The organism is Variovorax sp. VRV01 (assembly GCF_014852545.1).
In the GTDB taxonomy this organism is placed as follows: Bacteria; Pseudomonadota; Gammaproteobacteria; order Burkholderiales; family Burkholderiaceae_C; genus Variovorax; species Variovorax beijingensis_A.
Genome location: NZ_JACVBS010000014.1, coordinates 112,884 through 167,528, shown reverse-complemented (window position 1 = coordinate 167,528; position 54,645 = coordinate 112,884). Strand labels below are relative to the sequence as shown.

The 54,645-nt window shown below is 70.8% G+C and carries 57 protein-coding genes (2 of these 57 running past the window's edge); 23 read left to right on the top strand and 34 right to left on the bottom strand.

Annotated features, from left to right (window positions below; all coding sequences use genetic code 11):
* The 4 genes from IB278_RS23605 to IB278_RS23590 form a co-directional block, all read right to left on the bottom strand.
* Window positions 1–976, bottom strand: the 5' portion of a protein-coding gene (locus tag IB278_RS23605) for a zinc-dependent alcohol dehydrogenase family protein (protein WP_192325824.1). It extends 14 nt beyond the left edge of the window; 976 of the gene's 990 nt are visible here — the first part of the coding sequence; the start codon lies at window positions 974–976; its stop codon lies beyond the left edge, outside the window.
* A 69-nt stretch (window positions 977–1,045) separates the two neighbouring features.
* Complete coding sequence (locus IB278_RS23600) at window positions 1,046–1,768, bottom strand: acetoacetyl-CoA reductase (RefSeq protein WP_192325763.1); 723 nt, start codon at window positions 1,766–1,768, stop codon at window positions 1,046–1,048.
* The gene (locus tag IB278_RS23595) at window positions 1,765–2,418 is read right to left on the bottom strand and encodes a BON domain-containing protein (protein ID WP_192325761.1); all 654 of its coding nucleotides are present in this window, start codon (window positions 2,416–2,418) and stop codon (window positions 1,765–1,767) included. Before IB278_RS23595 ends, IB278_RS23600 begins: the two co-directional genes overlap by 4 nt.
* A gap of 120 nt (window positions 2,419–2,538) precedes the next feature.
* Window positions 2,539–3,048: an ornithine carbamoyltransferase gene (locus tag IB278_RS23590; protein ID WP_192325759.1), complete on the bottom strand. Its 510-nt coding sequence runs from the start codon at window positions 3,046–3,048 to the stop codon at window positions 2,539–2,541.
* Between the two features lie 216 nt (window positions 3,049–3,264).
* Here IB278_RS23590 and IB278_RS23585 point away from each other — a divergent pair, with 216 nt between their 5' ends.
* The 4 genes from IB278_RS23585 (at window position 3,265) to IB278_RS23570 (ending at window position 6,400) form a co-directional block, all read left to right on the top strand.
* Window positions 3,265–4,065, top strand: a complete 801-nt coding sequence (locus IB278_RS23585; RefSeq protein ID WP_192325758.1) for a Crp/Fnr family transcriptional regulator — start codon at window positions 3,265–3,267, stop codon at window positions 4,063–4,065.
* Window positions 4,066–4,128: 63 nt separating this feature from the next.
* Window positions 4,129–5,124 (top strand): hypothetical protein, encoded by a 996-nt coding sequence (locus IB278_RS23580; protein ID WP_192325756.1) that lies wholly within the window; start codon window positions 4,129–4,131, stop codon window positions 5,122–5,124.
* Between the two features lie 229 nt (window positions 5,125–5,353).
* Complete coding sequence (locus tag IB278_RS23575) at window positions 5,354–6,007, top strand: BON domain-containing protein (protein ID WP_192325754.1); 654 nt, start codon at window positions 5,354–5,356, stop codon at window positions 6,005–6,007.
* A 102-nt stretch (window positions 6,008–6,109) separates the two neighbouring features.
* Window positions 6,110–6,400, top strand: a complete 291-nt coding sequence (locus IB278_RS23570; protein ID WP_192325752.1) for a DUF883 family protein — start codon at window positions 6,110–6,112, stop codon at window positions 6,398–6,400.
* Between the two features lie 34 nt (window positions 6,401–6,434).
* Here IB278_RS23570 and IB278_RS23565 read toward each other — a convergent pair whose 3' ends face one another.
* From IB278_RS23565 to IB278_RS23525, 9 genes are all read right to left on the bottom strand, one after another.
* Window positions 6,435–6,587 carry a hypothetical protein gene (locus IB278_RS23565; RefSeq protein WP_225613099.1) on the bottom strand — a complete coding sequence of 51 codons (153 nt, stop codon included), beginning with the start codon at window positions 6,585–6,587 and terminating at the stop codon, window positions 6,435–6,437.
* Window positions 6,588–6,628: 41 nt separating this feature from the next.
* Window positions 6,629–9,010 carry an endopeptidase La gene (lon, locus tag IB278_RS23560; RefSeq protein WP_192325750.1) on the bottom strand — a complete coding sequence of 794 codons (2,382 nt, stop codon included), beginning with the start codon at window positions 9,008–9,010 and terminating at the stop codon, window positions 6,629–6,631.
* A gap of 31 nt (window positions 9,011–9,041) precedes the next feature.
* Window positions 9,042–10,670, bottom strand: a complete 1,629-nt coding sequence (groL, locus tag IB278_RS23555; RefSeq protein WP_192325748.1) for a chaperonin GroEL — start codon at window positions 10,668–10,670, stop codon at window positions 9,042–9,044.
* Window positions 10,671–10,721: 51 nt separating this feature from the next.
* Window positions 10,722–10,952 carry a hypothetical protein gene (locus IB278_RS23550; RefSeq protein WP_192325746.1) on the bottom strand — a complete coding sequence of 77 codons (231 nt, stop codon included), beginning with the start codon at window positions 10,950–10,952 and terminating at the stop codon, window positions 10,722–10,724.
* Between the two features lie 27 nt (window positions 10,953–10,979).
* Window positions 10,980–11,504, bottom strand: a complete 525-nt coding sequence (locus IB278_RS23545) for a CBS domain-containing protein (protein WP_192325744.1) — start codon at window positions 11,502–11,504, stop codon at window positions 10,980–10,982.
* 285 nt (window positions 11,505–11,789) lie between these two features.
* A complete protein-coding gene (locus tag IB278_RS23540; protein WP_192325742.1) occupies window positions 11,790–12,770 on the bottom strand; it encodes an FAD:protein FMN transferase in 981 nt (326 codons plus the stop codon).
* Entirely contained in the window at window positions 12,751–14,961 is a 2,211-nt protein-coding gene (locus IB278_RS23535; protein ID WP_192325739.1) for a PepSY domain-containing protein, read from the bottom strand. The genes IB278_RS23540 and IB278_RS23535 overlap by 20 nt, the downstream gene beginning before the upstream one ends.
* A 10-nt stretch (window positions 14,962–14,971) precedes the next feature.
* The gene (locus IB278_RS23530; protein WP_192325737.1) at window positions 14,972–15,439 is read right to left on the bottom strand and encodes a DUF2271 domain-containing protein; all 468 of its coding nucleotides are present in this window, start codon (window positions 15,437–15,439) and stop codon (window positions 14,972–14,974) included.
* 39 nt (window positions 15,440–15,478) lie between these two features.
* Entirely contained in the window at window positions 15,479–15,811 is a 333-nt protein-coding gene (locus tag IB278_RS23525; protein ID WP_225613098.1) for a PepSY domain-containing protein, read from the bottom strand.
* A gap of 264 nt (window positions 15,812–16,075) precedes the next feature.
* Between IB278_RS23525 and IB278_RS23520 the strand changes: the two genes are divergently transcribed.
* The 5 genes from IB278_RS23520 to IB278_RS23500 all read left to right on the top strand — a co-directional run bounded on the left by IB278_RS23520 (window position 16,076) and on the right by IB278_RS23500 (window position 20,470).
* A complete protein-coding gene (locus IB278_RS23520) occupies window positions 16,076–16,726 on the top strand; it encodes a thermostable hemolysin (RefSeq protein ID WP_225613097.1) in 651 nt (216 codons plus the stop codon).
* The gene (locus IB278_RS23515; protein ID WP_318646697.1) at window positions 16,723–18,174 is read left to right on the top strand and encodes an AMP-binding protein; all 1,452 of its coding nucleotides are present in this window, start codon (window positions 16,723–16,725) and stop codon (window positions 18,172–18,174) included. Before IB278_RS23520 ends, IB278_RS23515 begins: the two co-directional genes overlap by 4 nt.
* Window positions 18,175–18,198: 24 nt before the next feature.
* Entirely contained in the window at window positions 18,199–18,879 is a 681-nt protein-coding gene (locus IB278_RS23510; protein ID WP_192325735.1) for a TenA family transcriptional regulator, read from the top strand.
* The gene (locus IB278_RS23505; protein ID WP_192325733.1) at window positions 18,876–19,760 is read left to right on the top strand and encodes an SDR family oxidoreductase; all 885 of its coding nucleotides are present in this window, start codon (window positions 18,876–18,878) and stop codon (window positions 19,758–19,760) included. The genes IB278_RS23510 and IB278_RS23505 overlap by 4 nt, the downstream gene beginning before the upstream one ends.
* 110 nt (window positions 19,761–19,870) lie before the next feature.
* Window positions 19,871–20,470, top strand: coding sequence for a hypothetical protein (locus IB278_RS23500; RefSeq protein WP_192325816.1), 600 nt, complete (start codon window positions 19,871–19,873; stop codon window positions 20,468–20,470).
* A gap of 9 nt (window positions 20,471–20,479) precedes the next feature.
* Here IB278_RS23500 and IB278_RS23495 read toward each other — a convergent pair whose 3' ends face one another.
* From IB278_RS23495 to IB278_RS23465, 7 genes are all read right to left on the bottom strand, one after another.
* Window positions 20,480–21,835: an ATP-binding protein gene (locus IB278_RS23495; protein WP_192325731.1), complete on the bottom strand. Its 1,356-nt coding sequence runs from the start codon at window positions 21,833–21,835 to the stop codon at window positions 20,480–20,482.
* 22 nt (window positions 21,836–21,857) lie between these two features.
* Entirely contained in the window at window positions 21,858–22,532 is a 675-nt protein-coding gene (locus IB278_RS23490; protein WP_192325729.1) for a response regulator, read from the bottom strand.
* A gap of 40 nt (window positions 22,533–22,572) precedes the next feature.
* Window positions 22,573–22,836, bottom strand: a complete 264-nt coding sequence (locus tag IB278_RS23485; protein ID WP_192325727.1) for a hypothetical protein — start codon at window positions 22,834–22,836, stop codon at window positions 22,573–22,575.
* Window positions 22,837–22,953: 117 nt separating this feature from the next.
* Complete coding sequence (locus IB278_RS23480) at window positions 22,954–23,589, bottom strand: DUF599 family protein (RefSeq protein ID WP_192325725.1); 636 nt, start codon at window positions 23,587–23,589, stop codon at window positions 22,954–22,956.
* Window positions 23,586–24,044, bottom strand: a complete 459-nt coding sequence (locus tag IB278_RS23475; protein ID WP_192325723.1) for a YeeE/YedE family protein — start codon at window positions 24,042–24,044, stop codon at window positions 23,586–23,588. Before IB278_RS23475 ends, IB278_RS23480 begins: the two co-directional genes overlap by 4 nt.
* Before the next feature lie 10 nt (window positions 24,045–24,054).
* Complete coding sequence (locus IB278_RS23470; protein ID WP_192325721.1) at window positions 24,055–24,489, bottom strand: YeeE/YedE family protein; 435 nt, start codon at window positions 24,487–24,489, stop codon at window positions 24,055–24,057.
* A 2-nt stretch (window positions 24,490–24,491) separates the two neighbouring features.
* Window positions 24,492–24,830 (bottom strand): ArsR/SmtB family transcription factor, encoded by a 339-nt coding sequence (locus IB278_RS23465; protein WP_192325720.1) that lies wholly within the window; start codon window positions 24,828–24,830, stop codon window positions 24,492–24,494.
* Window positions 24,831–24,911: 81 nt separating this feature from the next.
* On the opposite strand from IB278_RS23465, the gene IB278_RS23460 reads away from it, so the two are divergent.
* Window positions 24,912–25,805 (top strand): MBL fold metallo-hydrolase, encoded by an 894-nt coding sequence (locus IB278_RS23460; protein ID WP_192325718.1) that lies wholly within the window; start codon window positions 24,912–24,914, stop codon window positions 25,803–25,805.
* Between the two features lie 75 nt (window positions 25,806–25,880).
* On the top strand, window positions 25,881–27,389 hold the full coding sequence (locus IB278_RS23455; RefSeq protein WP_192325716.1) for a thymidine phosphorylase family protein: 1,509 nt from the start codon (window positions 25,881–25,883) through the stop codon (window positions 27,387–27,389).
* A 39-nt stretch (window positions 27,390–27,428) separates the two neighbouring features.
* On the opposite strand, the gene IB278_RS23450 is transcribed toward IB278_RS23455, so the two are convergent.
* From IB278_RS23450 to IB278_RS23435, 4 genes are all read right to left on the bottom strand, one after another.
* Window positions 27,429–28,166, bottom strand: coding sequence for a hypothetical protein (locus tag IB278_RS23450; RefSeq protein WP_192325714.1), 738 nt, complete (start codon window positions 28,164–28,166; stop codon window positions 27,429–27,431).
* A gap of 128 nt (window positions 28,167–28,294) precedes the next feature.
* Window positions 28,295–28,717, bottom strand: coding sequence for an Hsp20/alpha crystallin family protein (locus IB278_RS23445; protein WP_192325712.1), 423 nt, complete (start codon window positions 28,715–28,717; stop codon window positions 28,295–28,297).
* Between the two features lie 153 nt (window positions 28,718–28,870).
* Entirely contained in the window at window positions 28,871–29,944 is a 1,074-nt protein-coding gene (locus IB278_RS23440) for a hypothetical protein (protein ID WP_225613096.1), read from the bottom strand.
* Window positions 29,945–29,955: 11 nt separating this feature from the next.
* Window positions 29,956–30,792 (bottom strand): universal stress protein, encoded by an 837-nt coding sequence (locus tag IB278_RS23435; RefSeq protein WP_192325709.1) that lies wholly within the window; start codon window positions 30,790–30,792, stop codon window positions 29,956–29,958.
* Between the two features lie 169 nt (window positions 30,793–30,961).
* Between IB278_RS23435 and IB278_RS23430 the strand changes: the two genes are divergently transcribed.
* On the top strand, window positions 30,962–31,804 hold the full coding sequence (locus IB278_RS23430) for a universal stress protein (protein ID WP_192325707.1): 843 nt from the start codon (window positions 30,962–30,964) through the stop codon (window positions 31,802–31,804).
* A 44-nt stretch (window positions 31,805–31,848) separates the two neighbouring features.
* Here IB278_RS23430 and IB278_RS23425 read toward each other — a convergent pair whose 3' ends face one another.
* The 7 genes from IB278_RS23425 to mgtA all read right to left on the bottom strand — a co-directional run bounded on the left by IB278_RS23425 (window position 31,849) and on the right by mgtA (window position 38,692).
* Window positions 31,849–33,513 (bottom strand): PHA/PHB synthase family protein, encoded by a 1,665-nt coding sequence (locus IB278_RS23425; protein WP_192325705.1) that lies wholly within the window; start codon window positions 33,511–33,513, stop codon window positions 31,849–31,851.
* Window positions 33,514–33,543: 30 nt separating this feature from the next.
* The gene (locus tag IB278_RS23420) at window positions 33,544–33,753 is read right to left on the bottom strand and encodes a hypothetical protein (RefSeq protein WP_192325703.1); all 210 of its coding nucleotides are present in this window, start codon (window positions 33,751–33,753) and stop codon (window positions 33,544–33,546) included.
* A gap of 93 nt (window positions 33,754–33,846) precedes the next feature.
* Window positions 33,847–34,131 (bottom strand): hypothetical protein, encoded by a 285-nt coding sequence (locus IB278_RS23415; RefSeq protein ID WP_192325701.1) that lies wholly within the window; start codon window positions 34,129–34,131, stop codon window positions 33,847–33,849.
* A gap of 141 nt (window positions 34,132–34,272) precedes the next feature.
* On the bottom strand, window positions 34,273–34,476 hold the full coding sequence (locus IB278_RS23410; RefSeq protein WP_192325699.1) for a DUF2892 domain-containing protein: 204 nt from the start codon (window positions 34,474–34,476) through the stop codon (window positions 34,273–34,275).
* Window positions 34,477–34,578: 102 nt separating this feature from the next.
* Window positions 34,579–35,469 (bottom strand): ribose-phosphate pyrophosphokinase, encoded by an 891-nt coding sequence (locus IB278_RS23405; protein WP_412556334.1) that lies wholly within the window; start codon window positions 35,467–35,469, stop codon window positions 34,579–34,581.
* A gap of 67 nt (window positions 35,470–35,536) precedes the next feature.
* Window positions 35,537–35,980, bottom strand: a complete 444-nt coding sequence (locus tag IB278_RS23400) for a universal stress protein (protein WP_192325695.1) — start codon at window positions 35,978–35,980, stop codon at window positions 35,537–35,539.
* 111 nt (window positions 35,981–36,091) lie between these two features.
* Window positions 36,092–38,692: a magnesium-translocating P-type ATPase gene (mgtA, locus tag IB278_RS23395; RefSeq protein ID WP_192325693.1), complete on the bottom strand. Its 2,601-nt coding sequence runs from the start codon at window positions 38,690–38,692 to the stop codon at window positions 36,092–36,094.
* A 158-nt stretch (window positions 38,693–38,850) separates the two neighbouring features.
* Here mgtA and IB278_RS23390 point away from each other — a divergent pair, with 158 nt between their 5' ends.
* The 3 genes from IB278_RS23390 (at window position 38,851) to IB278_RS23380 (ending at window position 41,031) form a co-directional block, all read left to right on the top strand.
* Window positions 38,851–39,675 (top strand): universal stress protein, encoded by an 825-nt coding sequence (locus IB278_RS23390; RefSeq protein WP_192325691.1) that lies wholly within the window; start codon window positions 38,851–38,853, stop codon window positions 39,673–39,675.
* Window positions 39,676–39,766: 91 nt separating this feature from the next.
* Window positions 39,767–40,195 (top strand): hypothetical protein, encoded by a 429-nt coding sequence (locus IB278_RS23385; protein ID WP_192325689.1) that lies wholly within the window; start codon window positions 39,767–39,769, stop codon window positions 40,193–40,195.
* Window positions 40,195–41,031, top strand: a complete 837-nt coding sequence (locus IB278_RS23380) for a universal stress protein (protein WP_225613095.1) — start codon at window positions 40,195–40,197, stop codon at window positions 41,029–41,031. Before IB278_RS23385 ends, IB278_RS23380 begins: the two co-directional genes overlap by 1 nt.
* 38 nt (window positions 41,032–41,069) lie before the next feature.
* Here IB278_RS23380 and IB278_RS23375 read toward each other — a convergent pair whose 3' ends face one another.
* Both IB278_RS23375 and IB278_RS23370 read right to left on the bottom strand, forming a co-directional pair.
* Window positions 41,070–41,681 carry a hypothetical protein gene (locus tag IB278_RS23375; RefSeq protein WP_192325685.1) on the bottom strand — a complete coding sequence of 204 codons (612 nt, stop codon included), beginning with the start codon at window positions 41,679–41,681 and terminating at the stop codon, window positions 41,070–41,072.
* Window positions 41,682–41,715: 34 nt separating this feature from the next.
* On the bottom strand, window positions 41,716–42,192 hold the full coding sequence (locus tag IB278_RS23370) for a universal stress protein (RefSeq protein WP_192325683.1): 477 nt from the start codon (window positions 42,190–42,192) through the stop codon (window positions 41,716–41,718).
* A gap of 215 nt (window positions 42,193–42,407) precedes the next feature.
* Between IB278_RS23370 and IB278_RS23365 the strand changes: the two genes are divergently transcribed.
* The 4 genes from IB278_RS23365 to IB278_RS23350 all read left to right on the top strand — a co-directional run bounded on the left by IB278_RS23365 (window position 42,408) and on the right by IB278_RS23350 (window position 46,161).
* The gene (locus IB278_RS23365) at window positions 42,408–43,721 is read left to right on the top strand and encodes an efflux RND transporter periplasmic adaptor subunit (protein WP_192325681.1); all 1,314 of its coding nucleotides are present in this window, start codon (window positions 42,408–42,410) and stop codon (window positions 43,719–43,721) included.
* Entirely contained in the window at window positions 43,718–44,956 is a 1,239-nt protein-coding gene (locus IB278_RS23360; protein ID WP_192325679.1) for an ABC transporter permease, read from the top strand. Before IB278_RS23365 ends, IB278_RS23360 begins: the two co-directional genes overlap by 4 nt.
* Window positions 44,949–45,632, top strand: a complete 684-nt coding sequence (locus tag IB278_RS23355) for an ABC transporter ATP-binding protein (protein ID WP_192325677.1) — start codon at window positions 44,949–44,951, stop codon at window positions 45,630–45,632. Before IB278_RS23360 ends, IB278_RS23355 begins: the two co-directional genes overlap by 8 nt.
* A 100-nt stretch (window positions 45,633–45,732) precedes the next feature.
* Complete coding sequence (locus IB278_RS23350) at window positions 45,733–46,161, top strand: c-type cytochrome (RefSeq protein ID WP_192325675.1); 429 nt, start codon at window positions 45,733–45,735, stop codon at window positions 46,159–46,161.
* Here IB278_RS23350 and IB278_RS23345 read toward each other — a convergent pair.
* Complete coding sequence (locus tag IB278_RS23345) at window positions 46,079–48,757, bottom strand: GNAT family N-acetyltransferase (RefSeq protein ID WP_192325673.1); 2,679 nt, start codon at window positions 48,755–48,757, stop codon at window positions 46,079–46,081. The genes IB278_RS23350 and IB278_RS23345 overlap by 83 nt on opposite strands.
* 117 nt (window positions 48,758–48,874) lie before the next feature.
* Between IB278_RS23345 and IB278_RS23340 the strand changes: the two genes are divergently transcribed.
* The 4 genes from IB278_RS23340 to rbbA form a co-directional block, all read left to right on the top strand.
* Window positions 48,875–50,290, top strand: coding sequence for a phenylacetate--CoA ligase family protein (locus IB278_RS23340; protein WP_225613094.1), 1,416 nt, complete (start codon window positions 48,875–48,877; stop codon window positions 50,288–50,290).
* 214 nt (window positions 50,291–50,504) lie between these two features.
* Entirely contained in the window at window positions 50,505–51,905 is a 1,401-nt protein-coding gene (locus tag IB278_RS23335; RefSeq protein ID WP_192325671.1) for an efflux transporter outer membrane subunit, read from the top strand.
* Entirely contained in the window at window positions 51,902–52,972 is a 1,071-nt protein-coding gene (locus tag IB278_RS23330; RefSeq protein WP_192325669.1) for an HlyD family secretion protein, read from the top strand. The genes IB278_RS23335 and IB278_RS23330 overlap by 4 nt, the downstream gene beginning before the upstream one ends.
* Window positions 52,973–53,001: 29 nt before the next feature.
* Window positions 53,002–54,645: the 5' portion of a ribosome-associated ATPase/putative transporter RbbA gene (gene rbbA / locus IB278_RS23325; protein ID WP_225613111.1), read on the top strand. 1,119 nt of this gene lie beyond the right edge of the window; 1,644 of the gene's 2,763 nt are visible here — the first part of the coding sequence; the start codon lies at window positions 53,002–53,004; its stop codon lies off the right edge, out of view.

Below are 54,645 nucleotides of genomic sequence, written 5' to 3'. Positions count from 1 at the left end.
CCGCAGCGCCCTCGATCCGGCCTGCGCGCAGGTCGGCCAGTGCCTCGTTGGCCTGCGCCAGCGCATAGGTCGTGGCGTGCACCCGCAGCGGATGCGCCTGCGCGAAATCGAGGAACTCGCGCGCGTCGGCGCGCGTCAGGTTGGCCACCGACACCAGGCTGCGCTCCTCCCACAGCAGCCGGTAGGGAAAGGCCGGGATGTCGCTCATGTGGATGCCGCCGCAGACCACCCGGGCGCCCTTGCGCACCGCGCGCAGGGCCGCCGGCACCAGTTCGCCGGCGGGCGCGAAGATGATGGCCGCATCCAGCGGCTCGGGCGGGCGCTTGTCGGCATCGCCCGCCCATGCGGCGCCGAGGCTGCGCGCGAAGGCCTGGGCCGCGAGGTCGCCGGGCCGGGTGAACGCGTAGACCTCGCGCCCCTGGGCCTTGGCGGCCTGGGCCACCAGATGCGCCGCGGCACCGAATCCATAGAGGCCCAGCCGGTGCGCGCCCTCGCCGGCGGCCTTCAGGCTGCGCCAGCCGATCAGGCCGGCGCACAGCAAGGGCGCGATGCGGGCGGCATCGGCTTCGGGCATGGACAGCGGCAGGCAGAACGCCGCCTCGGCGACCACATGGCTCGCGAAGCCGCCGTCGCGGTGATAGCCGGTGAAGCGCGGCGCGTCGCACAGGTTCTCGCGTCCCTCGGCGCAAAAGGCGCAGCAGCCGCAGCTGTGGCCCAGCCATGGCACGCCCACCCGGTCGCCGACGCGATGGCCTTCGACACCCGCGCCGAGCGCTTCCACCACGCCCACGATCTCGTGGCCCGGCACGATCGGCAGCACGGGCAGCGGCAGCTCGCCGTCGACGATGTGCAAGTCGGTGCGGCAGACTGCACAGGCCAGCACGCGCAGGCGCAGCTCGCCCGCACCGGGAGCCGGGATCCTGCGGCGCTGCATCTCGAGGGGCAGCATCGCCGCGGGCAGGACCATGGCGCGCATGGTGTCGGGTTCGTCAGTCATGTCGGAACTCGCCTTCCGGGAAGAGGCAGGCCGCGGTCGGCGCGTGGCTCAGCCCATGTATTTGCCGCCGTTGATCGACAGCGTGATGCCGGTGATGAAACCCGAGTCGTCCGAAGCCAGGAACGCGATGCCGCGCGCAATCTCGGCGGGCGTGGCCAGGCGGCCGGCCGGAATGCTCGTCAGGATGCGTGCCATCACCTGCGGGTCGACCGCCCCGACCATGGGGGTGTCGGTGTAGCCCGGCGCCACCACGTTGGCCGTGATGTTGTGCGAGGCGCCTTCGAGCGCCAGTGACCTCGTGAAGCCCACCAGCCCGGCCTTGGTCGCTGCGTAGTTGGTCTGGCCCAACTGACCCGACAGGCCGTTGACCGACCCGAGGTTCACGATGCGTCCGAAGCGCCGCTCGCGCATGCCGCCGATGACGGCGCGGCACATGTGGAAGCAGCCGCCGAGGTTGACGTCGAGCACCTCTTTCCATTGCTCGAAGCTCATCTTGTGCAGCATCGCGTCACGCGTGATGCCCGCGTTGTTGACGAGCACCTCCACCGGGCCCAGCGCCGCCTCGACGCGGGCCACGCCGGCGGCGCAGGCCTGCGCGTCGGCCACGTTCCAGGCAAAGGCCGGAATGCCGGTGCGCGCGGTGAACGCCTCGGCAACCTGCAGGCGGCTGGCGTGGTTGACGGCCACGCGGTAACCGGCAGACTGCAGCGCCTCGGCCGTGGCCGCTCCGATGCCGGAGGTTCCGCCGGTGACCAGTGCGACGCGGCTCAATTGTCCACCGCGAGATCGTTCACGACCAGCGAAACACCGGGCGCCGCCCAGGCCGCGCCCTGCACCGCATTGCGCTCGGCCCAGGAATGGACCTTGCCGCGCAGCGTGACCTGCGAGCCGTTCACCGTGATGGCCAGGTGCTTGGCTTCGCGGTCGGCCTGGCGCGCGAGCGCTTCGTGGATCTTCTTCTCGACGTCGGCCGGCCTGACCTTGGGCGTGACGTTGACGAGGTTGGACACGCCCCGCACGCCCATCAGGTTGCGCACGGCACTTTCCGCGGCCCGGCGCTGGTACTCCCACTCGACCTCGCCGTTCAGCGTGAGCCAGCCCTTTTCCACCATCGGGCGGATCTTGCCGTCCGGCACCAGCACGTTCCATTCGAGTGCCCGCTCGGCGGCCATCGCAATGTCGGCGTCGGTGCGCTCGTTGTCGAACGGAACCTTGACCGTGATCTCGACGGCCACGGCCTTCACGCCGTGCACGCGCTGCACCGCGCGTTCGACGGCGTACTTCTCGGCAAAGCTCGCCAGATGGCCGGTCAGGGTGGCCACGCCGTCCTTGACGATCACGCCGACGTCGGAGGCCTTGAACGACGGGTCCCAGGCCAGTTCCGCCTGGATGTCGTCTCGCAATTGCGCATCGGTTTTCATGAGGTTTCCTTCAGTGAATGAACTTGGGATCGGTCCCGAGAAAAGCCGTCGGCAACCGTGCATCCACTCTAGGAACGCCGTGCGCCCGGCGTATTGCGCTGGATCAATTCACGCGCCGGCTCAGGCGACGCTGCCCAGCAGCAGTGCCTGCACCACGAAGCGCCGGTTGTCCGCCGGCGAGGTCCGCTCGTCGAGCAGCTCGGCGAGCCGGGCCGTGGAGTGGCTTGCACAAGCGAGGCCGTCGTAGACGGGAATGCCTGCCTTCAGGCCGATCTGCCGCACGACCTCGGGCGCCATGCCCTGGCACTCCAGCGCGTCGTAGAAGCGGCCGAGGATGCGTGCGCTGTGCTGCACTTCGGCGGGGCTGCCGAGATTCGAGAGCGCGGGGCGGATGGTTGCCACGTGCGCGCCCAGCTCCTCGGCCGCGCGCTGGAACAGCAGCCGGCTTTCGGTGCCGTCGGCGCCTTCGTCGCAGAGGATCCCGAGCTTCTTGCCCCTGAGCTGCGGCGACAGGGCGCCCCGCAGGAATGCCGCCTGCAGCAGGCGCGCACGGCCCACCAGCGCCGTCTCCTCCGCGGGCGACAGCGCATGGAATGCCGAGACATTGTGGTTCTCGAAGGGAAAGAGCATGAACCCCCTGGGTGTGAGTGCGCAGAGGCTAGCCGGGCGGGGGCAGGCCGGGCTTGATACAGATCAAGTCCGGTTGCACCGGCGCTGATACGCGCCGGACACAAAGCATTCACCGAGCGTTACCCACCGATTCCGGCCGTTGTCACTGTGTTGCCGCGCGCTTCCTAGCATCCCTCCATCGACCCGCGACTCACCATCTACACCAGGAGCTTCCACATGTTCAACCCGTCCCTGACCCAAGCCGCCGCACCTGCGATGAACGGATTCCTGGCTGCACGCGCCGTGCCGAAAGCCGGCCTGGCGGTCCACGAGCGGGCCAGCCAGAAGCTGGTGGAGACGCAGCAGCTGCTGAAGGAGCGCCTCAACCCGCAGCGCCGCGTCGTGCATGCGGGCGACCTGATCTACCAGGCCGGCGAGCGCTTCGGCAATCTCTACATCCTGAACTCGGGCTTCTTCAAGATCGTGAACCTGTCCGCGGACGGGCGCGAGCAGGTGGTGGGCCTGAAGTTCCGCGGCGACTGGCTCGGCTTCGACGGCATCGCCGCCAACCACTATTCCTGCGACGCCGTGGCGATGGACACGGGCGAGGTCTGGGTCGTCTCCTACGAGGCGCTGCTGGCCGCCTGCCTGGCCGAGCCTGCGCTGCTGCAGGTGTTCCACACTGCGATGAGCCGCGAGATCGCCCATGACCGGGATTCGCTGATGTCGGTGTGCACGCTGCCGGCCGACGCCCGCGTGGCCGACTTCCTGCGCTACTGGGCTGAATCGCTGGCCGAGCGCGGCATGCGCACCGACCAGATCACGCTGCGCATGACGCGCGCCGAGATCGGCAACTACCTCGGCATGACGCTCGAAAGCGTGAGCCGGGCGCTGTCCAGGCTGGCGCGCGACAAGGTGATCGAGTTCGTGGAGAAGGGGCGTCGCGACGTGCAGATCCCGGACGTGGGGGCCTTGTCGGCCTTCGTGCAGCGCTGCCTTGCGCCCGTGCCCGCGCCCGCGCCCGCCATGCTGCAGTGAGGCGTGCGGCGCGGCGGGTCGATCCGGATCGGCAACCGGCCCCCGCAGCGGGAACAATCCACCATGGTGCGATGCTTCGACGTCTGCAACGGGGATGCCGACGGTCTCTGCGCGGTCGTCCAGTGGCGTCTTGAGGACACCCGGCCGGCCGAGCTGGTGACCGGGCTGAAGCGCGATCTGGCGCTGCTCGACCGGGTCGTCGATGCGCAGGCGGGCGACGAAGTCAATGTGTTCGACCTGTCCATGCAGCGCAATCGCGCCGGCCTGTTGCGGCTGCTCACACGGGGCGTGCACGTGCGCTACTTCGACCATCACGCGAGCGGAGGACTTCCCTCCCATCCCTGCCTGGAATCCCACGTCGACGAGGCGAGCGATGCCTGCACCAGCCTTCTGGTCGACGCCCATCTGGGCGGTGCGCACCGCGCCTGGGCCCTCGTCGGCGCCTATGGCGACAACTTGGCTGCGGTCGCCGACCGGCTGGACTTTGACGGCGGTGTCGAGCCCGGCGACCGCGCGGGGCTGCGGCGACTGGGCGAGCTGATCAACTACAACGCCTACGGCGACGACGAGCGCGATGTCTGCATTCCGCCCCGCCTGCTGTACCCGCTCATGGCGCGCTACGCAGATCCGCGCGACATGATGGCGCACGAATCCATCGTCGAGGACATCGACGCCATGCGACGCAGCGATCTGCGCCAGGCGGCGAGGGCGACCCTGCTCTGGCAGGGCCCTGCGGGCCGCGTGCACATGCTGCCCGACGCGCCATGGAGCCGGCGCGTGCTCGGGTGCTTCGCCAATCATCTCGCCACCGAGGCGCCGGGCCTGGCGCATGCTGTGCTGAGGCCGGGGGGCGAAGGCTATGTCGCCAGTGTGCGCGCGCCGCTGGCGCATCCGCAGGGCGCCCACGCGCTGTGCCGCCGGTTCGGGGGCGCCGGGCGCGCCCGCGCCGCCGGCATCGACAGCCTGGGCGCCGGCGACCTGAGGCGCTTCATTGCTGCCTTCGCCAGCACTTCCTGGTCCTCCATGCCGGATGCTCCGGCGGCTTCGGAGCCTTCATGAACATGAAGCAAGGAATGCGGCCCCGGCTGGCCCTGGTGTTCGCGCTGGCCGTTGCCCTGCTCGCCCGACAACGGCACGGGCATGACGCCGGCCGTGGCGGGATTCTCGATCCAGTCCGACGGTTGCCTGCGCATCGCATCCGCGCCCGGGCGCGGCACCTCCATCGGCCTTGTTCTGCCGGTCTTCGAAACTCCGGCGGGTTCCACCCCCGGCGGCAGGGAGGTGAATCATGAAGTCCGATGCGCAGTTGAAGAATGAGGTGGCCCGCGAACTGGAATGGGAGCCTGCCGTCAACGCCGCGAATGTCGGGGTGGCGGTGAGGCACGGCGTGGTGACGCTGAGAGGCCACCTCGACACCTGTGCCGAGAAGCTCGCCATCGAACGTGCCGTGCAGCGCGTGCGAGGCGTTCGGGCGCTGGCCATCAAGCTCGATGTCGAGTTGTCGCCCCGGCACAAGCGCAGCGACTCGGAAATCGCAGCGGCCGCGGAGGCTGCCCTGAAATGGCATTCGGAAATTCCCCCGCATCGCATCCAGGTGAGCGTTGACAACGGCCGGATCCACCTCAAGGGCGAACTCGATTGGGAGTATCAGCGCAATGCGGCTGTGCGTGCGGTGGAGGCGCTGGTCGGTGTCGTGCGAGTCCAGAACAGCATCGCACTGAAGGCACACCTCATCCCGGCCGACATCGGAACCCCGATTCGCGAAGCGCTCGAGCGCCAGGCCCAGGACGCGTCCGACCGCATCGAAGTGGTCGTCAGCGGTGCCAGCGTCATCCTGCGCGGCACGGTGCATTCCTGGGCGGCCCGTGCGGCTGCGCAAGGGGCCGCGTGGTCGAGCCCGGGCATATCGAACGTGGTGAACGAACTCAGGGTGGCGGGCTGATCGGCACCGGCGCGTTGCGGCAGGTTCCCTTGAGGTGCGTCAATTCGGCGCGAGCACGGCATGCCTAGCATGGGCGATGCGTGCCGGATGCACGCCAACCCGATGAAAAAGGACGATGCCATGAACACGACAATTCACGCCGCCACGCAAGCGCTGGAGCGGGCCCTGGACGAGACGATCGGCGAGGGGCGGTTCGCCGCGGCCGGCGACAAGCTGATCGCGAACTTCCAGCGCGCATGCTCGCAGGTCGATGCGCTGCAGGACGACACCGTGCGCGCGGCGAGATCGGCGGTCCGCCGCACGGACCGGGCCATCCACCGTCACCCGTACAGCGCGATCGGCGTCGTTGCGGTGGCCGGCATCGTCATCGGAATCCTGGCGGCAAGGCGCTGAGGCGCGCGGGCCGCGATCGCGAGGTGTTCCCGGCTCAGCGGCCGCCGCCCGGCGGCTGGCGGCGTATCCATTCTCTTGCCTTGGCGATGCCGATGCGGATGGCTTTCCCGTCGTCATATCCCTCGGCAAGCAGGGCGTTGGCGATCTCCACCGCCTTTTGCCGCACGCGCGGCGGCAGCCGGCGCATCGCGGGGGGGGTAGCGCTCGTCGGTCCAGGGCATGCGCGCCTCAGGCGCCCGCCGCGCCGGTGCGCGGCGGTTCTTCGGCGGGAGTCAATCCGTCGCGTATCGCGTCGTCCACCGTGTCCAGACCGATGATGCGAAGCGTCGCGCGAACGCTGTCGGGCACATCGCGCAGGTCCTTCAGGTTGCGCGATGGCAGCAGCACGGTGCGCACACCGGCGCGCTGCGCCGCGAGCACCTTTTCCTTGATGCCGCCGACCGGCAGGACCAGGCCGCGCAGGCTGATCTCGCCGGTCATGGCCACGTCGTGGCGCACCGGCCTGCCGGTGTACAGCGACGCCAGCGCGATGAAAAGCGCAACACCGGCGCTCGGACCGTCCTTGGGAATGGCGCCGGCCGGGATGTGCAGATGGATGTCGACGTCGGCGAAACCCGTCGGCGACACGCCCAGCGAGGCCGCGCGCGCCTTCATCAGCGTGAGCGCGGCCTGCGCGCTCTCCTTCATCACCTCGCCCAGGTGCCCTGTGAGGTTCAGCTTGCCGTTGCCCGGCACGCGGGTGGCCTCGATGAAGAGGATCTCGCCGCCCGCGGGCGTCCACGCCAGCCCGGTGGCCACGCCCGTCACGTGGCCGTTGCCGGTCAGCGCGGCCTCGTGTTCGTAGGGCGCCGGGCCCAGGATGGCCTCCAGGTCGGATGCGTCGATGCGGATATCGGCCGTCGAGCCTTCGGCGACTTTCACTGCGGCGTGGCGCATGACGCGCCCGAGTTCGCGCTCGAGCTGGCGCACCCCCGCCTCGCGGGTGTAGTCCGAAACGATGGACCGCAGCGCGTCGGCCGAGATCTCGCATTGCCCTTCCTTCAGGCCGTTGGATTCGCGTTGGCGCTGGATCAGGTAGGTCTGCGCGATCTGCATCTTTTCTTCCTGCGTGTAGCCCGGCAGTTCGATCACCTCCATCCGGTCGCGCATCGGCGCCGGGACGTTGTCGATCACGTTCGCGGTGGCGATGAACACCACCCGGCTCAGGTCGAACGGCACGCCGAGGTAGTTGTCGCGGAAACTGTTGTTCTGCTCGGGGTCGAGCACTTCGAGCAGCGCGGCCGACGGGTCGCCGTGGGCGCTCGCGCCGATCTTGTCGATCTCGTCGAGCATCATCACGCAATCCCGGGCGCCGGCACGCCGCAGTCCCTGCACGATGTTGCCGGGCATCGCGCCGATGTAGGTGCGCCGGTGCCCCCGGATCTCCGCCTCGTCGTGCACCCCTCCGAGCGACACGCGCGTGAAGGGGCGCTGGATCGCGCGCGCGATGCTCTGGCCGAGCGAGGTCTTGCCGACGCCGGGCGGCCCCACGAAGCACAGGATGGGCGCGCGGCCGGTGGGGTTGAGCTTTCTCACCGCGAGAAACTCGACGATGCGCTGCTTCACGCGCTCGAGCCCGAAATGGTCGGCCTCGAGCGACCGGCGCGCCGCCGCGAGGTCGAGCGGCGCTTCCGGCTCGATGGTCCACGGAAGCTCCACCATCCAGTCGAGGTAGTTGCGCAGCATCGAGTATTCGCCCGACGCGTCGGGCATCCCGCGCAGGCGGCCGAGTTCCTTGCGGGTGTGCGCCTCGACATCCGCAGGCATGCCGGCCGCGGCAATCGCCGCTTCGATCCGCGCGAACTCCTCGTCGTCGGCGCCTGTTTCGCCCAGCGCGGCCTGAATCGTCTTCAGCTGCTGGCGCAACACGAACTTGCGCTGCTGGTCGTCGAGCTGCTCCTTGGTCCGCTCGCCGATTTCCCGCGACAGCCGAAGAACCTCCAGGCGGTGCGAGAGCAGCTTCAGGAGCTGGCCGATGCGTTCCGAGGGCGGCAGCATCTCGAGCAAGGCCTGCTTCTCGTTCACGTCGGCGTCGATCACGCTGGCCGTGATGTCGGCCAGGGCGGACGGCTCCCGCGTGGTCTGCAGCGCATGCACCAGCTCCGCCGGCACGCTGGGCAGCAGCGACAGCAGTTCGATCGCGCGCTCCCGCAACTGGAGCGCCAGCGCCTCGGACTCGGCGGACACGTCGGCGGCCTCCTCGACGATCTCGATCCTGGCGGCGAGATAGGGTTGGCCTTCCACAGGCGCCACGATGCGAAACCGTTTCAAGCCCTGGCAGACGGCGTGGTACTGGCCTTCGCCGGAGTCGATGTGCTGCACGATTCTCGCGAGGGTTCCCACGGCGCACAGGCTCGCGATCGAGGGATCGTCTTCGCCCGGATCCTTCTGCAGGACGATGCCGATCGGCACCTCGCCGGCAATCGCATGCTGGAGCGCGGCAATCGATTTTTCGCGTCCAACGCTCACGGCCGTCACGACATGCGGGAACAGCACGAGGTTGCGCATCGGGATCAGCGCCACCACCTCGGGCAGCGCAGCAGCGGAGGGCGGGGCGGGGGCAGTGGTCATGGGATTCTCCGTGAGGCGCGAACGCCGCGCTTCAGTAGAGATCGCCGCCGGAGCCGCGCTGCGCGTCCGGAGCTTCCTTCTTGGGAGCGATGGCGATCATGCAGTCGGTGGTCAGGATCAGGCTGGCGATCGATGCGGCGTTCTGCAGGGCCAGGCGCGTCACCTTGGCGGGATCGATGACGCCCATCTCCAGCATGTCGCCGTACTCGCGGGTCGCCGCGTTGTAGCCGTAGCTCGGCTGGGTCGCCTCGTCGACCCTGGCCAGCACGATGGACGGCTCGTCGGCCGCATTGCTGACAATGCGGCGCAGGGGCTCCTCCAGCGCGCGCTGGACAATCCTGATACCCGACCCATGGTCGATGGTGGGAGCGGCCAGCTGGCCCAGGCTCCTGCGTGCCCGCAACAGGGCCACGCCGCCGCCCGGGACGATGCCTTCTTCCACGGCCGCCCGTGTCGCATGCAGCGCGTCTTCGACGCGGAGCTTGCGCTCCTTCAGTTCGGTCTCGGTCGCGGCACCCACCTTGATCACCGCCACGCCGCCCGAGAGCTTCGCGATGCGTTGGTCCAGCTGCCTGCGCTCGTAGTCGCTGGTCTGCGCCTCCCGCTCCTGGCGAATTGCGGCGATCCGTTCGCGGATGGCCGCGGGTTCGCCCGCACCGCCGATGAGCGTGGTGCTGTCCTTGTCGATCACCACGCGGCGTGCACGGCCCAAGTGGTCGAGCGTGGCTTTCGCCAGACTCAGGCCCAGCTCGGTCGAGATCACCTGCCCGCCGGTCAGGATGCCCATGTCCTGCAGCAGCAGCTTGCGCCGGTCGCCGAAGCCCGGCGCCTTGACCGCGCAGGTCTTCACGACGCCGCGCATGCTGTTGATCACCAGCGTGGCCAGGGCGTCCGCATCCACATCCTCGGCGATCACGAGCAGGGGGTCGCCCGACTTCGCCGCGGCTTCGAGCAGCGGGACGAGGTCGTTGATGGTCGACAGCCTCTGGTCGCACAGCACCACCAGGGCGTTCTCCAGCAGCACGGTCTGCTTCTCGGCGTTGTTGATGAAGTAGGGCGACAGGAAGCCTCGGTCGAACTGCATGCCCTCGACGATCTCCAGCTCGCTGACGAGCCCCGAGCCGTCCTCGATGGAGACGGCGCCCTCGCGGCCGGCCTTGTCCATCGCGCGGGCGACGAGGTCCCCGATAGAACGGTCATTGTTGGCCGAGATCGCGGCCACGTGCGCGATCTCCTGCGAACTCGTGCAGGGTTGCGAGAGCACCTTCAAACTGTCCACGACCGCAGCCACCGCGAGATCGATGCCGCGCTTGAGGTCCATGGGGTTCATGCCCGCAGCCAGGTACTTCAGCCCTTCCTGGATCATCGCGTGGGCCAGCACGGTGGCGGTGGTGGTGCCGTCGCCCGCCATCTCGCTGGTGCGGGCCGCCACTTCCCGCAGTAACTGCGCGCCCATGTTCTCGAACCGGTCCTCCAGCTCGACCGCCCGAGCGACGACCACGCCGGAATTGACGATCTGCGGCGCGCCGTACGCGCTGTCGATGATCACGGTGCGTCCGCGCGGACCCAGTGTGACCTTCACCGCCTCGGCCAGTGCATCCACGCCGCGGCGGATCTTGTCGCGTGCCTCTTCCCGAAAAAGCAGTTGCTTGGCAGTCATCGAGGACCTCTCCACGGTAGCGGCGGCGTACACGCCGCGCGGATTCAGCGATCAGGCCGGCCTGCAGACGATTTCGGGCCACAGCGTGGCCGATGCGGGGCTGTAGTGCCACACGATCCTGCGTACCTTGAGCCGGCCCTTGGCGTCCGGCGGCACGTCCGCGTCGTCGGGGACCACGAGGGTCTCGCCCACCTGGGGAAGCGGGCCCGGGTGCGGATGATGGGTCGTGCCGACCTGCAGTTCGCACGACGTCTTGCCGGACAGGCGGACAGTGATCTTCATGGCGTGCCTTGACGCCGGTAGTCCGGCCTAGCCGACCACCGTGTTCCAGCCGGCCGTGCCAACCGAAGGCACCCGCAGCGGCAGTGGCGGCATCGGCGGCATGTCGTCGACTTGCACGGTCTCGCGCTGAAGCCCGCTTCGGATCACCTTGGACAGGCCGGCGATCTCGTCCGCGCAGGCGCCCATCAGGTCGTCCAGCGCAACGATGCCGACGACGCGTTCCTCGGCATCGGTCACCAGCACCCTCCGCACGCCATGCTCTTCCATGACGGCCATGGTGTCGGCCAGGTCTGCGTTCTCCGTCACGCTCACGATCGTCTCGCTCGCGAGCTCGCCAACCTTGATGCCCGCGGGATCCAGGCCCTGGGCCAGGACCTCGATCACAAGGTCGCGATCAGTGACGATGCCGCTCACGGACGCGCCCCCACCCACAGAGTGAGTGATGACCAGGGCGCCGACGTGCTGCTCGCGCATCATGGCGGCTGCCTGGAAGAGCGTGCTGCCGCCGTCCACGGCCACCAGGCGCCGTGTGCAGATGGATGAGATGTTCATGGGACCTTCTTTCGAACTTCGGGGGTTGGCGAGACATGGAGAAACGCGTTGTCCATTCTGGAGAGCGCGGGCGGTGGCGCATTGCGCTGGATCAAGGAGGCGGCCGGCGCCGGGGCGGATGCCGCACTGCGGCTTCCTCGAGCCGGCGTGAATCGGCGGCAGCGACCATGGACGCGATCCCGGCTCGTCGCTGGCGGCGGGTCTTGCTGAGGAAAGTGCATGTCCCTGTCTTCGCGCATCCGCATGGTCGCGCCGCCGGCCGGGTTCGCGGTGCACGAATCTGACTCACCCCTCGCCACTGCAGCTGGCGAAAAGGCCGGTACCGACCTTGCGGAGCCCCTCGCGCTCGCGCGTGACGACGAGTGCGTCGAGCCCCCGCCGCATGGCAAGTTCACGCCCGGCCTCGGCACCGAGCACCATCAGCGCTGTGGCGTAGGCATCGGCATCGGTACAGGTCGGTGCGATGACCGTGACCGACGCGACCGCCCCGCGCAGCGGCGCACCGATGCGCGGGTCCATCGTGTGCGAGACGCGCTCGCCGTCGACCACGCGCCATTGCCGGTAGTCGCCCGAGGTCGCGATCGCGGCGTCGCCGAGCTCGATCACGCCCATCGCCGTGCGCCGGTCGTCCTCGGGCGCCTCCAAAGCGATGGCCCATGGCGAGCCGTCGGGCTTGCAGCCCCGCGCGCGCATTTCGCCATCGATGCCGACCAGCCAGGAGCCGATGCCGTGCCGGTTCAGCACGCGCGCGAGTTCATCGACGCCGAAGCCCTTGGCGATGCCGCACAGGTCCAGGGCGACGCACGCATGCTTGCGCACCCGGCGCCCCGGCAGGTCGACTTCCAGCAGCTCGTCGAGCGGCCGGCAGGCAGGGGAGCCCGTCGACCTGCCTCGCGGGCCACTCCTGCCCGCCGGGCCGAATCCCCAGGCGTCGACGAGTTCGCCGACGCCGATGTTGAACGCATTGCCGGTTTCGCGCCCGATCTCGGCCGCCCGCACCAGCACCGACGCCAGGTTCGCGGGGACGGGAACCCAGCCGTCCGGCGCCGCGCGATTGAGCCGCGACAGGTCGGAGTCGGCCTTCCAGTTCGACATCTGCGCGTCGACGGCGGTGACGGCCGCTGCCAGGACGCCGACGATCGCCTGCACGTCGGCCTCTTCCGGCACGACGAAGCGCACGGTATAGCGCGTGCCCATCGTCGCGCCGCTCGCGCGGCAGTCCTTCAGCCGTGCGCCGCGCAGCCACTCAATAGACGTCCTCAACATAGCGTCCCTGTGTCCTCAGTTGTGCGACCGAAAGGCCGGAGCCTTCCAGGATGCGGTCCCAGGCGTGAGCCACGCCTTCGGCCATTTGGCGGCCGCCGCACACCATGACCTGCGCGCCCTGCACGATCGACGCGCGCAGGCGCCGGGCGTCCGCGAGCAACCGGTCCTGCACGTAGGCTCGATCAGCGCAGCGCGAGAAGGCGGTGGTCAGCGTGCGCAGCCGGCAATCGTCGACGAGGCCGTCAAGTTCGTCGCGATAGAGAAAGCCGTCGTCGGCGCTGCGCGCGCCAAAGTACAGGTGCATCGGGCGTCTGGCACTGTTGTGGCGGATGAAGCCGATCAGCGGACCGATGCCGGTTCCCGCACCGATCAGGATCAGCGGCGCGGTGCCGGCGGCAGGGCGGAAGCTCTCGTGCGGTCGAACGAAAGCCTGGATCGCCGCGCCCGGCGACAGGCCGGTGAGGTAGCCGGAGCAGATGCCGCCGGGTTGGCGGCGCACGCAGATTTCAGCCGCGCCGTCCGAAGCCGCGCTCACCAGGGAGTAGTAGCGCGGCGAGGCGCCGCCCGGTGGCACCACGCCGAGCAGGTCGCCGGTCTCGAATTTCGGCAGCTCCGGCCGGCCGAGCCAGGCGCGCCAGCCCCTCGCGGGTACCCGGGGCGCGAAGCGCAGGACCGCGGTCAGGGTCTGGGGATCGGCGCCGTAGTCGGTTCGCGAGACGAGCTCGAGCGCCGTCGTGCGCGGCAGCAGCGGCTCGTAGCGGATGTCGAGCGCCACCCCAAGCGTCTCGCCGAGCCACTTGCACCATTGGCGGAACTCGGGCTCCGACTGCCGGTCCACCGTGCCCGTTTCTCCCAGCGCCTCCAGCCCCCTGGCGGCGAGCGCGTCGTGGACCTGGCGTGCATAGCCGCAGAAGTGCGGGAATTGCCGGTCGCCAAGGCCGAGCACGGCGAACGCGACGCCGGGCCCGGCGGGCAAGCGGGCGAGCCGCGGCAGAAACTGGCGCGCGCTCTCCGGGGCCTCGCCGTCGCCGTAGGTCGCGGTCAGGACGAGCAAGCGGCGAACGCCGTCGTGAGGGGTCTCGATGTCGTTCATCGGCGCCGCATGCACCCGCAGGCCCGCACGCGTCAGCGCCGCATGCAGCGCCGAAGCGAATCCCCAGGTCGTGTGGGTCTCGCTGCCGACCAGCAGCAAGGTGTCGGCGTCGCGCCTCGAGGCGTTGTTCGCCAGGCGGGGCAGGCTCTGGCGCCGGTGCAGCCAGAGCAGGAAGCCGGTCGCCGCGAGCAGCGGCACCGCGAGCGACGAGGCGCCAAGCAACAGCCCCAGCCACCACAGGCCCTCGCCGGTATGCAGCATGCGCACGGTCGCGTGCAGGCGCTGCCACCCGTCGAGCGCCCGGTAGGCGAGCCAGGTGCCCGTGGCAGGATCGACCACGCCCGCGCCATCCGCGGTCTCGATTTCGATGACGTCGCTCGGGTCGTCCGGACTCGCGAGCTTCAACTGTGCCAGCCGCGACACATCCACCGATTGCAGCACCGCCATCTGCGCGAGCGCCATTCGCCCCGCCCCGCTCGGGCGCAGGTCGAGAAAAGGGTCCGCATCACCGCCTTCGGGCATCAGGCCGAAGGTCGCAAGCGACATGATCAGCCCGGTTGCCGCCGACAGTGCGAGGCCGGCGAGCGCGGGGCGTGCGCTCTCGTTGTGCAGCCGCTGCGGCGTGCTGCCGCGTACGCGGCCCAGCAACAGCTTCCATCCCCCCATCCGCCGCGCGAAGAGCGTGAGGCCGGAAAGCACGATGAACAGCATGAAGGCGGCGGCAACACCCGTCGCGACACGGCCGGGGTCGTCGAGCAGGAGCTTGCGATGCAGGTTCTTCAGCCAGCGCTGGGCGGCCGAGGGCCGATAGGCGGCGACCACCTCCCCACTGGCGGGATCGATGACCGATGCGCGCTGCTCGCTGCCCACCATGTGGTACGCCACGATCGTGCCCGACGGCTGGCGCACCAAGGTTTCCACGCCGGGCAGGCGCGCGCTCACACGGCCGGCGAGCGTTGCGACGTCGACGCCGCTCGCACCGGCTGCACCCGCCCGCTCGAAGGCGGGAAACAGCGACAGTACCGACCCGCTCAAGGCGACGAGCACGAGCAGCAGCGAAGCGATCAGCGCCGGGATCGAGTGGAGCGTCCGCAGCATCGCGCTCCTGTCAGAGGGTGTAGCGGAACGACCTGATGTAGCCGCGGCCGGCGGCCGGCTTGCCCGTGCCCGCCCGGGTGAGCGGGACGACGACTTCCGAGGGGTTCTCCTTCATCTTCTCCACCGCGGTGTCGACGTGTATCTCGTAGCCGGCGTCGAGCAGCGTGTCGGCCAGATCGACGCTCACACGCAGGGTCTTGCCCGCGCCAACGCTCGCGCCGCTGATGCCGTCCACCTTCGCCTTGCCGCCCGTTGCGCGGTACCAGTCACCCAGGTGGCGCCAGTACTTCGCCTTGGTCCCTGCGACCCACAGCGTGCTCTGGTAGCGGCCGCTGCCGTCGGTGAGGTAGATGGCCACGTAGGCACCGTCGCCGCCGTAGTCGGCCAGCTGGGTCTCGATCGTGACCTGGCGCGCCGAGGCGATAGACGGTGCGGCGAGGGCGCCCGCGACCGCCGCAGCGGTCCATGCATGCTTCATGGGTGATCTCCTGGTGTCGGTAACTCTGGGGGGAAAGGCTCAGCCGATTCCGGCCCCGGGCTTCGCGCCCGGCGGCGTCTCGGGAGGTGTGCCGTGCCTGCGTTCGCGATCGCCGTGCTCGCGCTTCATGCGGACGACCTTGAGCGTCGCGGGGTCGAGCTTGACCTTGAAACGGCGGTCGTCGGCATCGCGGCCCTTGATTTCGTAGCAGCCGTCGTCGATCTTGAGCTTGTCGATGCGCCAGCCGTTGCGTTCGGCCAGCGCGCGCACGGCACTGCGCGGCTGCCAGGTCTCGGAGGGGGCGTCGCAATCATCCTCAGCGCGCACGGGCGGTGCGGCGAGCACGAGAATCGCCAGCACGAGGTTTCGCATCACGAAGAAGTGATTCATCGGTCGCAAGCCCACAGTCGAGAGTCGCGGCGGAGATGGCGTTCGGAACATGGAAGTGACATTGCGTTGGCGTGCATGTCCATTCTGGAGAGCGCGGGCCTTGGCGCATTGCGCTGGATCAAGGATGCGGCCTGCGCCGGGGCGGATGCCGTGCGGCGGCCTCCTTAAGCTGGCGTTAATCGGCGGCAGCGACCATGCACCCCATGCCCGGACCGCTGCCGGCGGCGGGTTTCCTGAGGAAAGTGCATGTTCATGTCCCTGTCGTCGCGCACCCGCATGGTCGAGCCGCCAGCCGGCGTTCCCGTCACGCCCCCGGCCGAATTCGCGGTGCACGAGCGCCACGATCCGCGCCGCGCCGCGGTCGAGGATTTCATCCGCGGCATCTACGCGCAACGCTACGGCGCGCAGGTGACGCACTTTGCGCCGCGGCTGGTGAGCCTGCGCCGCAACGGCGAACTCGTCGCCGCGGCCGGCTACCGCAACGCCGCGCACGGTGCGCTGTTTCTCGAGCACTACCTTTCGTCGCCCGTCGAGGTGCTGCTCGCCGGATGCGCGGGCGGGCGCCCGGCGCGCGAGGACATCGTCGAGGTCGGGCATCTCGCGGCCAGCCGCGCCGGCGAGGGACGGCAGCTGATCCAGCAGCTGGCGCCACATCTCGCGGCCGAAGGCTTCGAGTGGATCGTCGGCACCGTGACCCAGGAGCTGCGCAAGATGCTCGTGCGCCTGGGCGTCGTTCCGCTGACGCTCGGGGCGGCCGAGGCGTCCGCATTGGGTACCGAGGCCGTTCGCTGGGGAAGCTACTACGACCACCACCCGGTCGTGCTGGCCTCGCATCTGCGGCTTGCGCTGCGCCGCCACCAGGCGCGCCGGTCCCCGGCGCCGGGAGCGCAGGCGTGAGCCCGCGCTCCGGCACGGCCGGCGTGGCGCTGGACGGCGGCGAGCGCCGCCTCACGTTCGCCGAACTGGAAGCCGAAGCGGACCGGCTGGCGGAACGGCTGCGGGCGGAAGGGACTCGCGTCCTCGCCACCCTGATGGACAACTCGCCCGCCTGGGTGGTGGCCGACCTGGCGGCGGCGCGGGCGCAGGCGGTGCATGTGCCGCTGCCGGTGTTCTTCGCGCCCGGGCAGATCGACCATGCCGTGCGCGCCGCCGGCGTGGACACCGTGCTGACACCGCCGGCTTTCGCCGCGCGCTGGCCGCAGGGCGCGGCTTCGGGCCTGGCGGTTGCGGGCCAGCCACTGTCGGTCGTGCGTCTGCCGGTGGCGGCCGCCCCGCCGATGCCGGCGGGCACGGCCAAGATCACCTTCACCTCCGGCACCACCGGCGCGCCCAAGGGCGTGTGCCTCGGTGCCGACGCCATGCGCCGGGTGGCCGAGGGCCTCGTCGAGGCCATGGCGCCGCTCGACGTCCGCCGCCACCTCTGCGCGCTGCCGTTCGCGGTGCTGCTGGAGAACGTCGCGGGCGTGATGGCGCCTCTGCTGCGCGGCGCCACCTGCGTCACGCTGCCCCTGCAGCAGCTGGGCCTGGACGGTTCGTCGGGCTTCGATGCGGCCCGCTTCCATGCCTGCACGGTGGCGCAGCAGCCGCACAGCCTCATCCTGCTGCCGCAGATGCTGCGCGCCTGGTCCGGCTACCTGCTGCACAGCGGCCAGCGCGCGCCGGACTCGCTGAAGCTGGTGGCCGTGGGCGGCGCGGCGGTGGGCGCCCGGCTGCTCCACGACGCGCGCGCGCTCGGCATACCGGCCTTCGAGGGCTACGGCCTGTCCGAGGGTGCCTCCGTGCAGACGCTCAACCTGCCGGGGCACGATCGTCCCGGCGCGGCCGGCCGTGCGCTGCCGCATGCGCAGCTGCGCATCGCGCCGGACGGCGAAGTGGAGGTGGCGGGCAGCCTGTTCCTCGGCTACCTCGGCGACGCCACGGCGCCGCCGCGATGGTGGCCCACGGGCGACCTGGGCCGCATCGACGCCGACGGCTACCTTCACATCAGCGGCCGCAAGAAGCATCTTCTGATCACCGCCTTCGGCCGCAACGTGTCCCCCGAATGGGTCGAGACGGCCCTGCGCGGCGAGCATGCCATCGCGCAGGCCGTGGTGTTCGGCGACGCCCAGCCGGCGCTGAGTGCCGTGCTCTGGCCGGTGCGGGCCGACGCGAGCGACGCGCAGCTGCAGGCCGCGGTCGATGCCGCCAACGCCACGCTGCCCGACTATGCCCGCATCCGGCGCTGGGCACGGGGCCGGGCGAGCTTCGATGCCGCTTCCGGCATGGCCACGGCCAACGGCCGTCCGCAACGCGCGGCCATCCTGCAGTTGCATGCCGATGCCCTCGACATCGCCGTCACACCCTGACCGAAAGAACCCACCGGAGTCCCCATGAGTTTCCATGACCGACTGGTCCAACAGACCCACGACGCGCGGGCGAGCCTGCTCGGCACGCCCATCATCCAGGGCTGCCTGCGCGGCGAGGTCTCGCTGCCGAGCTACCTGGCCTTTCTGCGCGAGGCCTACCACCACGTGCGCCACACCGTGCCCCTGCTGCAGGCCTGCAAGGCGGCATTGCCGGCACGCAATGCGTGGCTGCGGGGGCCTCTGGACGAGTACGTGGAGGAAGAGCGGGGCCATGACGAATGGATCCTCGACGACATCCGCGCCGCCGGCGGCGATGCGCAAGCCGTGCGCGACGGACCGCCCGGCCATGCCACGGAGGTCATGGTGGCCTACGCCTACGACACCATCGCGCGGCGCAATCCGCTCGGCTTCTTCGGCATGGTGCATGTGCTCGAGGGCACGAGCGTGTCGCTGGCGCTGATGGCGGCCGACCAGATCCAGAAGCCGCTGCAGTTGCCCGATGCCGCGTTCACCTATCTGCGCTCGCACGGCACGCTGGACCGCGAGCACACCGCGCATTTCGAGCTGTTGATGGACCAGGTCGAGGATGCGCAGGACCAGGCGGACATCGTCCATGCCGCGCGGGCCTTCTACCGCCTGTACGGCGACGTGTTCCGCAGCCTGCCACTGCCGAGCGCAGGCACCGGCGCCGGGGGGCATCCATGAAGGTCGCCGAAGCCCGGGTGCTGCTGACGGGCGCGAGCGGCGGCATCGGCCAGGCCGCCGCCACGCAGCTGGTGAATGCCGGCGCATCGGTGATGCTGGTCGGGCGGTCTCCGGCCCGGCTGGCGGCGCAGGCCCGCGCCCTGGTGCGCGACTGCGGCGTGCCCCGGCCCCGGGTGGAGTGGTACGCAGCCGACCTGACGCGCGTCGCCAGCCTGGCGGGCATTGCCGAGGTGGCCTCCGGCTGGGGCTGCAACGTGCTGGTTCACAACGCGGGCGTATCGGGCTTCGGCCGCGTCGAATCGCTGGCCGCCAACGACATGGCGCAGGTGCTGCACCTCAACCTGCTGGTGCCGATGCTGCTGACCCAGGCCCTGCTGCCCCATTTGCGCAGCCTGCCGCGGGCGCAGATTGTCTGCGTGGGTTCGGTGCTGGGACGCCTCGGCCTGCCGGGCTTCAGCGTGTACTGCGCCAGCAAGTTCGGGTTGCGCGGATTCGCGGAATCGCTGCGCCGCGAACTCGGCGATACGCAGGTGCGCGTGCAGTACCTCGGCCCGCGCACCACGCGCACCGAATTCAACAACGCCGAGGTGGAAAGCTACAACGAGGCCACGGGCACGGCGACGGACCGGCCCGACATCCCCGCGAAGGCGCTGCTGCAGCTCGTCGAGAGCGAGGCCGCCGAGTGCTTCCTGGGCTTTCCCGAGAAGCTGGCCGTCCGGCTCAACGGGCTCGCGCCAGAGTTGCTGGACGGCGCCTTCGACAAGCACCGCCGCGCCCTGCCGCCGCGCGTGCCGCCGGCGCAGCCTTTCCTTGAGTGCCCCGACACGCCGGGCGTTTCCGACGAAGCCGATTCCCATTCGCTGCTGCACAGCGTGCACTGACCCGCAAAGGACGACACATGACACCGACCGCTTCACTCCCTTCGCCCATGCCGACCACGGTGCATCGCCGGTGGCTGATCGGCTTCGCCGCAGCCACGGTGCTGGGAGCGATGCTTCCTCGCGCAGCCCTCGCAGCAGGCGTCGACGATGACGTCGTCGAGCTGCAGCACGACTGGGAAGCAATCCGCTACCAGACCCCCGCGGCCGAGCGCGAGAAGCGCTTCGAGGCCCTGGCCGCCAAGGCACACAAGGTGAGCGAAACCTACCCGGGCCGCGCGGAGCCCCTGGTCTGGGAGGGCATCATCGTCAGTTCATGGGCCGGCGAGAAGGGCGGCCTCGGCGCGCTGGGGCTGGTGAAGCAGGCCAAGGCGCTGTACGAAGCCGCGATCGCGATCGACGGCAATGTGCTCGACGGCTCGGCCTACAACAGCCTGGGGGTCCTCTATTACAAGGTCCCTGGATGGCCGGTGGGTTTCGGCGACAAGGCCAAGGCGAAGGAACTGCTGCAGAAGGCACTGTCGCTCAACCCCAAGGGGATCGATCCGAACTTCTTCTACGGCGAGTACCTGGTCGAGGTCCGGCAGCCCGACCAGGCCGTCGCCTATCTCGAGCGGGCGTTGCAGGCGCCGCCGCGGCCGGGCCGGCAGGTGGCCGACGCCGGGCGCCGCGACGAAGCGCGCCTGCTGCTGGAGAAGGCCAGGGCCAGGTAGGCCGCCCCATCAGCGGTGCGCCGCATCGAACTGCAGTGTCACCTTCACCCCCCGGTCGCCGGCGCCGGGGCCGAACTGCAGCTCGAGGCCGTGCAGCTCGGCGATGCGCCGCACGATCGAAATCCCCAGGCCGCTGCCGCCTTCCTGCTGGCCGTCGGGCCGGTAGAAGCGCTCGCCCAGCCGCGTGAGCTGTTCGGGCGACAGCGGCTCGCCTTCGTTCTCGAGCTCCAGGTGCTCGCGCCCGATGCGCAGCACCACGCTCGAACCTTCAGGTGCATAGCGAACCGCGTTGTCGAGAAGGTTGCGCAGCAGCATCGTCAGCAGATGCTCGTCGCCGAAGAGAGGCAAGGGATGAGACCCCCGGGGAGGCCATTCGCAGGCCAGCTCGATGCGGCGGCGCTCGGCCGTCGCCAGGCAATCGCTCATGGCCTGCTCGACGATCCGCGGCCACTCCACCTCGGCGGTCAAGGCCGGGGTGACGCCGGACTCCACGCGTGACAGTGAGAGCATCTGCGTCACCAGCCGTCCCATGCGGTCGAGCCCGGCGCTGAGCTTGGCCTCGGCGGCGGCGCGTTCGGCCGCGCTGCCGGCGCGGCGCACCACGTCCCACTGGGCGCGCAGCACGGCCAGCGGCGTGCGCAGTTCGTGCGCGGCATCGGCGGTGAAGCGGCGCTCGCGCACCAGCAGCTGCTCGATGCGCGCGAACAGGCCATTCATCGCGCCCAGCAGGGGCTTGAGCTCGGCCGGCGCCCGCTCGTCGGGCACGGGCTGCAGATCGTCGGCCTTCCGTCGGCGCAGCTCGGCGGTGAGCTGGTGCATCGGCGCCAATGCGCGGCGCACGGCCCAGGCCATCACGGCCAGCAGGAAGGGCAGCACCAGCAACCAGGGGACGACCTGCGTGACCGTGAGGCCGTACACCAGTTCGTCGCGCTCGTACGCGTCCTGGCCGGCGGCCACCAGCCAGGTACCGTCGAAGGATTGCAGGTAGTAGACGCGCCAGGTCCGGCCGCCGATCCGCTCGTCGACAAAGCCTTTCGCTTCGCGCCGCCGCGGCAGCACCACGCCCTCGCGGTCCGCGAGCATGAGGCGGCCCTGCGCATCCCATGCCGCCACGGCCAGGTCGCGCACGTCCGACTCCCCGGCCTCCCGGGTGCCTTCGCCCGGCGGGGGCGGCAGCATCGGCGTGGCGCCCGGATGGCTGGGGCCCAGCGTGAACTGCACCTGCCGCGCCAGCCGGATCAGTTCGGTGTCGTACAGCTCGTTGACTTCGTGCCGCGCCCGGCTGATGGAGAAGTACAGGGCCACGCCCCAGACCAGCGGCGCGCAGACCAGCAGATAGAGCAGCAGGCGGCGCTGGAGACTCACCGGGGCACCCTTGTCGCTGCGCTCATGGCGACGGCTGGCCGGATCCGAGCGCATAACCCACACCGCGCACGGTCCGCACGATGCCCGGGTCGATCTTGCGCCGCAGGTGATGGATGTGGACCTCGAGGACATTGCCTTCGGGTTCCGTGCCGCTCCAGTCATAGAGCTTTTCCTGCAGATGCGCTTTCGAGAGCACGCGCTGGGGCTGCGCCAGGAGCGCCTCGAGCAGCGCCAGTTCGCGCCCGGTCAGGTCGACGGGTTCGCCTTTCCAGAGCACCAGTTTCCGGGCGGGGTCGTACTCGAGCGCGCCGTGCTGCCAGACCGGCTGGGCGCGGCCGGCGGCGCGGCGCACGAGCGCGCGCAGGCGGGCGGCGAGCTCGTCGATGGTGATGGGTTTGACGAGGTAGTCGTCGGCCCCGGCGTCGAGGCCGGCGACGCGCTGTTCGACGCCGTCGCGCGCCGTCAGGATGAGCAGCGGCAGCTTCAGCCCCCGATCGCGCCAGCGGCGCAGCCAGGTCATGCCGTCGCCGCCCGGAAGCCCCAGGTCCAGCACCAATGCATCGAACGAGGCGCCGGACAGGGCCGAGTCGGCCTGGCCGCCGCTGCCGAACCAGTCGACGGCATGGCCGAGCTGGCGCAGGCCGGCGGCCAGCGCGTCGCCGAGCAGGGGGTCGTCTTCGACAATCAGCAAGCGCATGTGAAAGCGGCTCGAAACAGGGGCCTGCAGGCCCACGGCCTCAGAAGCCGGCCAGGGCGAGCATGCGGGACAGTGTAGACCCGCTCACCACGAACCACCCGTCGTCGAAGGCGTTGTAGACCCCGCACACCAGCGCGGCGGCACCGGCGGCCAGGACCAGCATGACGGCAAGGACCGCCGCCTCTGCGAGGCGGGTACCCCCCGCGGTCGCCGGGGCTTGCGCGCCGCACGGCCGCGGCGCTTCGTCGCGCGACGGCGCAGGGTCTGCGCCGGCATCGGACTGGGCAGCAATGTTCATTGGCATCTCCACGTAGGCTCATGTCGCGGCCGCCCCGCAGGGCGGGTCGCACGTTCGCATGATCGCGGCGGCAGATTCGATTTGCCTTAAGACGCCGGTGGACTCCTCGGGGATGGCTCCGCGTCACTCCCCGTCAACCCGATCGAACCCCCACAGTGCGGCTGTCACCGCCAGTGCCGCCAGCGGCCCCGCCAGCGGATGCAGCAGTGCGGCGAGTACCGGTGCCACGAGGATGAGATGGCGCAGCCCCCAGCCGTACAGCGAGCCTGCGCGGCGCACGTAGGCATGGCCCGTCGGGTTCCATCGCTGCCGGGCCGCGCACTCCACCGGCATGCCGCTGATGAAGCCCAGATGCGTGTAGTAGCGCACCGCCATGGCAGAGCACACCAGCGATGCAAGGAGCAGCGCAAGGAGCAGGAGTTCGGACACCAGCCGGGGCGTGAGATGCAGCCATCCGGACGCGCCGAGGCCTTCGCGCAACGAGGGCGCGGCCAGCGTCGCGGTGCCGACTAGTCCCAGCGCGGCCGTCGATGCCGTCATCGTCGCGGACATCAGGGAATTGCGCAGCGTCTGGACCGAGAGGATCTCCGAACCCTGATGCCGCGACACGGCGTCGAACCAATCCTCGCGCAGCAAGGCATGTGCACTGCGTGCCAGGCGGTGCGGGGCGCGATGCTGCGCCCATGCGCGCGCGCCTTCGTAGGCGACCAGCACCGCGGCCGTCGCCAGGATGGCCAGCCAGGCCGCCGTGGCGCTCATGGCGCTGCATCCCCCGGAGCGCTCGGCATGTCCGCGGGGCGGGATCTGCTGCGCTCGATCAGCTCGTAGCCCGCCATGCCCGCGAGCATCGCGGCGACGAAGACCAGCGCCTTGGCCTCGCCCATGCCGGCAGCCACCAGGCCGGGGCCGGGGCAGAAGCCGGCCACGCCCCAGCCGATGCCGAACAGGACGCTGCCCACGGCCAGGCGGCGATCGACCGTGCGCGCGGTCGGCAGCCGCATGGCGGCGCCGAGGAAGGAGACCGTGCGCCGCCGAGCCACCGCGAACGCGACGGCTCCGACGGCGATCGCGCCGCCCATCACAAAGGCAAGCGAGGGGTCCCAGCGCCCGCCCAGGTCCAGGAAGCCGAGCACCTTGGCGGGGTTGGCCATGCCGGAAACGATCAGGCCGAGGCCGAACACGAGGCCGGCAAGGAATGAAGTGAGGACCGTCATGAGGTGTTCCTTAGAGGCTGGGCAGATGGCGCATCGCGAAGACCGTCAGGAAGCCGGCCGCCATGAAGAGCGCGGTCGCCGCCATGGAGCGCGGCGACAGCCGCGACAGGCCGCAGACGCCGTGGCCGCTCGTGCAGCCCGACGCGTAGCGCGTGCCCACGCCGACCAGGAGGCCGGCCACGACGAGCGGCCCGTAGCCGGCATCGATGCGGGGCGCGGGCCAGTCCGCGAAGACCGCGTAGGCCGCCGGCGCTGCGACGAGGCCGGCCACGAACGCGAGGCGCCAGGCCACGTCGCCGCCGACCGGCCGCAGCAGGCCGCCGACGATGCCGCTGATGCCGGCGATGCGGCCATTGAGCAGCACGAACATCGCGGCGGCCGCGCCGACGAGCGCACCGCCGGCCAGTGCGGCCCAGGGCGTGAATGCAGGCCAGTCGATGGTCATGATCATTTTTCCTTCGGGCAGTAGATGCGGTAGAGCAGGGCGAGGATCTCCAGCAGCGCCGGGTCCGCCACTGCGTAGAAGACGTTCTTGCCCTGGCGGCGCGTGGTGACCACGCCTTCGTTGCGCAGCACGCCGAGCTGCTGGGACAGCGTCGGCTGGCGGATGTCGAGCTGCGCCTCGAGTTCGCTCACGCACATCTCGCCCTGGGAGAGCTGGCACAGCAGCAGCATGCGGTCCTCGTTGGCCAGGACCTTGAGCATGCCGACCGCGCGGGCAGCGGCGCCGCGCAGGATCTCGGGATCGAAGACGGGGTGGGGGGGCTGGATGGCTCTCGTGCGCATGGGTCGGATTCCGGTTGACTTCATTATATCAATCAATATAATATTTATCAATAGATCATCGATCAGCTTCGCAAGTCCGCCATGAACAACACCTCAGCCTCGGTCCAGGCCTTCTTCGATCCCCAGACGGGCACCGTGTCCTACCTCGTGTGGGATCCGGCCACGCTGCGCGCCGCCGTGATCGATCCGGTGCTCGACTACGACTTCAAGTCGGGCCACACCGGCACCGCATCCGTGGACCGGGTGCTGGCCTGCGTGGCCGAGCACGGGCTGCAGGTCGACTGGATCCTGGAGACCCATGCGCATGCCGATCACCTTTCGGCGGCTGCCTATCTTCAAGGGCGGGTCGGCGGGCGCGTTGCCATCGGCGAGCACATCCGCACGGTACAGGCCACCTTCAAGACGCTCTTCAACCTGGAGCGCGGCTTCCTGCCCGACGGCAGCCAGTTCGACCACCTGTTCAGGGACGGCGAGAGCTTCCGCATCGGCGCCATAGAGGCCACCGCCCTCCTGGTGCCCGGCCACACGCCTGCCGACATGGCCTACCTGATCGGCGGGGCGGTGTTCGTCGGCGACACGCTCTTCATGCCGGACCTCGGCAGCGCGCGCGCCGACTTCCCCGGGGGCGATGCGCGCCAGCTGTACGCGTCGATGCGCCGGCTGCTGGAACTGCCGCCCGAGACCTCGATGTATGTCTGCCACGACTACCCGCCGCCATCGCGGCCGGCGCAATGGCAGACCACGGTGGCCGAGCAGCGCGCGCGCAACATCCATGTGCGCGACGGCATCGCCGAGGACGCGTTCGTGGCCATGCGGCGCGCGCGCGACGCCACGCTCGATGTGCCGACGCTCATCCTGCCGTCGATCCAGGTCAACGTGCGCGCGGGCCGGCTGCCGCCGGCCGACGACAACGGCGTGTCCTACCTGCGCATTCCGCTCAACGCGCTGCCGGTTCGCCGCACCGGCGGGACGTGAGCACCGTGGCGCGCACTTGACGGGCATCAAGCCCCGTGCGCCCGGCGCATGCCAAGCTGGCCGCAAGGAGCGCCCATGCCGTCACACAACCGCCTGCTGGCCCGCCGCGCCGGCATCGACACCTACCAGCAGCCCGTGGTCTACATGCGCAGCGACTGCGCCGTGTGCCGCGCCGAGGGCTTCCAGTCGCAGGCACAGGTCGAGCTGATTGCCAATGGGCGCCATCTGTTCGCGATCCTGCACCAGGTGAGCGGCGACTGGCTGCGCAACGACGAGATCGCGCTGTCGGAGGCGGCCTGGCACCTGATGGGCGCGGCCGAGGGCGAAGAGCTGGTGGTGCGGCACCCGCCGATCCTCGATTCGCTGGCGCACCTGCGCAACAAGGTGCATGGCGGCAGCCTGGACTACGCGGCGCTGCGGGCGCTGATGGAGGACGTGAGCCGCGGGCGCCTCGCCGACATCCACCTGGCCTCCTTCGTGACGGTCTGTGCCGGGCGCGGCCTCGGCCTCGACGAGACCGTGGCGCTGACCCGCGCCATGGTCGATGTCGGGGAGCGCATCGACTGGGGCACGTCGCCCGTGATGGACAAGCATTGCATCGGCGGCTTGCCGGGCAACCGGACCACGCTGCTGGTCGTGCCGATCATCGCGGCCTGCGGCCTGGTGATGCCCAAGACCTCGTCGCGCGCCATCACCTCGGCGGCCGGCACGGCCGACGTGATGGAAACGCTCGCGCCCGTCGACCTGGACCTGGCGGCGATGCGCCGCGTGGTCGAGCGCGAAGGCGGCTGCATTGCGTGGGGAAGCGCCATGCGCGTCAGTCCCGCGGACGACATGCTGATCCGCGTGGAGCGGCCGCTCGGCATCGACAGCGAGGGCCTCATGGTGGCGTCCATCCTCTCCAAGAAGGCCGCGATGGGTTCGCAGCGCGTGCTGATCGACATCCCGGTCGGCCCGCTGGCCAAGGTGCGCAGCGACGCCGCCGCCGGCCAGCTCTCGCGCAGCCTGGTGTCGGTGGGCGCGGCGCTGGGCCTGCATGTGCGCACGGTGTTCACCGACGGCAGCCAGCCGGTCGGCCGCGGCGTCGGCCCGGCGCTCGAGGCGATGGATGTGATGGCGGTGCTCGAACGCTCCGCCGATGCGCCGTCGGACCTGCGCGAGCGCGCGCTCCTGCTGGCCGGGCTGCTGCTCGAGCTGGCGGGCAAGGCGGCGACCGGTGCCGGCAACGCGCTGGCGCGTGCGGTGCTGGAGGACGGGCGCGCGCTCGCACGATTCATTGCGATCTGCGAGGCACAGGGCGGCCTGCGCGTGCCGCCCAAGGCCGCCCACACACACTGCGTGACCGCGCCCGCGGCGGGGGTGGTGTCGGGCATCGACACCCGCCTGGTGGCCCGCATGGCCAAGCTGGCCGGTGCGCCGCGCGATCCGGCCGCAGGAGCCTCGATGCACGTGCGCGTGCAGGACCGCGTCGAGCGCGGCCAGCCGCTCTTCACGCTGCATGCCCAGAGCCTCGGCGAGCTCCAGTACGCGTTGAGCTTCGTGCGCTCGCAACTGCCGGTGGTGCGCGTCGAAGCCGCGCCCTGAGCGCCGAAGACGCAAGGCGCGCCGCCTGGCGCAGCGGGCTCAGGCCGGCATCGTGGCGAGCAGCATCGCCTGCAGCGCGAAGCGGTGGTTCTGCGCGCACTCCGCAGCGTCGATCGGACCCGTGGGCGCACGCAGCACCCAGTGGTCCGGGTCGACGGCGTCGACCGAAAAAGCCGCGTCGCTCACCGCGCCGGAAGGATCGGGCAAGCGCAGAGAGAATCCCTCGCGGCGGGCGAACTCGAAGAAGTTCTTCGCGCGCACCGCAAGCGGGTCGCCGAAAAAGGCGATCGGCGTGTTCGGCCCCGGCTTGCAGCCATGGTCGCGCAGGGCCATCAGGTCGGCCAATGCCCGCGCGGGATGGCCGGGGCCTTCGAGATCGTCGTAGACCGGCACACCCGCGTGCTGCTCGATCATCCGCACCTCGGCAGGCGCGAGCTCCGCGCAGTCGATCGCATCGTAGAGCCGGCCGAGCATCTGCGCGAGCCCGCGGAACTTGGTTCCCGTCGGCTCGATCGGGGGACCGAGCCGCACATGCGCCACCCGCGCGCCCAGCTCCAGCGCTGCGCGCTGCAGCAACGGCAGGTCCGGTTCGGGCGGCCGCGGGCGCAGCAAGGCGATGTTCCTGCCGAGCAGCGGCCGGTCGCCGGCGCTGCCCGCGCGCCACGCAGCCTTCAGCCGGGATGCGTGCGCGAGGATGGACGACAGGTCGCCGGCCAGGAACGTGTCGCCCAGCCGCGGGCCGGAAATGTTCGAGGAAAGCTGCAGCGATTGCGTCATGGGTGGAGGCTATCTTTCGGTGCATGGCGCCCCTTGATGGCCGTCAACTCCTCGTGCTGGAGGAAACCGCTGCCTTGCGTTGAATCAAGCCGGGGCGCCGGCGCGCGCGCGGCGCGCCGGCAGGCCGCTTACTGGATCGTGAGGGTGCTGCGGCCGGTGCCTTCGCGCTTGGGAAGCGTCAGGCGCAGCACGCCATCCTCCAGCTTGGCGACGGCGGTCTTCTCGTCGACCTCGGTGGCGAGCGAGAAGCCGCGCGACACGCTGCCCCGGTAGGTCTCGGTGACCAGGGCGCGGCCATGCTTCTTCTCCAGGTCCTTCTTGATCTCGGCGGCGATCGACACATAGTTGCCGTCGATCGAGACGCGGACGTCCTCCTTCTTCGCGCCGGGAATCTCGGCCGTGACAAGGTATTCCTTGTCGTTCTCGCTCACGTCGACACGGATGTCGGCCGGCAGTTCGACGTCGTCGATCAGTTGCAGGGGCCGTGCCCAGCGGCGCAGCATGTCGGGAAACAGGTTTTCAAGGCGGTCAAGGCGAGTCAGTGCGTTCATCGTTTGCTCCAGAAGGTTGGTTGGATTTCGCACCGGACCTGCCCTTCGGTCGGGCGGCCGTGCGAGCTTCCACTCTAGGAATTCGCGCGCCGTCATTCCTTGCGCTGGATCAGTCCCGGCGCGACTTCGGCAACGGGCCGCGGCAGCGGCCCTTCAGATGTCGGAAAGCGCCAAGAGCGCTCGCTTCAGATAGCGCGAAGCCTGCGGCAGCCATTTCTCCGGATGGCGCGGATCGGGCTCCATCAGATGTGCGACGCTCAGGCGTGCCCGCATCAGCGCGTTCTTCGCGGTGTACAGGCGCAGCAGTGCCGGCGGCGGTGCGTCGTCGAGCGCCGGCGCCATGCGGGCGCACAGCAGCGGGCCGACCGATGGGTTGCCGGCCATGTCGCATTCCAGGCCCAGGAAACACAGCTCGTCGAAGGGATCGACCTCGCCGAGGCGGGCGTCGAACTCGAGCGCATCGAACACGGCCGGAGGATCCACGAGGCACACGTGCTCGGCCCGCAGGTCGCCATGGCCTTCGACGAGACGGCCGGCGGCCGCGCGTGCGCGCAGCAGCCCTTCGTGCAGGCTCAGGGCCTCGTTCATCGCCTGGCAGGCTTCGTGAGCGCGCGGCAGGGCGGACCCGGCGCGCTCGAGCATGCGCGTGCTGAGCGCAATGCCGTGGCGCAACCGCGCGACGTACTCGCCCTCGTCCACCGCGGCGCGTACCGCGCCCTGGTAGAAGGCCGCCAGCGTGGCGGCCAGTGCTTCGAGATCCGCCGGCCCGAGTCCGTTGCGGCGGATGACCTCGTCGAGCATGCGTGCCTGCGGGAGCCGCCGCATGACGACGGCCCAGTCCACCGTCTGCCGGCCCGGCAGCAGATAGGCTTCCGGGACGGCGCTGAGCATGCCGCCGTGCCACTGCAGCGCCAGCAGGCCCAGGTAGACATCCGGCGCCAGGCGGCGGTTCAGCCGCAGTTCCCGCCTGGCGTTGCATTCCCGTGCCTCCACGCTCGAGTAGTCGACAGGGGGATAGACCACCGGCTTCTTCAGCTTCAGCACCTGCGTCCTGCCCACGAGCACCCATGACATGTGGGTCTCGATGCGCTGGGGAAATGCGCTCGCGTCGCTCGCCGCGAGAAACGACTCGAGGCAGCGGACCTTTGCCTCGGTGTCCGGCAGGCGCTCGGCAGCTCCCTCGGTGGCTGCCGCAGGTGAAGGGGCGAGCGCGGCGCCGGCTTGCATCGGCAGCGGGCTCAATGGGCCATCCAGACCGGCAGCGTGGCCGATTCCAGCACGGTGCGCGTGACGCCGCCGAGCACCAGTTCCCTTGCCCGGCTGTGGCCGTAGCAGCCCATGACGATCAGGTCGGCACCGACCTCAGTGGCCAGCGACAGCAGGGCCTTGCCGGGATTCCGCGCCTCGACAAGCCCATGCTCGTGCACCCGCTCGATGCCCCGCATCCGCAGGCAGTCGCGAACGGCCGCCATCCCGGACAGCGGGTCGCCCGGGCCGTCTTCCGCGGCACAGACGAGGTGAAGCTGCGTCGCCCCGCACAGCACCGGTGTCGCGGTGGCCAGCGCACTCGCGGCCTCGCGGGTGGAGCGCCATGCGACCAGCACCGTCCGCAACCGCGCCGGCGGTTCGCCTGCGAAGGGAACGATCAGGGCCGGCTTGCCGCTGCCGAGCAGCGCTGCCTCGACGAAATCGCCGGGCACGTCGAAGCCGGTGGCGTCGAAGGGATCGCGCTGCCCCAGCACCATGAGGTCCGCAGTCAGGGCGCGGCGCACGAAGGCCTCGACGACCGGCTCGCCGCGAAGCTCCTGCCAGTCGCTGCGAACGGCGCTGTCCTGCAGGGCGCGTTCGAAGGTCGCGAGGGCACGCGCCCGGTGATCGGGATCGACCGGCCCCCGCATCGGCATGGCCGGCAGGCCCCCGGGGAGGGCGAGTGCCGGCAGCACCGGCGGCGCGACCGCAAAGAAGCCGGTCAACGCGGACCCATGGGCCTGGGCGAGCTGGTGGGCGAAGCGCAAGCGCGTTTCGGCGCGGACGGTGCCGTCCAGGTGGACGAGGATCGATGGAAGCGTGCGCATGGCGGCCATGCTGCGCCGGCGCAGCGGCGCATGCCTTGCGCCAGCGCAATGAGGAACGGTGCGCGGGCTTGATCGGCATCAAGGCCACCGCACCGCGGCCGCCGAAGATGCGCCCATCCGTCTCTCTGCCGCGCCAAAGGTGCATCCCACTGCCGATCGGGGACCGTCCATGAACTTCAAAACCATCCTCGTGCATCTCGACCATTCCGACCGCTGCGCGGCGCGCACCGCGCTGGCGGCGCGATGGGCCGGAGCACACGGCAGCCATCTCGTCGGCCTCGTGCCCTCGGGACGGTACGACGGCGTGATTCCGGCCGATGCCATTGCCCCGGAAGTGGGCGACTTCATCGCGGCGTCGGCCGACTACCTGCGCCGCCGGGCCGAGACCATCGGCCGGGAGTTCGAGCAAGCCGTCGCGGCAACGGGTGCCGTCGCGCACGAGCTTCGTGTGGTCGACGCAGCGACGACCGATGCCGTGGTGCAACACGGTCGCGCGAGCGATCTCGTCGTGCTGGGCCGCGACGACGGCTCGGGCGCGAGGGACGTCGCCGTGCACGGCCTGGTCGGCCATGTGCTGATGGAAGTGGGCAGGCCGGTGCTGGTCGTGCCTTGCGACGGCGATTTCGAGGGCGTCGCGCGGAACGCGGTGGTGGCCTGGAACGGTTCGCGGGAGGCCGCCGTGGCGCTCCAGGCGGCGCTGCCGGCGCTGCAGCGCGCCCGCCGGGTGACGCTGGTGGACTTCCGCAGGCCGCAGGAGGCGGGCGACGATCGGCCGCCCTCCGCCGCGGAGATGCTCCGCTTCCTGGCGCGCCACGGCATCCAGGCGAGCTTCGAGCGCGATGTCGCGGGCAGCGATGTCGCCGCTGCGCTGCTGTCGCGCGTCTCGGAACTGGGCGCCGACCTGCTCGTGATGGGGGGCTATGGCCACCCGCGTGTGCAGGAAATGGTTCTGGGCGGCGTCACGCGGCAGATCCTGGCGCGGGCAAGCGTGCCGGTCCTGATGGCGCATTGAGGGCGCGACGGCGGCACGCCGCCGCGGGCGGCCGCGCCGGGAACTCAGCGCCCGAGCACGTAGGCGCCCGGCGCGTCGCCGATCGGCGGGTAGCCGTGCCGCGGCGAACCCATGCCCGGCGGCCGCCGCCTCGGTCCCGAATGCGCCGCCAGCCACTGCTGGAAGCAGGGCCACCAGGAGCCTGCCCTCTGCTGCGCGCGGTCGAGGAATTCGTCCGGCGCCACGTACGGCGCGTTCCTCGTGCGCTTCAGCAGCTGGTGGCTGCGGTGCAGATGCCCCGGCTCGCTCAGGATGCCGGCGTTGTGGCCGCCCTCCGTCAGCACGAAGCTGACCTCGGTGTCGCACAGCAGATTGATCTTGTACACCGATCGCCAGGGTGCCACGTGGTCGGTGCGGGTGCCGAGCGCGAACACCGGCACGTCGATGTCGTTGAGCGACACCGGCCGTCCGTCGACCAGGTAGTGGCCCTCGGCCAGCGCGTTGTCGAGGAACAGGCTGCGCAGGTAGTCGGCATGCATGCGGTGCGGCATGCGCGTGCCGTCTGCGTTCCAGGCCATCAGGTCGGTCACCGGCACGCGTTCGCCCAGCAGGTAGTTGCGCACCATCGGCGCCCAGAGCAGGTCGCCCGGGCGCAAGGCCTGGAAAGCCGCCGCCATCTGCTCCGCGCCCAGGTAGCCCTGGCGGGACATGATGTCCTCCAGGAACGCCAGCTGGCTTTCGTCGATGAAGAGGCCCAGTTCCCCCGGCTCGGTGAAGTCGGTCTGCGCGGCCAGCAGGGTGAGCGTGGCCAGGCGGTCGTCCTTGTCTCGCGCCATGGCCGCCGCGGCGATCGCCATCAGGGTGCCGCCGAGACAATAGCCCACCGCATGGACGCGGCGCCGGGGCGCCACGGCCTCGATCGCGTCGAGGCTGCCCATGATGCCCAGGCGCAGGTATTCGGCCATGCCGAGTTCCGCGTCGGCCGCCTGCGGGTTGCGCCATGAGATCGCGAAGACCGTGTGCCCGTTGGCCACGAGATGGCGGACCAGCGAATTGTGCGGCGAGAGATCGAGCACGTAGTACTTCATGATCCAGGCGCTGACGATCAGCACCGGTTCGGCGTGCACCGTCGGCGTGGCGGGGGCGTACTGGATGAGCTCGATGAGCTCGTTGCGCAGGATCACCTGTCCGGGCGTGAGCGCGACTTCATGTCCGGGCCTGAACGACTCCGCCCCGGCCGGTGCACGCCCGAAGGCCATGCGGCCGGCATCCTCGGCCCAGTGCATCGCGCCGCTCGCCAGGCAGCCGCCGCCGGTGGCTGCGATCTTCTGCAGCACCTGCGGATTGGTGACCGCGGCGTTGGCCGGCGACAGCAGCTCCAGCCATTGCCGTGCCATGAAGGCCACCAGCTGTTCATGGTGGCGGTCCACGCCGGGCACGCCGTGAATGAAGGTGCGCAGGCGGTGGGCGGCGGCCTCGTGGGCCTGCCGGTACAGGCTGAACGGCCAGGCATCCCATTGCGGTCCCGACAGGCGCGGCTCGTGCACCGTCCCGGGTGCCTGGACCGCGGCTCCGTCGATGGCGGCGCGGATCGCGCGGCCGGGCTGCGTCGCGAGGTGGACGGCCCAGTCCGACCACGCCAGCATCTGCGCTGCGGGCGACATGCCTCCGCCCAGGTGGCCCCAGAGTGCGTGCAAGGTTCGGTCGAGTTCGTCGGGCTCTGCGTTCATGGTGTTTTGTTGCGGAAAGCTCGCGGGTGGTCAGTGCGGCCGGCTCAGGCGCACCTCGGGCCAGGAAAGTTCCAGTCCCATCATCGCGCGTGCATACAGGTAGTTGTTGAGCGTCCGCTCGCTGAGCGAATCCATGTCCACATGGCCGACCGCGTCACATGGAAAGACGAAGGCGCGGTGATTGTCGAACAGGGGTTGAAACCGAAGTTCGTAGCCACCGGATGCAGTGAGTGTGTCCATCTTGGTCTCCTTGGGCGTTGCGCTTGCGTTCGCCATTGCCATCGGAAAACGAATCGCGCCATACCAATTTAGAACCCGTGCTTGGCTGCATCATCAATGCTGCGCATCAGACGGAAACACTGTGTCAATCGTCGGTATCAGGGGCCGCTCGTCCTCGACCCTGTTCGTGCGCAGGGCTTCGCGTCCGCGCGGTGTGATCTCGAGCACGGTGGCTGCATCCTGTCGCTGGATGGGATCGACAGCGGCGTGCGGCGGTGGAATCCGCACCGTGATCAGACCGGCGGCGTCGAGCACGTGCAGCCTGTCGATCACCGCGGCATCGGCCCGGGTGCAGGGCAGCGGCGCTTCGGACAGCGCCCTCAAGAGGTTCAGGCACATGGGCAGACCTCCATGGGCTCAGTCGAGCGTGACCCAGAAGACGAACATGTTCAGCAACAGCCACGCACCCGCGGCAGACAGCACCGCGGCCAGCGCCACCGCGACCCACTGGAGGACGGACATGGCGGGTCTGCCGGGCGATCAGCGCCTGGCGCGGGCGCAGGTGCTGAAGCCGAAGAGCGAGTAGAGCGGGCAGGTGCCGATCACCCCGGTCAGCAGCGGCACCACGCCGATGTAGCCCCAGCGGCCGATGATTTCGGTGGCGGCGAGCACGATGAGCAGCGTGCCGCCGCTCACGCGCGCCGTGCGTTCGAGGGGGCCGATGTTTTTGGACAGGAAGGACATGCGTTTCTCCTTGCGGGCAGGAGCGCATCTTGTGCGGCGCCGGCCCGTCGGGCATTGAGGCAGATCAAGGAGGCGGGGGCTGCTCCGGATGTGTCCGCTCCCTCAGGCGGGCAGCAGCGCGCGGACGCTCGCCGCAATGGCGGGGGCGAGCCGGATCCGGTTGGATGGATGGCGGATGGTGTCGCAGCTGACGATGTCGCCCGCGCCGGCGGAGCGCAGATCCTCGAACGCGGTCTGCGCGAACACGGCGTGGACAGCCACGCACACCGGGGCGGCGAGACCGGCCCGGCGCAGGTGGCCGACCGTCTCGATCATGGTGCGGGCGGTCGAGACGATGTCGTCCACCAGCACCGGCGTGTGCGAACGCCAGCGCCCGACATCGGGCAGCGAGACCTCGACGTCGCGATCGCCGCGGCGCGTCTTGCTCAGCACGATGAACGGGGCCGCGGCATGTTGCGCCACGGCGCCGACCCATTGGGCGCTTTCCTCGTCGGGACCGATCAGCAGGGGCTCGCGCACATGGGCCCGAATCCACTGCGCCACGCTCGGCGAGGCATGCACGACGCCCGACGGAACGCTGCAGACCTGGGACAGGTCGGTGATGCGGTGCAGGTGGGGATCGACGGTCACGAGCCAGTCGGCACATTGCGAGAGCCATGCGCCCACATGCCGGGCGCTGACCGTCTCGCCGGGCTGGAAGCGCCGGTCCTGCCGCATGTAGGCCAGGTACGGCGCGACCAGGCCCACCGAGGTTGCGCCGGCTTCCCGCAGCGCCGCCGCCAGCAGGAACAGCGGCACGAGCTTGTCGTCGGGCCGGTCGAGCGTGCAGACGATGAGCGTCCCGCGTCCGTCGACCGGCGATTCGATGCGCACGTAGGACTCTCCATCGGGAAAGCGCCGCACCGTGGCCGCGCCGCGTTCCAGGCCGAGGCACGCGGCCAGCGCGTCGGCGAGCTGGCCGTTTCCGGGCATCGCGACCGCGACGACGGGCATGGTCATTCGAATGCCTGGGTTCCCGCCGCGCTGTGAACTTGGCGCAGGGCAGGCCGACGGTGGCGGACTATCGCAGGACCAGCACGGGAAGCGCCGAGTGCGCCAGCACGTGCTGCGTCTCGCTGCCCAGCAGCAATCGCTTGATGCCCTTTCGGCCGTGCGATGCCATCACGATCAGGTCGCTCTTGTGCTTCTTGGCTGCGGCGATGATCGATTCGGCCACCAGGTCGGAGCTGACCGTCGCCGTCTTGATGCGCACGCCGTCCTGCCTGGCGCGCGCGCTCACGGCATCGAGCATGGCCACGGCCTTGTCGTTCCATTGCTTCTCGACGCGGCTGACGTCCTCGGCGGAGACGGTCATGGAACCGTCGAAGTAGCTCCTTTGGTAGCGTGGAACCACATGGAGCGCCACGAGATCGGCGTCGTTCTGGGCCGCCAGGGAGATCGCACTCGCGACTGCTTTCTTCGAGAGCGCGGAACCGTCGGTGGGAACGAGGATGCGTTTGAACATGAGAGTCTCCGATGGAGTGTGTGCCGCGAGCTTAGGCTCGCGGCACGCGGCGTGCGTTGATTCAGATCAAGGGACATTGCAGCGGCCGCAGGGGCGCCGCATCGGGGCGGGTCAGGCCCGGGCCCGGCGGTGCGGCGCCGGCCGGCGCACCCGCGAAGGCGCGGCGCCCGCCAGGCGGGCGTAGAAGAATCGCTTGGCCATCTCCGCCAGCGCCAGGTAAGCCGCCAGCATGCCGGCCAGCCAGGCGAAGAAGATCGCGGGCGGCGGCTCGAAATGGAAGAACCTGGCCAGCGGCAAAAAAGGCAGCAGCAGCGCGGCGGCCACGACGAGGAGCGATGCCACGGAGAGCGCCGCGCCGGGGCGGCTGGCCCAGGGCCGGCCGCGGGTGCGGATCACGAAGATCACCAGCACCTGGGTGGCGAGCGACTCGACGAACCAGGCGGTGCGAAACAGCGGGGCATCGGCGTGCAGTACCTGGATCAGCAGCCAGAAGGTCAGTGCGTCGAAGGCCGAGCTGATCGCGCCGAACAGCCACATGTAGCGCTGGATGAACTTCATGTCGAGCGTGCGGGGCCGGTGCAGGTCGGCGGCATCCACGCGGTCGAGCGGGATGGCCGCCTGCGACAGGTCGTAGAGCACGTTGTTGAGCAGGATCTGCGCCGGCAGCATCGGCAGGAAGGGCAGCAGCAGCGAGGCGCCCGCCATGCTCAGCATGTTCCCGAAGTTGGAGCTCGTGCCCATCATGATGTACTTCATGACGTTGCCGAAGGTGCGCCGCCCTTCGAGCACGCCCTCGTGCAGCACGCCGAGGTCGTGGTCGAGCATGACGATGTCCGCCACCTCCCGCGCCACGTCGACCGCGCTGTCCACGGTCAGCCCCACATCGGCCGAGCGCAGCGCGGGGGCATCGTTGATGCCGTCGCCGAGGTAGCCGACCACGTGGCCGCGCGTCCTGAGCGCCAGGATGATCCGGTTCTTCTGCGCCGGGTTGACGCGGCAGAACAGGGTGGTGCGGCCCACGCGGGCGCGCAGCGCGATATCGTCCATGGCCGAGATCTCCTGCCCCGTGAGCACGCCCGCCACCGGGATGCGCAGCAGCGTGCACAGGTGCTGCGTCACCAGCTCGCTGTCGCCGCTCACGATCTTCACGTGGACGCCGCTCCTCGCCAGCGCGGCCATGGCTTCGCCCGCACCGGCCTTGGGCGGATCGATGAAGGCGGCGAAGCCGGCGAACACCAGCGCGCTCTCGTCGCGCACGTCGGCATGCGGATGGTCTGCGGGCACATCGCGCCAGGCCACGCCCAGCACGCGCAGGCCCTGCCGTTCGAGCGCATGGCAGCGCTCGCGCAGCTGCACCAGGGCGTCCGCGTCCAGCGGTGCCGGCGAGCGGCCCTCGTCGCGTTCGAAGCGGTTGCACAGGGCCAGCACGTCGTCCGGCGCGCCCTTCACCACCAGCCAGCGCGCATCGCCGCGGTCGAGCAGCACCGAGACGCGCCGGCGCTCGAAGTCGAAGGGCACCTCGTCGATCTTCTTCCAGGCCGCGGTGTCCATCGGGTGCGCCAGCAGTGCCTCATCGAGCGGGCTCTTCAGGCCGCTCTCGAAGGTGCTGTTGAGGTGGGCCAGCATCAGCACCCGTGCACTGTCGCGGCCGTCCGCGTCGGCGCAACAGGCCAGGCTGATGCGCGCCTCGGTCAGGGTGCCGGTCTTGTCGGTGCACAGCACGTCCATCGCGCCGAGGTTCTGGATCGAGGCCAGGCGCTTGACGATCACGCGGCGCCCGGCAAGGCGCATGGCGCCGCGCGAAAGCGTGACCGACACCACCATCGGCAGCAGCTCGGGCGTGAGCCCGACGGCGAGCGCCACCGCGAACAGAAAGGAGTCGAGCAGCGGCCGATGCAGGACCACGTTGACCAGCAGCACGAACAGCACCAGCAGCAGGGTCAACCGCATGATCATCAGGCCGAAGCGGTGCATGCCGATCTCGAACGCGGTGGGCGGCGGTTCGACCTGGATGCTGCTCGCCACCTCGCCGAGCGCGGTGCGTGGGCCGATGGCCATGACGCCGACGCGCGCGCTGCCGCTGATCACCGTGCTGCCCATGAACACCGCGTGGAGGGCGTCCTGCAGCTCGGGGGCATCGCCGCTTGGCGCGTCCGGGCGCTTCTCCACGGGGTAGGACTCCCCGGTCAGCAGGCTCTGGTTGACGAAGAAGTCACGCGCCTCCAGCACCAGGCCGTCCGCCGGCACGCGATCGCCCGCCGACAGCAGCATCAGATCGCCCGGCATCACCTCGGTCACCGGAATCTCCCGCGTGGCGCCGTCGCGCAGCACGCGGGCGCGCAGCGCCACCGAGGCGCGCAGCTTCTCGGCGGCGTTGCTGGCGCGGTGCTCCTGCACGAAGTCGAGCGTCACGCTCAGCAGCACCATCAGCACGATGATCCCGGCGTTGGCGATGTCGCCCGTGGCCGCCGAGATCGTGCTGGCGGCGAGCAGCACGAGGACGAGCGGATTGCGCAGCCGCGCGAGGAACTGCAGTGCCAGCGAGCGCTTCGCCTGCGGCTCGAAGCTGTTGGTCCCCCAGCGTGCACGCGCCTCGTCGGCCTGCAGCTGCGACAGTCCCCAGGCGGCGCCCGTGTGCGCACCAAGCCACCATGGCTCGGGGACGCAGGCTTCGGCGTTGGCGTGCGAAGGGTGTGGAACTGAGGGGCGCATGCCCCAGGCTAGGCCTGCCGGCGCGTCCCGGCCTTGCGCCCGATCAAGCATCGGCGCGGCGGCGCGGAAGTCCGCAGGCGGTTGATCCAGCGCAAGGCCAGCCGGGGAGCGGCGGCCTAAGGTCGGCCCATCGCATTGCCCGAGCACCAGGAGCCCTCATGCAGACCCCGAAATCGATCCTGCTTCACCTCGACGGTTCGGAGCGCACGACGGCGCGCATCGCGCTGGCCCGCGAGCTGGCCGAGACCTTCGATGCCGAAGTCACCGGCCAGCCGTGCACGCTGTCCGCACTCGTGCGCTACCCGTTCGCCGTCGAGGCCGCGGCGGAGGCGGTCGCGATCATGCAGGAGATCGACAAGGCGGCGCGCGACAGGATGTACGCCACCTTCATGGCGAACCGCGCGGGCTCGCAGCACCTGCACTGGGCCGAGCCGGAGAGCGACGGGCCCCTGGGATTCGCCCGGCGCGCGCTCTATGCCGACCTGCTGGTGCTGGGCCAGCGCAATGGGAACGACCCGGCGCACGGCGAGCTCCCGGGCGACTTTCTGCCCAGCCTGCTGGTGCAGAGCGGCCGGCCGGCGCTGGTGCTGCCCTACGCGGGGCCGATCGGCCCCGTCGGGCGCACCGTGCTGGTGGCGTGGAAGGAAACGCGCGAGGCCGCGCGCGCGGTGACGGCCGCGCTGCCGTGGCTGCGCACGGCGACCCGCGTGCATGCCGTGGCCTATGGCGAGGACGCGCAGGCCTCCCTGCAGAGCCTGCAGGACTACCTGCGGGTGCAGGGCGTGCGGAATCTCGAGCTGCATCCCGGCGGCGACGACGACGCGGATGCCGGCAGCAAGCTGCTTTCCTTCTGCGCCGACCTGAGCGCGGACCTGCTGGTCATGGGCTGCTACGGCCACAGCCGGGCGCGCGAATGGGTGCTGGGCGGCGCCACCCAGTCGATCCTGGAATCGATGACGCTGCCCGTGCTGATGTCGCACTGAGCGGCGCGGAGTTGATCCCGCGCAAGGCATGCGCGCCTGCCTGCCGCCAGCATCCGTGCATGCGGGTCGCCGATCCGGAGGACACATCGCCATGAGCACCGAATTCACTTTTCCCCTGGCGCTTTGCAAGGCGCAATGGGGCGTGTGGCTGCACACGCTCGACATGCTGGAGACCAGCGCGGCGCAATGCCTCGAACTCGGATCGCATGCGCTGCGCGACGGTGCGGCCGAGACCCGCGCCGAGGCGGACGCGGTTGCGCAGGCCGCAGACTGGCAGGCCCTGGCCGTGGCGTCGGTGAACGCCCTCCGGCGCACCGCGTCGGCCCAGGCCTCGGCGGTCTTGGCGTTTTGCCCGCCGGGCAGCGGCGGCACCACCCGCGCGCCCGAGCAGCGTCGGCAGCAGGCCGCACCGTCGCGTTCCACCCTCGACGCCGTGCCCCGGCAGGCCGTGGTGGCCGAGGCCCTGCGCACCTTGCACACGGCGCTGGCGCCGGCATCGCCATCCCGAAGGAAGCCGTGATGCTCTCGACGATCACCCTCCATCTCGACCACACCGAGCGCTGCGAAGCCCGCACCCTGCTCGCGGCCCGGCTGGCAAGGCAGCATGGCAGCCACCTGCTGGGCATCGTTCCCACGGGCGTGCAGGCCGGGGCGGCGGCCCTCCCGCAGGCCCCTGAGACCGCCGCCCTCATGGCCGCAGCTTCCCTGTACCAGCGCCGGCGGGCCGAGGCCGTCGCGCATGTCTTCCGCTGCCGGCTGCGCGACGCGGGCTCGCCGCCGTGCGAGATCCGGCTGGTGCATGGCGACCCCGTGGATGCCGTCGTCGACCACGGCCACGGCAGCGACCTGGTCGTGGTCGGCCAGCCGGACCGCCAGGCGGCGGTGGACGCCCGGGCGCGGCAACTGCCCGAAGAGGTCATGCTGCATGCGGGCCGGCCCGTTCTCGTCGTGCCGCGCGCGGGGCGCTTCGATGGCGCGCTGGGCCGGGTCCTGGTGGCCTGGGACGGCGGCCGGGAGGCGGCACTCTCGGTGCACGGCGCGCTGCCGCTGCTGCGCCAGGCCAGCCAGGTCACGGTGGTGTCGCTGCTGGCGGACGGCGCCAGCGCATCGGCCGGCGCGCCCTGCCCCGACGACCTGGACGGCTGGCTGCTGCGGCACGGCATTCGCGCCGATGTCGACTGCGGCGCGGCAGCCGGGGAAATCGGCGAGGCCCTGCTGGCGCGCGCGTCGGCCCTGGCGGCCGACCTGATCGTGATGGGCGGCTATGGGCACGCCCGGGCGCGAGAGCGCATCCTGGGGGGCGCCACGCGCAATGTCCTGGCGCGAACCCGCATCCCCGTCCTCATGGCCCATTGACGTGGGACGGGGGCTTTATCAGCGGGCGCCGGGCGGCGTCATTTCTTTGCAGGTTCCGTGCGGCGCGCCGCATGCTTCACGGCCTCGACCGTCCGCGCAGACGCGTCCGCGGCGGCCTTGGCGGCGCTGCGCGTGGCGTCCACGGCCTTGTCGAGCGCCTCGCGCGTGGCCTGGGCGGCCTTTTCGGCGTCCTCCTTGCTGGCCTCGGCGGAACGCTTGAGCGACTCTTCCGCCCTTTGCAGCGCTTCCGCGGTAGCGGCCGAGGCCTTCCTGCTTTCCTCCTGGACCGCGCGCGTGGCTTCCTTGCTTTCGTCGAGCGCCTTGCTCGCCGAGGTGCCGGCCTTTTCCTCCAGCCGGGTGGCGGCCTCGGCGGCCTTGCGCGCGGCGCGGCGCACGCCTTCGGCCAGCGCCTTCGACACCTTGCCGGTGGCGACCTCGCTCTTTTCGGCCGCGGCCTTTGCGGCGTCGGCGGCTTCGCGCGCGGCCTTCTCGGCCTCTCGTGCGGCCCGGCCGGCGGCGTCCCGGGCCTTCTGGGTCGTGCCGGAGGGCGGGCTCAGCTGACCCGGCGCGGTGCTGTCCGCGGCAAAGGCGATGCTGCTCAGCGCCACGGCGAGCGGGACCAGCAAGAAGCGGAGTTTCCTGGATGTCATGGTGGTTTCCTTGGTTGATGGGAATGCATTGAATTCATTCATGGTCGGCCGCCTCAGGCGGTTTTTCCTGTCGCACCAGCAGCACGGGAACCGGCGCGCTGCGCAGGATCTGCTCGGCGTCGCTGCCCATCAGCGCGCGTCCGATGCCGCGACGGCCGTGAGTGCCGATCACGATCAGGTCGCAGGCTGCCTTGCCGGCCTCCTCGACGACGATGTCGGCGATGCGTCCTGCGGTGATCTCGCGCAGCACGGTCTCCGCCACCAGGCCGGCCGCAGTTGCTTGGGCCTGGGCCTTGGCAAGCACCGATTCCCCGTACTGCCGCATCTTCTGGAGTCCGGCCTCGAAGCTGGAGATGGTGGACATCTGCGCGAGCATCGGGAAATCGTCGATCACGTGCAGCAGCCGCAGCCTGGCCTTGAGCTCGCCAGCCAGGCGGATGGCTTCCTGCAGCCCGCGTTCGGCGGTGGGGCTGCCGTCCAGCGGAACCAGGACATGCGAGTACAGGGACATGGCGTTCTCCTCGGGACCGCTTTTGAAACAGGCATCCGTCGCCGGCCCCGGCGCTGCGGACAGACGGATTCTTCGCCTGGCCATCGGCGGCGGCCTTGCGCCAGGTCAATATGGCGCGAACGTGCGCGCCTTGATGCGTGTCAAGGTTGTTTGGGTCCATGGGGCGAGACTGGCAGCCCTTCCATCCGAACTGCGCGCTGAACCGCCCGCCTGCCATGTCCTCACGCATTCCTGCTCCGCTGAAGCCTGAGTTGCCGCGGCCGGGATTGCCGCAGCATTCCAGGCGGCTTTGGGCCGCTGTCAGGCCGCATGTGGCGGGCGGACTCGCCGTGGCGGCCCTGCTGGCCGCGGGCGCATGGCTCGGGCCTCGCTGGCTGCTCGGGCCGCGCGTGGAGGTGAGTGCGGTCGTGCAGCGCGACTTCGTCCAGTCGGTGGTGGCCAGCGGGCATGTGGAGGCGCCGCACCGCGTGAACATCGGGACCCAGCTCACCGGCACGGTCCGGCGCGTGCCCGTGGCGGAGGGCCAGGGCGTCGAGGCGGGCCAGGTGCTCGTGGAGCTCGAAAGCGCGGAACTGGCCGCCGCCGTGGCGCAGGCGGATGCGGCGGTGTCGCAGGCGCGGGCGCGGCTGCGCCTGCTGCGCGAGGTCCAGGCGCCGGTGGCCGCGCAAGCCGTGCGGCAGGCCCAGGTGAACCTCGACAACGCGCGCGCACAGCTGCGCCGCAACACCGACCTGTTCAACCAGGGCTTCGTCGGGCAGGCCGCGCTCGACGACGTGCGCAAGGCGGTCGACCTGGCCGAATCGCAGCTGCGCGCAAGCCAGAGCCAGCTCGACAGCGCACGCGCGGGCGGAAGCGACGAGGCGGTGGCGGTCACCGCGCTCGACCAGGCACGGGCCGGCGCGGCCGCGGCGCGTTCGCGCCTGGTCTACGCGACCATCGTTGCGCCGGCGGCCGGCACGCTGATCGACCGCGCCGTGGAGCCTGGCGACGTGGTGCAGCCCGGCAAGGCACTGATGGTGCTGTCGCCGGCCGGCAAGACGCAGCTGGTGGTGCAGATCGATGAGAAGAACCTCCAGTCGCTCGCGCTCGGACAGAAGGCGCTCGCATCGGCGGACGCCTACCCCGCCCAGCGCCTGGCGGCCGAACTGGCCTACATCAACCCCGGCGTGGACGTGCAGCGCGGCTCGGTGGAGGTCAAGCTGGACGTACCCGATCCGCCCTCCTACCTGCGGCAGGACATGACCGTGTCGGTGGACATCCAGGTGGCGCAGCGGCTGCAGGCCGTGCTGGTACCTTCCGATGCGCTGCATGACGCCGACCGCGTCGGTCCCTGGGTCTTCAAGGTCGACGGGCGCCATGCGCGGCGGCAGCCGGTGCGCCTCGGGTTGCGCGGCGGCGGCCTGAGCGAGGTGCTCGACGGCCTGCATGCAGGCGATCTCGTGCTGCCGGCGAGGACGAGCGGCATCCGGGACGGCCAGCGCCTGCGCGCGGTGGCCGTGCCCGGTGAAACCGGCGCGCCGTTGCCATGAGCCGCTGGATGCCCTTCGAATGGATCGTGGCGCTGCGCTTCCTGCGCGAGGGGCGCATGCAGACCCTGTTCATCGTCGCGGGCATCGCCATCGGGGTGGCCGTGATCGTGTTCATGTCGGCGCTGCTCACCGGCCTGCAGTCCAATTTCATCCGCCGCGTGCTGACGGCCCAGGCGCACATCCAGCTGCTGCCACCCAAGGAGGTGGCGCGGCCGCTGGGGCCGGTGCGGGCGGCAGGCGGCGGCCCGCTGGAGGACGCGATCATCCAGGCGCCGCTGCAGCGGCTCAAGTCGATCGACCAGTGGCAGACGCTCGCGGCCCAGGTCCGCGCCATGCCCGAGGTGGCGGTGGTGTCGCCCATCGCGAGCGGCTCCGCGCTGGTGATCCGGGGCGAGGCGAGCCGCGCCATCTCGGTGATCGGCGTCGATCCGGCCCTGTACTTCCGCATCGTGGCGCTGCCCGAGAAGATGGTGCGCGGAACGACGCGCCTCACGCCGAGCGACATCCTCATCGGCACCGACCTGGCGAGCGATCTCGGCGTGGCGGTCGGCGACAAGCTGCGCGTGTCCGCGGCCGGCGGCGGCGACCAGACGCTCGCGGTGACCGGGCTGTTCGACCTGGGCAGCAAGCCCGCCAACCAGCGCACCACCTACGTGGCGCTGCGCACGGCGCAAAGCCTGCTCGGCCTGGTGGGCGGCGTGTCGGCGATCGACGTCACGGTGAAGGACATCTACGCCGCCGAGGCCGTCGCCCAGCGCATCACGGCCGCCAACGGCGTGCAGGCCGACAGCTGGATCGCGACGAACGCGCAGTTCTTCACCGCCGTGCAGGCGCAGAAGACCTCGAACACGGCCATCCGCTTCTTCGTCGCCCTGTCGGTGGCCTTCGGCATCGCCAGCGTGCTGGTGGTGTCGGTGGTGCAGAAGTCGCGCGAGATCGGCATCCTGCGCGCCATGGGCATTTCGCGCGGGCAGGTGCTGCGCGTTTTCCTGCTGCAGGGGGGACTGCTCGGGCTGACCGGTTCCGTCGGCGGCTCGAGCATCGGCCTGGTGGCGCTGCTGCTGTGGCAGCGCTATGCGCTCAATCCGGACGGCACGCCGCTCTTCCCGCTGGCGATCGAGCCCGGCCTGTTCGTGGCCTCGCTGCTGCTGGCGACCCTCACCGGCCTGGCGGCGGCTTTCGCCCCGGCGCTGCGCGCGGCGCGGCTCGACCCCGTGGTGGCCATCCGTGGCTGAACCGGTCGTCTGCCTGCGCGATGTGCGCAAGGCCTTCAACCTGGGGCTGGCGAACGAAACCGAGGTGCTGCACGGCATCGACCTCACGCTGGCGCGTGGCGAGTTCTGCGCCGTGATGGGGCCCTCGGGTTCGGGCAAGAGCACGCTGCTCAATATCGTCGGGCTGCTCGACCGGCCCACGAGCGGGTCGCTGCGCATCGGCGGCGAGGAAACCGGGGCGCTCGATGACCATGCGCTCACGCGGCTGCGCGGGCACAGCATCGGCTTCGTCTTCCAGTACCACAACCTGCTGGCCGGCTTCACCGCGCTGGAGAACGTGATGATGCCGATGCTCGGCGACGCCACCTTCTTCAACGACGGCATGGCGCAGCGCGCCGCGGCGCTGCTCGACAGCGTGGGCCTTTCGAACTGGCGCGACAGCCGGGTCACCGAACTCAGCGGCGGCCAGCAGCAGCGTGTGGCGGTGGCCCGCTCGCTGGCCATGGCGCCGCCGCTGCTGCTGGCCGACGAGCCGACCGGCAATCTCGACACCAAGTCCGCCGATGCCGTGTTCGAGCTCCTGCGGAAGGCCAACCGCGACCACGGCATGGCCGTTCTGTTCGTCACGCACAACCCGCTGCTGTCAGCGCGCTGCGACAGGATCATCCGGGTCGTGGACGGCCGGCTGGAGCGCTGAGGCCGGCGTCCGACGCAGCCATTGCGCTGGATCAAGCGGGCGGGTGGGCACTGCGCGGACGATGGTGCCTTCACCCGCCGCGGCCGAACAGGAGACGAACATGCGCTCGACACAGACCCCGCTCGACGGCCATCGAAGCAAGCGCGGGCGCCGCGTGCCGGCCCCGCTGCAGCTGGCGGCGGCCGTGCTGGCCGCGGCGGCGCTGCAGGGCAGTCCGGCCCGCGCCCAGAGCCCGTCGCGCGGCGAGCTGCTCTACAACACGAACTGCATCGCCTGCCACAGCACGCAGATGCACTGGCGCAGCCGGAGGCTGGCCACCGACTGGAACAGCCTCGAGGAACAGGTCCGGCGCTGGCAGCAGGCCGCCTCGCTCGGCTGGCGCGACGAGGACATCGCGGAGGTCGCGCGCTTCCTGAACGAGCGCTACTACGGCTTCACGCCGGCGATCAGGTCGGGGTCGCCGGGGGTGCCAGGTCCATCACCATTCGCCGCAGGCCCGAGGCCGGCGGCTCTGCCGGATCGGCCTTGAAGCCCATGGCGGTCGAGAGCTTCAGCATGCGGGTGTTCTCGCGCAGCACGAAGCCGACCAGGCGCTCGATGCCGCGGCGGCGCGCGTGCTCGATCAGGCGCTCGAAGAGCAGGGTGCCCAGCCCCTGGCCCTTGAGGTCGGAGCGCACGATGATCGCGAACTCGGCCTCCACGTTGTCGGGGTCGCTCACCGTGCGCGCCACGCCCAGCGTCTCGGCGCCGCCCTGTGCATCGACGCCCTCGGCGATGAAGGCCATCTCGCGGTCGTAGTCGATCTGCGTGAGGCGGGCGAGCTCGCTGCGCGGCAGCTCGTTGCGGGTCGAGAAGACGCGCATGCGGATGTCTTCCGCATCCAGCGACTCGAGGAAGCGCCGGTGCTGCGCCTCGTCCTCGGGGCGGATCGGCCGCACCACGATCGAGCGGCCGTTCCAGGCCTGCGTGCGCACCCACTGCGCGGGGTAGGGCAGGATGGCGAAGCGTTCGGCGCCGGCCACCGGCGTGCGCGACAGCCGGACGCGCGCATCGAGCGCCAGCGCGCCGCTTTCGTCCACCCACAGCGGGTTGATGTCGAGCTCGGCCAGTTGCGGCAGGTCGGCCAGCATCTGCGAGACCGCCACCAGCACGTCGTACAACGCGTCGAGCCGGGCCGGCGGGTGGTCACGGAAGCCGGCCAGCAGGCGCGCGATGCGGGTGCGCGAGACCAGCTCGTGCGCCAGCGCGCGGTTCAGCGGCGGCAGCGCGATGGCCGTGTCGCCGATCACCTCGACCGCGGTGCCGCCCTGCCCGCAGAGGATCACGGGGCCGAACACGCTGTCGATGCTGGCGCCGACGATGAGTTCCTGCGCATGCGGGCGGTGCACTGCGGGCTGCACGGTGAAGCCGTCGATCCGCGCCAGCGGCCTGGCGCTTCGCACCGCCTCGAGCATCTCGCGGGCGGCGCCGGCCAGGGCGGCATCGCTGTCCAGCCCGAGCCGCACGCCGCCCACATCCGACTTGTGGGTGATGTCGCGCGACAGGATCTTGAGCGCCACCGGATAGCCCAGGCCGCGCGCGGCTTCGACGGCCGCCTCGGCCGTGGCCGCAACCGCCAGCGTGGGCACGACCTCGATCCCGTAGGCCTTCAGCAGGGCCTTGGCCTCCTGCTCGCCCAGCCACTCGCGGCCTTCGGCCATGGCGGCGTCCAGCGGCGCACGGACTGCGGCGCTGTCGGGCGCGGTGTGGGGGCTGGCGCTCGGCGTCTCGGTCAGGATCTCCTGGTTGCGCCGGTAGGTCTGCAGCATGGCGAAGGCATGCACCGCTTCTTCCGGCGTGGCGTAGTCGGCGATGCCCGCGTCCTCGAAGAGCTTGCGCGCCTGCGCCACCGCGTGGTCGCCGAGCCAGGCGCTCATCACGCGCGAGGCGTGGCTGCGCACCAGCGGCAGGCAGGCGCGCGCGATGTCCTCGGCGCGCACGATGGCGGTCGGCGCATGCACGAAGAGCACGGCGCCCGCGGAGTCGTCGGCCAGCAGGGCCGAGAGGGTTTCCGCGTAGCGCTCGACCGGCGCGTCGCCGATGATGTCGATCGGGTTGGCATGCGACCAGTGGATCGGCAGGACGGCATCGAGGCGGGCCAGGAGGGCGGCGCCGGGCTCCGCCAGCGCCACGCCTTCGTGCGCGGCGGCGTCGGCGGCCATGACGCCGGCGCCGCCGCCATTGGTCATGACCGTGAGCGTGGTGTGCCGATTGCCGCGAAAGCGCGACAGCGTCTCGGCGGCGATGAACAGCTCCTGCAGGGTGTCGACGCGCAGCATGCCGGCGCGCCGGATGGCCGCGTCGTAGACCGTGTCGGAGCCGGCCAGCGCGCCGGTGTGCGAGGCGGCCGCCTTCACGCCGTTGCCGGCGCGCCCGGCCTTCACCACGATCACCGGCTTGTTGCGAGCGGCGGCCCGCGCGGCCGACATGAACTTGCGCGGCGATTCGATCGACTCCACGTAGAGCAGGATCGATCGTGTGCGCGCGTCGCTGGCCAGGTGGTCGAGTAGGTCGCCGAAGTCGACATCGCAGTGGTCGCCCAGCGAGATCAGGTGCGACAGGCCGACGCCGCGGCTGCGCGTCCAGTCGAGCACGGCCGTGACCAGCGCGCCCGATTGAGAGACGAAGGCCACGTCGCCCGCCAGCGCATCGGTGTGCGCGAAGCTGGCGTTCAGGCCGATGTGCGGACTCAGCAGCCCCAGGCAGTTGGGCCCGAGCAGCCGCAGCGTGAACGGCCGCGCCGCCTCCAGCGCGGCCTTCTTCTGTTCCGCGCTCAATCCCGCCGTGACGATCACCACCGCGCGGGTGCCGAGCGCGCCGAGTTCGGCGACCAGCGGCGCCACGGTGGCCGGCGGCGTGCAGATCAGCGCCAGGTCGGGCGCCGCGGGCAGATGGGCCGCCGTTGCGAAGATCGGCACGCCGTCGAGCGTTGAATGCTTCGGGTTCACGCCATACACCGGCCCCGCGAACCGGCCGGCGCGCAGGTTGCGCCAGACCGTGGCGCCCACGCTGGCGGGCCGGTTGGAGGCGCCGAACACGGCGACGGAGGCCGGCGACAGCAGGCGATCGAGATGGCGAATGCTCAAGGGAGGCTCCGGAGTGGACGCTCATGGTGCCGGGCGGTGCCGGCCCCTGCCTTGACGCATGTCAACCTGTCGCCGCGGCGCAGGGCCAAGCTCGGGCACTCGATGGAACACAGAGCCATGCGAACCGATTCCGCCGCTACTGGGCCGATGCCGCCGATCTTCGATCCGTGGCAGGCCTGCGTGGCCGCGGCCGAGGTGTCGATGGCCACGCAGGCCTCGGCCGAGTCGCTCGCCGCGCAGCGCGCGCAACGGCTGGCGGCCCTCCTTGCGGCTGCGGCCGAGCGATCGCCGCGGTACCGGCGCCTGCTGGCCGGGCGCGATCCGGCGAGCCTGCGGCTCGAAGACCTGCCGGTGGCGCACAAGGCCGAGCTGATGAGTGATTTCGGGGCCTGGGTGAGCGATCCGGCACTCGCGCTCGGCGAGCTGCGCCGCTTCGTCGCCGATCCCGCGAACATCGCCAAGGCGTACCTGGGCCGCTACACCGTGTGGGAAAGCTCGGGCAGCACCGGCGAACCCGCGATCTTCGTGCAGGACGCGCGGTCCATGGCGGTGTACGACGCGCTCGAGGCACTGCGCCGCCCGCTGCTGCGGCCGCTCGGGCGGCTGTTCGATCCGCTGGGCCTGGCCGAGCGCATCGCCTTCGTGGGCGCCACCGAAGGACACTTCGCCAGCACCGTATCGGTCGAGCGCCTTCGGCATCTGCAGCCGGGCCTGTCGCGGCGCCTGCGGGGCATCTCCTTCCTGCAGCCGATCGGCGACCTGTGCGCCGAGCTCGACGCCTTCGCGCCCACCGTGGTCGCGACCTACCCGAGCGCCGCCTTGTTGCTGGCGCAGGAGCGCCGCGCCGGCCGGCTGAAGGCTTCGCCGCGCGAGATCTGGACCGGCGGCGAGACGCTGTCGGCCGCCAGCCGCGCGTTCGTGCGCGACGCCTTCGCCTGCCCGGTGGCCAACAGCTATGGTGCCTCGGAGTTCCTGTCGCTGGCCTTCGAATGCGAGCTTGGCGTGCTGCACCTCAACAGCGACTGGGCCATCCTCGAGCCCGTCGATGCGCACGGCCGCGGCGTGCCGCGCGGCCATGCCGGCGCCACGACCCTGCTGACCAACCTGGCGAACCACCTGCAGCCGCTGATCCGCTACGACCTGGGCGACCAGGTCACGCTGCTCGGCGCGGCCTGCCGGTGCGGCTCGCACCTGCAGGCCATCGAGGTGAAGGGGCGCGACGACGACACGCTGAGCCTGGCGGGAGGCGCCGGCATGCCGGCGGTGAAAGTGGTGCCGCTGGCGGTGAGCACGGTGCTCGAGGAGGAGGCCGGCCTGTTCGACTTCCAGCTCGTACAGCAGGGTCCCCGCGAGCTGCTGCTGAAGACCGGCAGGCAGGGGACGGCGGCGCAGCAGGCCCTGGAACAGGCCGGCAAAATACTGGGGGCCTTCCTGTCGAAGCAGGGGGCGCGGGGCGTGCGCATCCGCTGCCGCTGCGGCGAGGACCTCCACCGCGGCCGCAGCGGCAAGACGAGGCGCGTGATCGCCGGGTGAGGGGCGCGAGCCTGGCGCCGGATCGTCGGCAGGGGTGTGTGGCGCGCGCCGTGAAGCGGTGCGACATGGCCCGCCGGCCTTGCGTTGGATCAACGCGGGCATCGGCGCCGTCCGCGACCATCGCCGCATGGCAAGCAAATGGCGAACGCGACATGGATCGGGAGCTGGCGGCGCGGTGCGCGCGCGGCCGGGAAGGCGCCGCGCGGCCCGGTGGATGGCCGCCGCTGCCGCGGCGTGCGTGCTGGCGGGCTGCGCGTCGGCATCGCGGGACGATGCCGCGCGGCCGACCGTGGCCGCGCTGTTCCCGCAGCAGCAATGGCCGCAGGGCGCGGATGCATTGCAGCTGAAGTGGCAGGACTATTTCGTCGATGCAAGGCTTCGCGAACTGATTGGCCTGGCGCTCGACAACAACAGGGACCTGCGCATGGCGCTGCACCGCTCGGCGCAGGCCCGCGCGATGTTCGCGGCGCAGCGCGCCGAACGCTTTCCCGTCATCGGCGTCTCGGCAGGGGTCGACCGGTCCCGCGTCCCGGGCGACCTGAACCTCACCGGAACGCCCATCATCGGCAGCAGGTATGACGTGGGGATCGGCGTGGCCAGCTGGGAGATCGACCTGTGGGGACGCCTGCAGAACCTGCAGGACGCGGCACTGGAGAACTTCCTCGCCACGCAGGCCGGCCGGCGCGCGGCCGCGGCCAGCCTGGTGACCGAGGTCGCCAACGGGTACCTCTCCTTGCGCGAGACCGACGAGCGCCTTGCGCTGGCGCGCCGGTTCACGGCCAGCCGTGCGGAGAGCCTGCGCATCTTCACCCGCCGGATGGAGGAGGGCGCCACCTCGCGCCTGAACGTCACGCAGGTGGAGACGCTCCTGATGCAGGCGCGCGCCCTCGGTGTGCAGCTGGAGCAGTCCCGCGCGGCGCAGGCCCATGCGCTCACCTTGCTGATCGGCGCGCCCGTCGACCTGGCGCCGGCGGCCGACCTGCTCGCCGAGCACGACGTGGTGGGCGACGCGGACCCGGGGCTGCCGTCGGACATGCTCCTGGACCGTCCCGACATCGCCGCCGCGGAACACCAGTTGCAGGCCGAGAACGCCAACGTCGGCGCCGCACGCGCCGCCTTCTTTCCGCGCGTTGTCCTCACCGCATCGGCAGGCACGGCCAGTGCCGAACTCAAGGGCCTCTTCGCGGCCGGCAGCAGTGCCTGGGTCTTCTCGCCGCTCGTGTCGCTGCCGCTCTTCGACGGGGGCCGCAGGCGCGCCAACCTCGGAATGGCCGAGGCACGCCGGCAGCAGGCCGTGGCCAACTACGAGAAAACCGTGCAGGGGGCTTTCCGCGACGTCGCCGACGCGTTCTCCGCGCGCCGCTGGTCCGCCGAGCAGGCGGCCCTCGCGCAGAGCGCGCTCGCCGTGCAGACCGAGCGCGCCCGCCTTGCGCAGCTGCGCTACGACAACGGCGCCGCCGCCTATCTCGAGGTCCTGGATGCACAGCGCGACCTGCTGGCCGCGGGGCAGCAACGCGTGCAGGCGCGCAGGCTGGCGCTGGCCAGCCGTGTCGGCGTCTATGCCGCGCTCGGCGGCGGCTCGCTCGCCATGGCCCTGGCGCCGGAGGCACCATGAAGACCGGACTGCGCAAGCTGCTCCTGCTGGTGGCTCTGGCTGCCGTCGTGGCAGGCGTCGGAGGGTACCTCTGGGCGCACCTGCACCGCGACGGTCCGGGGAGCGGCTTTGTCAGCGGCAACGGCCGCATCGAGGCCACGGAGTTCGACATCGCGAGCAAGCTGGGAGGGCGGGTGCGCGACATCCAGGTCGAGGAAGGCGATGTCGTCGCGGCCGGCCAGGTGCTGGCCCGCATGCAGGTGCAGACGCTCGAGGCGCAGCGCGACGAGGCCCGCGCGCGGCACACCCAGGCCATCGTCGGCATCGGCAGCGCCGAGGCGCAGGTCAACGTGCGCGAGAACGAGCGCGACGCGGCCATCGCGCAGGTGGTGCAGCGCGAAAGCGAGGTCGACGCCGCGCGGCGCCGGCTGAAGCGTTCCGAGACCCTGGTGCAGGAAGGCGCCGCATCGGCGCAGGAGGTGGACGACGACCGCGCCCGCGTGCTGGGCGCACAGGCCGCATTGGCCGCGACACGCGCCCAGGTGCAGGCGGCGAGGGCGGGCGTGCTGGCCGCCCGCGCGCAGGTCAGCGCCGCACGCTCGATGGTCGCGGCCGCCGAAGCCACCGTGGCCCGCATCGACGCGGACATCGACGACAGCGCCCTGGTCGCGCCGCGCGACGGCCGGGTCCAGTACCGGATCGCCGAGACGGGCGAGGTGGTCGGCCCGGGCGGCAAGGTGCTCAGCCTGGTGGACCTGTCGGATGTGTACATGACCTTCTTCGTGCCCGAGGTCGTGGCCGGCCGGCTCGCGCAGGGCGCCGAGGTCCACATCGTGCTCGACGCCGCACCCGAATACGTCCTGCCCGCGCGGGTCTCGTTCGTGGCCAGTGCGGCGCAGTTCACGCCCAAGACCGTCGAGACGGCGAGCGAGCGGCAGAAGCTCATGTTCCGGGTCAAGGCGCGGATCGACCGCGACCTGCTGCGCAAGCACCTCGCGCATGTGAAGACCGGCCTGCCGGGCGTCGCCTGGGTGAAGCTGGACCCGGCGGCCGAATGGCCCGACGGGCTGGCATTGAAGGTCCCGTGAGCCAGGCCGGCAGCGCGGGTGTCGCGCCGATGCCGCCCGAAGTGGCGCGCCTGGAGCAGGTCGCGCTGCGCCGCGGCCACACGATGGCGCTCGACGGCGTCAGCCTGGCGATTCCAGCGGACAGGATGGTCGGGCTGATCGGACCCGACGGCGTCGGCAAGTCGAGCCTGCTCGCCCTGCTGGCCGGCGCGCAGGCGGTGCAGCAGGGCCGCGTGCAGGTGCTGGGCGGCGACATGGCCGTGGCGCACCACCGCCGCAGCGTCTGTCCACGCATCGCCTACATGCCCCAGGGCCTGGGCAAGAACCTCTATCCGACGCTCTCCATCGAAGAGAACCTGCAATTCTTCGGCCGCCTGTTCGGCCACGCCGCGGCCGAGCGCCGCCGCCGCATCGATACGCTGGCCCGGACCATGGGCCTGAGCCCGTTCCTGGCGCGTCCGGTGGGCCAGCTGTCGGGCGGCATGAAGCAGAAGCTCGGCCTGTGCTGCGCGCTGATCCACGATCCCGATCTGCTGATCCTGGACGAACCGACGACGGGCGTCGATCCCCTGTCGCGCGTGCAGTTCTGGGCGCTCATCGCCGGCATCCGGCGGGAGCGCAGTGCCGCGGGCCGGCCCCTGAGCGTGATCATCGCGACCGCCTACATGGAAGAAGCCGATGCCTTCGACTGGCTGGTGGCCATGGATGCCGGTGCGGTGCTGGCCACCGGCACCTCCGCCGAGCTGCGCGCACGCACGGGTGCCGCGTCGCTAGAGCAGGCCTTCATCGGCTTGCTACCCGAAGGCAAGCGCGGCGATGCCGGCGAGCTGGTGGTGCCCGCGCTGCCCGCCGCGGGCGAGAACGACATCGCGATCGAGGCGAAGGGCCTCACCATGCGCTTCGGCGACTTCGTGGCGGTAGACCACGTGGACTTCCGCATCCGGCGCGGCGAGATCTTCGGATTCCTCGGCTCGAACGGCTGCGGCAAGACGACCACGATGAAGATGCTGACCGGCCTGCTGCCTGCCAGCGAAGGCGAGGCGCGGCTGTTCGGGCGGCCGGTCTCGACCGGCGACCTCGATGCGCGGCGGCGCGTGGGCTACATGTCGCAGTCGTTCTCGCTCTACGGCGAGCTGACGGTGCGGCAGAACCTCGTGCTGCATGCGCGGCTGTTCCGGGTGCCGGAGGCGAAGGTGCTCCCGCGGGTCGCCGAACTGGCCGCGCGCTTCGGGCTGGAGGGCGTGCTCGACCGCCTGCCGGACAGCCTGCCGCTGGGCATGCGCCAGCGGCTCTCGCTGGCCGTCGCGACGGTGCACGGCCCGGAAGTCCTGATCCTGGACGAGCCGACGTCCGGCGTCGACCCGGTGGCGCGCGACATGTTCTGGCGCCTCATGATCGACCTGGCGCGCAAGGACGGCGTCACGATCTTCATCTCGACCCATTTCATGAACGAGGCCGCGCGCTGCGACCGCATCTCGCTGATGCACGCCGGCCGGGTGCTGGTGACGGACCGCCCCGCAGCCATCGTCGAGCGCAGCGGCAAGGCGACACTCGAGCAGGCGTTCATCGCGCGGCTGCAGCAGGCCGCGGGCACCGGCAGCGAGCCGGCGGCCACGGCACCGGCACCGGCACCGGCACCGCCTTCCAAGAATGACGGGCGCCCCCCGGCCCGCACACACAGCCCACGCTGGTTC

Bases quoted from the DNA above. Each gene is read 5' to 3' on its own strand.
- IB278_RS23420 (WP_192325703.1), bottom strand. From the start codon at position 33,753: ATGGACACACTCACTGCATCCGGTGGCTACGAACTTCGGTTTCAACCC.
- IB278_RS23450 (WP_192325714.1), bottom strand. From the start codon at position 28,166: ATGACGCAATCGCTGCAGCTTTCCTCGAACATTTCCGGCCCGCGGCTG.
- IB278_RS23485 (WP_192325727.1), bottom strand. From the start codon at position 22,836: ATGCCAATGAACATTGCTGCCCAGTCCGATGCCGGCGCAGACCCTGCG.
- IB278_RS23480 (WP_192325725.1), bottom strand. From the start codon at position 23,589: ATGAGCGCCACGGCGGCCTGGCTGGCCATCCTGGCGACGGCCGCGGTG.
- IB278_RS23465 (WP_192325720.1), bottom strand. From the start codon at position 24,830: ATGCGCACGAGAGCCATCCAGCCCCCCCACCCCGTCTTCGATCCCGAG.
- IB278_RS23585 (WP_192325758.1), top strand. From the start codon at position 3,265: ATGTTCAACCCGTCCCTGACCCAAGCCGCCGCACCTGCGATGAACGGA.
- IB278_RS23490 (WP_192325729.1), bottom strand. From the start codon at position 22,532: ATGCGCTTGCTGATTGTCGAAGACGACCCCCTGCTCGGCGACGCGCTG.
- IB278_RS23400 (WP_192325695.1), bottom strand. From the start codon at position 35,980: ATGTTCAAACGCATCCTCGTTCCCACCGACGGTTCCGCGCTCTCGAAG.
- IB278_RS23440 (WP_225613096.1), bottom strand. From the start codon at position 29,944: ATGCAAGCCGGCGCCGCGCTCGCCCCTTCACCTGCGGCAGCCACCGAG.
- IB278_RS23405 (WP_412556334.1), bottom strand. From the start codon at position 35,469: ATGCCCGTCGTCGCGGTCGCGATGCCCGGAAACGGCCAGCTCGCCGAC.
- IB278_RS23460 (WP_192325718.1), top strand. From the start codon at position 24,912: ATGAACAACACCTCAGCCTCGGTCCAGGCCTTCTTCGATCCCCAGACG.
- IB278_RS23475 (WP_192325723.1), bottom strand. From the start codon at position 24,044: ATGACGGTCCTCACTTCATTCCTTGCCGGCCTCGTGTTCGGCCTCGGC.
- IB278_RS23390 (WP_192325691.1), top strand. From the start codon at position 38,851: ATGCAGACCCCGAAATCGATCCTGCTTCACCTCGACGGTTCGGAGCGC.
- IB278_RS23545 (WP_192325744.1), bottom strand. From the start codon at position 11,504: ATGAACATCTCATCCATCTGCACACGGCGCCTGGTGGCCGTGGACGGC.
- IB278_RS23360 (WP_192325679.1), top strand. From the start codon at position 43,718: ATGAGCCGCTGGATGCCCTTCGAATGGATCGTGGCGCTGCGCTTCCTG.
- IB278_RS23370 (WP_192325683.1), bottom strand. From the start codon at position 42,192: ATGTCCCTGTACTCGCATGTCCTGGTTCCGCTGGACGGCAGCCCCACC.
- IB278_RS23435 (WP_192325709.1), bottom strand. From the start codon at position 30,792: ATGCGCACGCTTCCATCGATCCTCGTCCACCTGGACGGCACCGTCCGC.
- IB278_RS23430 (WP_192325707.1), top strand. From the start codon at position 30,962: ATGAACTTCAAAACCATCCTCGTGCATCTCGACCATTCCGACCGCTGC.
- IB278_RS23510 (WP_192325735.1), top strand. From the start codon at position 18,199: ATGAGTTTCCATGACCGACTGGTCCAACAGACCCACGACGCGCGGGCG.
- lon (WP_192325750.1), bottom strand. From the start codon at position 9,010: ATGACCACTGCCCCCGCCCCGCCCTCCGCTGCTGCGCTGCCCGAGGTG.
- IB278_RS23410 (WP_192325699.1), bottom strand. From the start codon at position 34,476: ATGTCCTTCCTGTCCAAAAACATCGGCCCCCTCGAACGCACGGCGCGC.
- IB278_RS23595 (WP_192325761.1), bottom strand. From the start codon at position 2,418: ATGAAAACCGATGCGCAATTGCGAGACGACATCCAGGCGGAACTGGCC.
- IB278_RS23455 (WP_192325716.1), top strand. From the start codon at position 25,881: ATGCCGTCACACAACCGCCTGCTGGCCCGCCGCGCCGGCATCGACACC.
- IB278_RS23570 (WP_192325752.1), top strand. From the start codon at position 6,110: ATGAAAAAGGACGATGCCATGAACACGACAATTCACGCCGCCACGCAA.
- groL (WP_192325748.1), bottom strand. From the start codon at position 10,670: ATGACTGCCAAGCAACTGCTTTTTCGGGAAGAGGCACGCGACAAGATC.
- IB278_RS23535 (WP_192325739.1), bottom strand. From the start codon at position 14,961: ATGCTGCGGACGCTCCACTCGATCCCGGCGCTGATCGCTTCGCTGCTG.
- IB278_RS23520 (WP_225613097.1), top strand. From the start codon at position 16,076: ATGTTCATGTCCCTGTCGTCGCGCACCCGCATGGTCGAGCCGCCAGCC.
- IB278_RS23575 (WP_192325754.1), top strand. From the start codon at position 5,354: ATGAAGTCCGATGCGCAGTTGAAGAATGAGGTGGCCCGCGAACTGGAA.
- IB278_RS23530 (WP_192325737.1), bottom strand. From the start codon at position 15,439: ATGAAGCATGCATGGACCGCTGCGGCGGTCGCGGGCGCCCTCGCCGCA.
- IB278_RS23500 (WP_192325816.1), top strand. From the start codon at position 19,871: ATGCTTCCTCGCGCAGCCCTCGCAGCAGGCGTCGACGATGACGTCGTC.
- IB278_RS23580 (WP_192325756.1), top strand. From the start codon at position 4,129: ATGGTGCGATGCTTCGACGTCTGCAACGGGGATGCCGACGGTCTCTGC.
- mgtA (WP_192325693.1), bottom strand. From the start codon at position 38,692: ATGCGCCCCTCAGTTCCACACCCTTCGCACGCCAACGCCGAAGCCTGC.
- IB278_RS23330 (WP_192325669.1), top strand. From the start codon at position 51,902: ATGAAGACCGGACTGCGCAAGCTGCTCCTGCTGGTGGCTCTGGCTGCC.
- IB278_RS23375 (WP_192325685.1), bottom strand. From the start codon at position 41,681: ATGACATCCAGGAAACTCCGCTTCTTGCTGGTCCCGCTCGCCGTGGCG.
- IB278_RS23415 (WP_192325701.1), bottom strand. From the start codon at position 34,131: ATGTGCCTGAACCTCTTGAGGGCGCTGTCCGAAGCGCCGCTGCCCTGC.
- IB278_RS23380 (WP_225613095.1), top strand. From the start codon at position 40,195: ATGCTCTCGACGATCACCCTCCATCTCGACCACACCGAGCGCTGCGAA.
- IB278_RS23550 (WP_192325746.1), bottom strand. From the start codon at position 10,952: ATGAAGATCACTGTCCGCCTGTCCGGCAAGACGTCGTGCGAACTGCAG.
- IB278_RS23350 (WP_192325675.1), top strand. From the start codon at position 45,733: ATGCGCTCGACACAGACCCCGCTCGACGGCCATCGAAGCAAGCGCGGG.
- IB278_RS23365 (WP_192325681.1), top strand. From the start codon at position 42,408: ATGTCCTCACGCATTCCTGCTCCGCTGAAGCCTGAGTTGCCGCGGCCG.
- IB278_RS23445 (WP_192325712.1), bottom strand. From the start codon at position 28,717: ATGAACGCACTGACTCGCCTTGACCGCCTTGAAAACCTGTTTCCCGAC.
- IB278_RS23385 (WP_192325689.1), top strand. From the start codon at position 39,767: ATGAGCACCGAATTCACTTTTCCCCTGGCGCTTTGCAAGGCGCAATGG.
- IB278_RS23540 (WP_192325742.1), bottom strand. From the start codon at position 12,770: ATGTTGAGGACGTCTATTGAGTGGCTGCGCGGCGCACGGCTGAAGGAC.
- IB278_RS23525 (WP_225613098.1), bottom strand. From the start codon at position 15,811: ATGCGAAACCTCGTGCTGGCGATTCTCGTGCTCGCCGCACCGCCCGTG.
- IB278_RS23425 (WP_192325705.1), bottom strand. From the start codon at position 33,513: ATGAACGCAGAGCCCGACGAACTCGACCGAACCTTGCACGCACTCTGG.
- IB278_RS23590 (WP_192325759.1), bottom strand. From the start codon at position 3,048: ATGCTCTTTCCCTTCGAGAACCACAATGTCTCGGCATTCCATGCGCTG.
- IB278_RS23470 (WP_192325721.1), bottom strand. From the start codon at position 24,489: ATGACCATCGACTGGCCTGCATTCACGCCCTGGGCCGCACTGGCCGGC.
- IB278_RS23335 (WP_192325671.1), top strand. From the start codon at position 50,505: ATGGCCGCCGCTGCCGCGGCGTGCGTGCTGGCGGGCTGCGCGTCGGCA.
- IB278_RS23565 (WP_225613099.1), bottom strand. From the start codon at position 6,587: ATGCGCCGGCTGCCGCCGCGCGTGCGGCAAAAGGCGGTGGAGATCGCC.
- IB278_RS23340 (WP_225613094.1), top strand. From the start codon at position 48,875: ATGCGAACCGATTCCGCCGCTACTGGGCCGATGCCGCCGATCTTCGAT.
- IB278_RS23505 (WP_192325733.1), top strand. From the start codon at position 18,876: ATGAAGGTCGCCGAAGCCCGGGTGCTGCTGACGGGCGCGAGCGGCGGC.